Origin of the sequence: Alkalihalobacterium sp. APHAB7 (genome assembly GCF_048323755.1) — a bacterium.
Taxonomy (GTDB): Bacteria; Bacillota; Bacilli; order Bacillales; family Bacillaceae_F; genus Alkalihalobacterium.
The window spans coordinates 1-57,247 of the sequence record NZ_JBLWFS010000026.1 but is presented as its reverse complement, the minus strand read 5'-3'; the positions used below and the strand labels follow the sequence as shown (position 1 = coordinate 57,247).

The 57,247-nt window shown below is 37.4% G+C and carries 52 protein-coding genes, 15 tRNA genes, 1 rRNA gene and 1 riboswitch; of the genes, 16 read left to right on the top strand and 52 right to left on the bottom strand.

The window, feature by feature from the left end:
• Window positions 1–782: 782 nt before the first annotated feature.
• A complete protein-coding gene (gndA, locus tag ACNSTQ_RS19135) occupies window positions 783–2,195 on the top strand; it encodes an NADP-dependent phosphogluconate dehydrogenase (RefSeq protein ID WP_418201382.1) in 1,413 nt (470 codons plus the stop codon).
• Between the two features lie 114 nt (window positions 2,196–2,309).
• Here gndA and ACNSTQ_RS19130 read toward each other — a convergent pair whose 3' ends face one another.
• From ACNSTQ_RS19130 to ACNSTQ_RS19120, 3 genes are all read right to left on the bottom strand, one after another.
• Window positions 2,310–2,930 carry a cyclase family protein gene (locus ACNSTQ_RS19130; protein ID WP_418201381.1) on the bottom strand — a complete coding sequence of 207 codons (621 nt, stop codon included), beginning with the start codon at window positions 2,928–2,930 and terminating at the stop codon, window positions 2,310–2,312.
• Between the two features lie 17 nt (window positions 2,931–2,947).
• Window positions 2,948–4,429: a glucose-6-phosphate dehydrogenase gene (gene zwf, locus ACNSTQ_RS19125; RefSeq protein ID WP_418201380.1), complete on the bottom strand. Its 1,482-nt coding sequence runs from the start codon at window positions 4,427–4,429 to the stop codon at window positions 2,948–2,950.
• 424 nt (window positions 4,430–4,853) lie between these two features.
• Window positions 4,854–5,570 carry a YwiC-like family protein gene (locus tag ACNSTQ_RS19120; RefSeq protein ID WP_418201379.1) on the bottom strand — a complete coding sequence of 239 codons (717 nt, stop codon included), beginning with the start codon at window positions 5,568–5,570 and terminating at the stop codon, window positions 4,854–4,856.
• Window positions 5,571–5,873: 303 nt separating this feature from the next.
• Between ACNSTQ_RS19120 and ACNSTQ_RS19115 the strand changes: the two genes are divergently transcribed.
• A complete protein-coding gene (locus ACNSTQ_RS19115; RefSeq protein WP_418201378.1) occupies window positions 5,874–6,416 on the top strand; it encodes a hypothetical protein in 543 nt (180 codons plus the stop codon).
• A gap of 284 nt (window positions 6,417–6,700) precedes the next feature.
• Here the strand turns inward: ACNSTQ_RS19115 and ACNSTQ_RS19110 are convergent, their stop codons facing one another.
• The 8 genes from ACNSTQ_RS19110 to ACNSTQ_RS19075 all read right to left on the bottom strand — a co-directional run bounded on the left by ACNSTQ_RS19110 (window position 6,701) and on the right by ACNSTQ_RS19075 (window position 15,672).
• A complete protein-coding gene (locus tag ACNSTQ_RS19110; protein WP_418201377.1) occupies window positions 6,701–7,411 on the bottom strand; it encodes a Crp/Fnr family transcriptional regulator in 711 nt (236 codons plus the stop codon).
• Between the two features lie 433 nt (window positions 7,412–7,844).
• Complete coding sequence (locus tag ACNSTQ_RS19105) at window positions 7,845–8,039, bottom strand: hypothetical protein (RefSeq protein ID WP_216831317.1); 195 nt, start codon at window positions 8,037–8,039, stop codon at window positions 7,845–7,847.
• A complete protein-coding gene (locus tag ACNSTQ_RS19100; protein ID WP_418201376.1) occupies window positions 8,032–8,565 on the bottom strand; it encodes a ubiquinol-cytochrome c reductase iron-sulfur subunit in 534 nt (177 codons plus the stop codon). Before ACNSTQ_RS19100 ends, ACNSTQ_RS19105 begins: the two co-directional genes overlap by 8 nt.
• A gap of 30 nt (window positions 8,566–8,595) precedes the next feature.
• A complete protein-coding gene (locus ACNSTQ_RS19095) occupies window positions 8,596–9,138 on the bottom strand; it encodes a 4Fe-4S dicluster domain-containing protein (protein ID WP_216831315.1) in 543 nt (180 codons plus the stop codon).
• Window positions 9,139–9,160: 22 nt separating this feature from the next.
• Window positions 9,161–11,284 (bottom strand): formate dehydrogenase subunit alpha, encoded by a 2,124-nt coding sequence (gene fdhF / locus ACNSTQ_RS19090; RefSeq protein WP_418201375.1) that lies wholly within the window; start codon window positions 11,282–11,284, stop codon window positions 9,161–9,163.
• 1 nt (window position 11,285) lies between these two features.
• Window positions 11,286–12,428, bottom strand: a complete 1,143-nt coding sequence (locus tag ACNSTQ_RS19085) for an MFS transporter (protein WP_418201374.1) — start codon at window positions 12,426–12,428, stop codon at window positions 11,286–11,288.
• A gap of 317 nt (window positions 12,429–12,745) precedes the next feature.
• Window positions 12,746–13,879: a TIGR04053 family radical SAM/SPASM domain-containing protein gene (locus ACNSTQ_RS19080; RefSeq protein ID WP_418201373.1), complete on the bottom strand. Its 1,134-nt coding sequence runs from the start codon at window positions 13,877–13,879 to the stop codon at window positions 12,746–12,748.
• Between the two features lie 83 nt (window positions 13,880–13,962).
• Window positions 13,963–15,672, bottom strand: a complete 1,710-nt coding sequence (locus ACNSTQ_RS19075; protein WP_418201372.1) for a methyl-accepting chemotaxis protein — start codon at window positions 15,670–15,672, stop codon at window positions 13,963–13,965.
• A 148-nt stretch (window positions 15,673–15,820) separates the two neighbouring features.
• Between ACNSTQ_RS19075 and ACNSTQ_RS19070 the strand changes: the two genes are divergently transcribed.
• Entirely contained in the window at window positions 15,821–16,579 is a 759-nt protein-coding gene (locus ACNSTQ_RS19070; RefSeq protein ID WP_418201371.1) for an Mrp/NBP35 family ATP-binding protein, read from the top strand.
• Between the two features lie 325 nt (window positions 16,580–16,904).
• Here the strand turns inward: ACNSTQ_RS19070 and moaA (ACNSTQ_RS19065) are convergent, their stop codons facing one another.
• On the bottom strand, window positions 16,905–17,891 hold the full coding sequence (moaA, locus tag ACNSTQ_RS19065) for a GTP 3',8-cyclase MoaA (RefSeq protein ID WP_418201370.1): 987 nt from the start codon (window positions 17,889–17,891) through the stop codon (window positions 16,905–16,907).
• 237 nt (window positions 17,892–18,128) lie between these two features.
• Between moaA (ACNSTQ_RS19065) and dctP the strand changes: the two genes are divergently transcribed.
• Window positions 18,129–19,157, top strand: coding sequence for a TRAP transporter substrate-binding protein DctP (gene dctP / locus ACNSTQ_RS19060; RefSeq protein WP_418201369.1), 1,029 nt, complete (start codon window positions 18,129–18,131; stop codon window positions 19,155–19,157).
• A 43-nt stretch (window positions 19,158–19,200) separates the two neighbouring features.
• Here the strand turns inward: dctP and pflA are convergent, their stop codons facing one another.
• The 4 genes from pflA to nirB all read right to left on the bottom strand — a co-directional run bounded on the left by pflA (window position 19,201) and on the right by nirB (window position 25,341).
• A complete protein-coding gene (gene pflA / locus ACNSTQ_RS19055; protein WP_418201384.1) occupies window positions 19,201–19,929 on the bottom strand; it encodes a pyruvate formate-lyase-activating protein in 729 nt (242 codons plus the stop codon).
• A gap of 156 nt (window positions 19,930–20,085) precedes the next feature.
• Window positions 20,086–22,338 (bottom strand): formate C-acetyltransferase, encoded by a 2,253-nt coding sequence (gene pflB, locus ACNSTQ_RS19050; protein ID WP_418201368.1) that lies wholly within the window; start codon window positions 22,336–22,338, stop codon window positions 20,086–20,088.
• A 241-nt stretch (window positions 22,339–22,579) separates the two neighbouring features.
• The gene (gene nirD, locus ACNSTQ_RS19045) at window positions 22,580–22,906 is read right to left on the bottom strand and encodes a nitrite reductase small subunit NirD (protein WP_418201367.1); all 327 of its coding nucleotides are present in this window, start codon (window positions 22,904–22,906) and stop codon (window positions 22,580–22,582) included.
• Window positions 22,907–22,920: 14 nt separating this feature from the next.
• A complete protein-coding gene (nirB, locus tag ACNSTQ_RS19040; RefSeq protein ID WP_418201366.1) occupies window positions 22,921–25,341 on the bottom strand; it encodes a nitrite reductase large subunit NirB in 2,421 nt (806 codons plus the stop codon).
• A gap of 422 nt (window positions 25,342–25,763) precedes the next feature.
• Here nirB and ACNSTQ_RS19035 point away from each other — a divergent pair, with 422 nt between their 5' ends.
• Window positions 25,764–27,059, top strand: a complete 1,296-nt coding sequence (locus ACNSTQ_RS19035) for an MFS transporter (protein ID WP_418201365.1) — start codon at window positions 25,764–25,766, stop codon at window positions 27,057–27,059.
• Between the two features lie 124 nt (window positions 27,060–27,183).
• Window positions 27,184–27,774 (top strand): molybdenum cofactor guanylyltransferase, encoded by a 591-nt coding sequence (gene mobA, locus ACNSTQ_RS19030; RefSeq protein ID WP_418201364.1) that lies wholly within the window; start codon window positions 27,184–27,186, stop codon window positions 27,772–27,774.
• A 58-nt stretch (window positions 27,775–27,832) separates the two neighbouring features.
• On the opposite strand, the gene moaD is transcribed toward mobA, so the two are convergent.
• From moaD to ACNSTQ_RS18995, 7 genes are all read right to left on the bottom strand, one after another.
• The gene (moaD, locus tag ACNSTQ_RS19025; RefSeq protein ID WP_418201363.1) at window positions 27,833–28,066 is read right to left on the bottom strand and encodes a molybdopterin converting factor subunit 1; all 234 of its coding nucleotides are present in this window, start codon (window positions 28,064–28,066) and stop codon (window positions 27,833–27,835) included.
• Between the two features lies 1 nt (window position 28,067).
• Window positions 28,068–28,535 carry a molybdenum cofactor biosynthesis protein MoaE gene (locus tag ACNSTQ_RS19020; RefSeq protein ID WP_418201362.1) on the bottom strand — a complete coding sequence of 156 codons (468 nt, stop codon included), beginning with the start codon at window positions 28,533–28,535 and terminating at the stop codon, window positions 28,068–28,070.
• Window positions 28,532–29,047 (bottom strand): molybdopterin-guanine dinucleotide biosynthesis protein B, encoded by a 516-nt coding sequence (mobB, locus tag ACNSTQ_RS19015; RefSeq protein WP_418201361.1) that lies wholly within the window; start codon window positions 29,045–29,047, stop codon window positions 28,532–28,534. The genes ACNSTQ_RS19020 and mobB overlap by 4 nt, the downstream gene beginning before the upstream one ends.
• Window positions 29,044–30,318, bottom strand: coding sequence for a gephyrin-like molybdotransferase Glp (gene glp, locus ACNSTQ_RS19010; RefSeq protein WP_418201360.1), 1,275 nt, complete (start codon window positions 30,316–30,318; stop codon window positions 29,044–29,046). Before glp ends, mobB begins: the two co-directional genes overlap by 4 nt.
• Window positions 30,319–30,922: 604 nt before the next feature.
• Window positions 30,923–31,081: a hypothetical protein gene (locus ACNSTQ_RS19005; RefSeq protein WP_418201359.1), complete on the bottom strand. Its 159-nt coding sequence runs from the start codon at window positions 31,079–31,081 to the stop codon at window positions 30,923–30,925.
• A 170-nt stretch (window positions 31,082–31,251) separates the two neighbouring features.
• A complete protein-coding gene (locus ACNSTQ_RS19000; RefSeq protein ID WP_418201358.1) occupies window positions 31,252–32,403 on the bottom strand; it encodes an AimR family lysis-lysogeny pheromone receptor in 1,152 nt (383 codons plus the stop codon).
• A gap of 225 nt (window positions 32,404–32,628) precedes the next feature.
• Window positions 32,629–33,144 carry a MogA/MoaB family molybdenum cofactor biosynthesis protein gene (locus ACNSTQ_RS18995; RefSeq protein ID WP_418201357.1) on the bottom strand — a complete coding sequence of 172 codons (516 nt, stop codon included), beginning with the start codon at window positions 33,142–33,144 and terminating at the stop codon, window positions 32,629–32,631.
• A 138-nt stretch (window positions 33,145–33,282) separates the two neighbouring features.
• On the opposite strand from ACNSTQ_RS18995, the gene moaC reads away from it, so the two are divergent.
• On the top strand, window positions 33,283–33,774 hold the full coding sequence (gene moaC / locus ACNSTQ_RS18990; protein ID WP_418201356.1) for a cyclic pyranopterin monophosphate synthase MoaC: 492 nt from the start codon (window positions 33,283–33,285) through the stop codon (window positions 33,772–33,774).
• 88 nt (window positions 33,775–33,862) lie between these two features.
• On the opposite strand, the gene ACNSTQ_RS18985 is transcribed toward moaC, so the two are convergent.
• The 3 genes from ACNSTQ_RS18985 to ACNSTQ_RS18975 form a co-directional block, all read right to left on the bottom strand.
• Window positions 33,863–36,220: an FdhF/YdeP family oxidoreductase gene (locus tag ACNSTQ_RS18985; RefSeq protein WP_418201355.1), complete on the bottom strand. Its 2,358-nt coding sequence runs from the start codon at window positions 36,218–36,220 to the stop codon at window positions 33,863–33,865.
• A 155-nt stretch (window positions 36,221–36,375) separates the two neighbouring features.
• Window positions 36,376–36,744, bottom strand: a complete 369-nt coding sequence (locus tag ACNSTQ_RS18980) for a DUF2294 domain-containing protein (RefSeq protein ID WP_418201354.1) — start codon at window positions 36,742–36,744, stop codon at window positions 36,376–36,378.
• Window positions 36,745–36,802: 58 nt separating this feature from the next.
• Window positions 36,803–38,074 carry an OFA family MFS transporter gene (locus tag ACNSTQ_RS18975; protein ID WP_418201353.1) on the bottom strand — a complete coding sequence of 424 codons (1,272 nt, stop codon included), beginning with the start codon at window positions 38,072–38,074 and terminating at the stop codon, window positions 36,803–36,805.
• A gap of 443 nt (window positions 38,075–38,517) precedes the next feature.
• Between ACNSTQ_RS18975 and fdhD the strand changes: the two genes are divergently transcribed.
• The 3 genes from fdhD (at window position 38,518) to ACNSTQ_RS18960 (ending at window position 40,750) form a co-directional block, all read left to right on the top strand.
• Window positions 38,518–39,309 (top strand): formate dehydrogenase accessory sulfurtransferase FdhD, encoded by a 792-nt coding sequence (gene fdhD, locus ACNSTQ_RS18970; RefSeq protein ID WP_418201352.1) that lies wholly within the window; start codon window positions 38,518–38,520, stop codon window positions 39,307–39,309.
• A gap of 143 nt (window positions 39,310–39,452) precedes the next feature.
• Window positions 39,453–40,475 carry a GTP 3',8-cyclase MoaA gene (gene moaA / locus ACNSTQ_RS18965; RefSeq protein WP_418201383.1) on the top strand — a complete coding sequence of 341 codons (1,023 nt, stop codon included), beginning with the start codon at window positions 39,453–39,455 and terminating at the stop codon, window positions 40,473–40,475.
• 47 nt (window positions 40,476–40,522) lie between these two features.
• Window positions 40,523–40,750, top strand: coding sequence for a hypothetical protein (locus ACNSTQ_RS18960; protein ID WP_418201351.1), 228 nt, complete (start codon window positions 40,523–40,525; stop codon window positions 40,748–40,750).
• A gap of 401 nt (window positions 40,751–41,151) precedes the next feature.
• Here ACNSTQ_RS18960 and ACNSTQ_RS18955 read toward each other — a convergent pair whose 3' ends face one another.
• From ACNSTQ_RS18955 to ACNSTQ_RS18925, 7 genes are all read right to left on the bottom strand, one after another.
• Window positions 41,152–41,787, bottom strand: a complete 636-nt coding sequence (locus tag ACNSTQ_RS18955) for an MOSC domain-containing protein (RefSeq protein WP_418201350.1) — start codon at window positions 41,785–41,787, stop codon at window positions 41,152–41,154.
• A 207-nt stretch (window positions 41,788–41,994) separates the two neighbouring features.
• Window positions 41,995–42,306 carry a hypothetical protein gene (locus ACNSTQ_RS18950; RefSeq protein ID WP_418201349.1) on the bottom strand — a complete coding sequence of 104 codons (312 nt, stop codon included), beginning with the start codon at window positions 42,304–42,306 and terminating at the stop codon, window positions 41,995–41,997.
• 167 nt (window positions 42,307–42,473) lie between these two features.
• Window positions 42,474–43,406, bottom strand: a complete 933-nt coding sequence (locus ACNSTQ_RS18945) for a ketopantoate reductase family protein (RefSeq protein ID WP_418201348.1) — start codon at window positions 43,404–43,406, stop codon at window positions 42,474–42,476.
• A gap of 33 nt (window positions 43,407–43,439) precedes the next feature.
• Window positions 43,440–44,723, bottom strand: a complete 1,284-nt coding sequence (locus tag ACNSTQ_RS18940; RefSeq protein ID WP_418201347.1) for a TRAP transporter large permease — start codon at window positions 44,721–44,723, stop codon at window positions 43,440–43,442.
• 22 nt (window positions 44,724–44,745) lie between these two features.
• Window positions 44,746–45,255 carry a TRAP transporter small permease gene (locus ACNSTQ_RS18935; RefSeq protein ID WP_418201346.1) on the bottom strand — a complete coding sequence of 170 codons (510 nt, stop codon included), beginning with the start codon at window positions 45,253–45,255 and terminating at the stop codon, window positions 44,746–44,748.
• 137 nt (window positions 45,256–45,392) lie between these two features.
• Complete coding sequence (locus ACNSTQ_RS18930; protein ID WP_418201345.1) at window positions 45,393–46,454, bottom strand: TRAP transporter substrate-binding protein; 1,062 nt, start codon at window positions 46,452–46,454, stop codon at window positions 45,393–45,395.
• 242 nt (window positions 46,455–46,696) lie between these two features.
• The gene (locus ACNSTQ_RS18925; protein ID WP_418201344.1) at window positions 46,697–47,476 is read right to left on the bottom strand and encodes a class II aldolase/adducin family protein; all 780 of its coding nucleotides are present in this window, start codon (window positions 47,474–47,476) and stop codon (window positions 46,697–46,699) included.
• Between the two features lie 412 nt (window positions 47,477–47,888).
• Window positions 47,889–47,988: riboswitch (guanidine-I (ykkC/yxkD leader) on the top strand.
• A 64-nt stretch (window positions 47,989–48,052) separates the two neighbouring features.
• Between ACNSTQ_RS18925 and ACNSTQ_RS18920 the strand changes: the two genes are divergently transcribed.
• The 3 genes from ACNSTQ_RS18920 (at window position 48,053) to ACNSTQ_RS18910 (ending at window position 49,639) form a co-directional block, all read left to right on the top strand.
• Window positions 48,053–48,397, top strand: coding sequence for a DMT family transporter (locus ACNSTQ_RS18920; RefSeq protein WP_418201343.1), 345 nt, complete (start codon window positions 48,053–48,055; stop codon window positions 48,395–48,397).
• Window positions 48,397–48,717 carry a DMT family transporter gene (locus ACNSTQ_RS18915; protein ID WP_418201342.1) on the top strand — a complete coding sequence of 107 codons (321 nt, stop codon included), beginning with the start codon at window positions 48,397–48,399 and terminating at the stop codon, window positions 48,715–48,717. The genes ACNSTQ_RS18920 and ACNSTQ_RS18915 overlap by 1 nt, the downstream gene beginning before the upstream one ends.
• 121 nt (window positions 48,718–48,838) lie before the next feature.
• Window positions 48,839–49,639, top strand: a complete 801-nt coding sequence (locus ACNSTQ_RS18910; protein WP_418201341.1) for an FRG domain-containing protein — start codon at window positions 48,839–48,841, stop codon at window positions 49,637–49,639.
• Window positions 49,640–49,722: 83 nt separating this feature from the next.
• Here ACNSTQ_RS18910 and ACNSTQ_RS18905 read toward each other — a convergent pair whose 3' ends face one another.
• Window positions 49,723–50,313 carry a DNA-3-methyladenine glycosylase gene (locus ACNSTQ_RS18905; RefSeq protein ID WP_418201340.1) on the bottom strand — a complete coding sequence of 197 codons (591 nt, stop codon included), beginning with the start codon at window positions 50,311–50,313 and terminating at the stop codon, window positions 49,723–49,725.
• Between the two features lie 359 nt (window positions 50,314–50,672).
• Window positions 50,673–51,887, bottom strand: a complete 1,215-nt coding sequence (locus ACNSTQ_RS18900; RefSeq protein WP_418201339.1) for an MFS transporter — start codon at window positions 51,885–51,887, stop codon at window positions 50,673–50,675.
• Window positions 51,888–52,455: 568 nt separating this feature from the next.
• Between ACNSTQ_RS18900 and ACNSTQ_RS18895 the strand changes: the two genes are divergently transcribed.
• From ACNSTQ_RS18895 to ACNSTQ_RS18885, 3 genes are all read left to right on the top strand, one after another.
• On the top strand, window positions 52,456–52,761 hold the full coding sequence (locus ACNSTQ_RS18895; RefSeq protein ID WP_418201338.1) for an antibiotic biosynthesis monooxygenase family protein: 306 nt from the start codon (window positions 52,456–52,458) through the stop codon (window positions 52,759–52,761).
• Window positions 52,758–53,123, top strand: coding sequence for a hypothetical protein (locus ACNSTQ_RS18890; RefSeq protein ID WP_418201337.1), 366 nt, complete (start codon window positions 52,758–52,760; stop codon window positions 53,121–53,123). The genes ACNSTQ_RS18895 and ACNSTQ_RS18890 overlap by 4 nt, the downstream gene beginning before the upstream one ends.
• Window positions 53,124–53,385: 262 nt before the next feature.
• On the top strand, window positions 53,386–54,582 hold the full coding sequence (locus ACNSTQ_RS18885; protein ID WP_418201336.1) for an NlpC/P60 family protein: 1,197 nt from the start codon (window positions 53,386–53,388) through the stop codon (window positions 54,580–54,582).
• A gap of 83 nt (window positions 54,583–54,665) precedes the next feature.
• On the opposite strand, the gene ACNSTQ_RS18880 is transcribed toward ACNSTQ_RS18885, so the two are convergent.
• The 17 genes from ACNSTQ_RS18880 to ACNSTQ_RS18800 form a co-directional block, all read right to left on the bottom strand.
• Window positions 54,666–54,938 (bottom strand): hypothetical protein, encoded by a 273-nt coding sequence (locus ACNSTQ_RS18880; RefSeq protein WP_418201335.1) that lies wholly within the window; start codon window positions 54,936–54,938, stop codon window positions 54,666–54,668.
• 287 nt (window positions 54,939–55,225) lie between these two features.
• Window positions 55,226–55,309: transfer RNA gene (locus tag ACNSTQ_RS18875), tRNA-Leu, on the bottom strand.
• Window positions 55,310–55,319: 10 nt separating this feature from the next.
• Window positions 55,320–55,395, bottom strand: a tRNA-Lys gene (locus ACNSTQ_RS18870).
• A gap of 178 nt (window positions 55,396–55,573) precedes the next feature.
• A tRNA-Thr gene (locus tag ACNSTQ_RS18865) sits at window positions 55,574–55,649 on the bottom strand.
• A 4-nt stretch (window positions 55,650–55,653) separates the two neighbouring features.
• Window positions 55,654–55,729: transfer RNA gene (locus ACNSTQ_RS18860), tRNA-Val, on the bottom strand.
• Window positions 55,730–55,856: 127 nt separating this feature from the next.
• A tRNA-Glu gene (locus ACNSTQ_RS18855) sits at window positions 55,857–55,931 on the bottom strand.
• 6 nt (window positions 55,932–55,937) lie between these two features.
• Window positions 55,938–56,013: transfer RNA gene (locus ACNSTQ_RS18850), tRNA-Asn, on the bottom strand.
• Between the two features lie 8 nt (window positions 56,014–56,021).
• Window positions 56,022–56,098: transfer RNA gene (locus ACNSTQ_RS18845), tRNA-Ile, on the bottom strand.
• Window positions 56,099–56,109: 11 nt separating this feature from the next.
• Window positions 56,110–56,183, bottom strand: a tRNA-Gly gene (locus ACNSTQ_RS18840).
• A 59-nt stretch (window positions 56,184–56,242) separates the two neighbouring features.
• A tRNA-Arg gene (locus tag ACNSTQ_RS18835) sits at window positions 56,243–56,319 on the bottom strand.
• Between the two features lie 4 nt (window positions 56,320–56,323).
• A tRNA-Leu gene (locus tag ACNSTQ_RS18830) sits at window positions 56,324–56,412 on the bottom strand.
• A 28-nt stretch (window positions 56,413–56,440) separates the two neighbouring features.
• Window positions 56,441–56,514: transfer RNA gene (locus ACNSTQ_RS18825), tRNA-Cys, on the bottom strand.
• A 64-nt stretch (window positions 56,515–56,578) separates the two neighbouring features.
• Window positions 56,579–56,671 (bottom strand) — tRNA-Ser (locus ACNSTQ_RS18820).
• Between the two features lie 20 nt (window positions 56,672–56,691).
• A tRNA-Ile gene (locus ACNSTQ_RS18815) sits at window positions 56,692–56,768 on the bottom strand.
• Window positions 56,769–56,774: 6 nt separating this feature from the next.
• Window positions 56,775–56,851 (bottom strand) — tRNA-Met (locus ACNSTQ_RS18810).
• Window positions 56,852–56,874: 23 nt separating this feature from the next.
• Window positions 56,875–56,950, bottom strand: a tRNA-Ala gene (locus tag ACNSTQ_RS18805).
• Between the two features lie 188 nt (window positions 56,951–57,138).
• Window positions 57,139–57,247: ribosomal RNA gene (locus ACNSTQ_RS18800) — 23S ribosomal RNA — on the bottom strand; the annotation flags it as partial.

The following is a 57,247-nucleotide window of genomic DNA, read 5'->3' as shown; positions in this document are numbered from 1 at the left end:
AGGCACGCCGCCAGCGTTCGTCCTGAGCCAGGATCAAACTCTCCATAAAAGTGTTTGATATAGCTCACTTCCACAGGATGTGGTGGCTTCGATGTTGCAACAGGACGTTGCGTTCTTAATCGAAGTTTATTCATCACTGTGACGTTTTAAAACATTGACGAGATATCATGTATCTCATTTATTTCGCTTGGCTTTTTGTTCAGTTTTCAAAGAACTTTTTGTTGTCGTTGTTAGTGACAAGAATTATATCTTATCATGCTAGTAACATTTAATCAACAACTTTTTTTTGGTAGTATTAATTTGTTTCTGATATCAACTTCAGACTTAACGAAGCGACAAAATATATCATAACAAATTATCAACTTTAACGCAATAACTTTTTTATAAGATAAAAGCAATCATCATGTGCATCAAATAGATCGCTCCAGTGGCGATAGAAAATAATATACCAAAATTTCAACTTATAAGCAACAGCTTATAACACGCCAATTTTATCCATTTTTATTTACCTTCTTGCTTCTATATTAATCACCGGAAATTTATATTGTCTAATCTGTAATAAAAGATGTGGCAGTTAGCAAACTATAAGCAAAAAGAATATAACTTGGTTTATTTCGCGAATAATGAAGCAAAACTTTAAATAAAGACAGCTCATTAATTCTGGTAAAAAAGAATGCACTAAATAAGAAGTTACGTTTTACATAAACACAATAGTTCGGTATTATTTTTAATGTTGTCATGCTAGTGTCATGATAGTGAACATAGAAAGGATGTAAAATTTAATGTCAAAACAACAAATCGGTGTTTTAGGTGTAGGCGTCATGGGAAAAAGTTTGGCTTTAAACTTTGAAAGTAAAGGACACTCTGTTTCCATTTATGATATCTCAACAGAAACTGTAAAGAATATTACTGCTGAACATAGTGAAAAGAATATTGTAGGTACATATAGTATAGAGGAATTTGTAGAATCACTTGAAGTCCCACGAAAAATACTATTAATGGTTCAAGCTGGTGCTGTTACAGACAAAGCAATCGAGTCGTTATTACCCTACCTGTCTGAAAAAGATATTTTAATCGATGGTGGAAATACATATTTCGTTGATACGATGAGGCGTAATCAATACCTTGCTGAAAAGGGTATTCATTTTATTGGTGCAGGTGTTTCTGGTGGTGAAGAAGGAGCATTAAAAGGGCCGGCAATTATGCCTGGAGGACAAAAAGAAGCATATGATTTAGTCCAATCGATGTTAGAAGGTATTTCTGCAAAAGTAGATGGTGACCCTTGTTGTACTTATATTGGTCCTGATGGTGCAGGTCATTACGTTAAGATGGTTCATAATGGAATTGAGTATGGTGACATGCAGTTAATATGCGAAGCTTATTTCTTAATGAAAGAAGGCTTAAATTTATCGAATGATGAACTGCATCAGATTTTTGCGGAATGGAATAAAGGGGAACTAGATAGTTACCTCATTGAAATTACAGCAGACATTTTTACGAAAAAAGATCCTGAGACAGGCGAAGCGATTGTTGATTTAATATTAGATACTGCAGGTCAAAAAGGAACTGGAAAATGGACGAGTCAAAGTTCTTTAGATTTAGGAGTACCTCTTCCGATTATTACAGAATCTGTATTTGCTCGTTTCTTATCAGCAATGAAAGAGGAACGGGTGAAAGCAAGTACTATTTTATCAGGTCCAAGCCAACCCAAATTTAAAGGAAATAAAGAAGAGATCATTGAGTCCATTCGACAGGCTCTTTATTTCAGTAAAATTTGTTCATACGCTCAAGGCTTCGCTCAACTAAAAGCAGCTTCAGAAGAATACAATTGGGATCTTCAATACGGTAAAATTGCGATGGTCTTCAGAAATGGTTGTATTATTCGTGCTGGTTTCCTACAAAATATAATGGAAGCATACGATCGTGACCCGGACTTATCAAACCTTCTTTTAGATCCATATTTCAAAGAAGTTTCTGACCAATATCAAGGGGCTTTAAGAGATATCATTTCACTGGCAGTACAAAGCGGCATTCCAGTGCCAGCATTATCTGGAGCACTATCTTATTTTGATAGCTACCGTAGTGAAAGACTCCCTGCTAACCTTTTACAAGCACAACGAGATTATTTTGGAGCACATACGTATCAACGTATCGATAAAGAAGGAACTTTCCATACAAACTGGCTGGAAAAATAAATAAAAAGCAGGCCTCAATTCATTGCTGATGAGAGGTCTGCTTTTTTTACAATTAAAAAAGAAGAAGCATAAGGGCCGTTATACCCATAATGCTTCTAGATTATACTTTTTCTTTTACACGGTTACACCATCAAGTAATAATACACGTGCAGGAGACGCATCTGTGCCAATTAACTTCAGTGGAGCTGCAACCATTAAATATCCTTTTGCTTCAACCTCTTTTAATTGTAAACCTTCTATAATAATGATATCTTTTCCAAAAAGTGTTTTGTGCGTTGGGTGTCCTTCTTGGCTACGTTCAATCCCTAAAGTATCAATGCCAACTCCACGTATTCCTTTTTCCGCTAAGAATTTTGCCCCGTCTTCAGCTAAGAAAATAAAATCAAAATTAAAATCTTCATCAAACGAGTTTTTTGTTTTTAATAAAATAAAGTCATTTTCTACAATATCTAAACCTTGTAAATCTGCCGAGGTAACACGATCCTCAACGTGAGTTAAATCAAGTACTTTACAAGGGCCTACTAATTTTTCTAATTCAATCGTTTCAAATGTTTTTCCATCAACGACCATATGTAACGGAGAATCAACGTGAGTTCCGGAATGAACATCTAAATCAAGACGAGATTCGGTTACATAATCGTTCGTTTCCGTACGTAATTTCGGTTGTTTCTCGGGCTTATTTTTATATACGGGCATACCCTCATAGATCGGCACGCTAATATCAATCACTTTCATTGTGTAAATACCTCTTTCTATTTATTTATATCGTTAGTTGACCACCAATGGTTTCCGTCTCTAGCTAACAATTCATCTGCAGCATTAGGCCCCATGGACCCTGCTTCATAAGTATGAATATCAATTTCTCGACTTTCCCACGCCTTTGAAATCATATCAATATACGTCCAAGATAAATCTACTTCATCCCAGTGGGCAAAGTTCGTTGCATCACCTAGCATACAATCATAAATGAGACGTTCATAAGCTTCGGGTGTATTTCCGGTATCCACACAATCATTACAATAATCGAGTTGAACCGGTACACTTCCACCAGATGTCCCCATCTTTTTACCATTTAACACTAATGAAATCCCTTCGTCCGGCTGAATATGAATGATCAACAAATTAGGATGAACTTTTTCTTCTTTATTTAAATAAAGATTCATTGGCAAATCTTTAAATTGAATAACAACTTCTGTTGATTTAACACGCATTCTTTTACCAGTACGAATATAGAAAGGTACTCCAGCCCATCTATGACTATCAATGACTAACTTTCCAGCAACATATGTTTCTGTATATGATTCAGGGTCTACATTACTTTCACTTCGGTAGCCTGCTACTTCATTTCCATCAATTTCACCTGGTCCATATTGTGCACGAACGAAATAGTCACTGATTTTCTCTCGTGGGATAGGACGAAGTGCACGAAGTACTTTTATTTTCTCACTACGAATTTCTTCAGGAGTTAACCGTAATGGCGGATCCATTGCAAGTAAGGATACCATTTGTAACATATGGTTTTGTACCATATCACGAAGGGCACCTGACTTTTCATAATACCCGCCACGGTCTTCTACCCCTAATGTTTCACTTGATGTAATTTGAATATTTTCTATGTATCGATTACTCCACAAGTGTTCAAAAATAGCATTACCAAAACGAATTACCTCAATGTTTTGGACCATCTCTTTCCCTAAGTAATGATCAATACGATAAATTTCGTCTTCAGCAAATGCTTCACGTATTTCACGGTTTAATTGTTGTGCAGATGGTAAATCATGACCGAATGGCTTTTCAATAATAAGCCTTGTCCATCCATCCGTATCTGTCAATCCCTCAGATTTTAGGTTAGACGCTATTGTACCAAAAAATTCAGGTGCCATTGCCATATAAAAAATTCGGTTACCTGGTATATGATGCTTAGTATCTAATTCATTCAGTAGACTATTTAGTTCGTGATATGAATTTTTTTCTTGCACATCAAATGGTAAGTAATAAAAATGCTCACAAAACTTTTCGACTAACTCTTCATTTGCATTCTTTCCCAATGATTGTCTTACGGTTTCGCGGAGCGTATTATCTGTCCACGATCTTCTGCCTAATCCAACAACAGCAAACTCTTCAGATAATTTATTTCCTTTAAATAAGTTGAAAATAGAAGGATATAACTTTCTTTTTGCTAAATCACCAGTTGCTCCAAAAATAACTAATGTAGATTTCGGTTTTGTGTTCATCAGTAATGGCCTCTCTTATCTCTCACTATTAATTTAGGAGGAAATTAAATATTCCTTCTTATCAATTACTTTATTAACATAAAAAACCTTTAAAAATTCATATGTACACCCTATTCCTTTTAATTTCCCCTACTATGGTGAAATTATCATGTCCTATTGAATGACTAAATAGAAATAGGACACAACATTTCAATTCTAGACGAGCAGATTGTTAAAATCAATCAATTTGTCCGCATTTTTCATAATTTTAATCAACTTAAACCTTGGAAATTACATCTAATGGAAGTTAAGCTTATTATAAATGAGGGGATATTGAAGGTAATAATGCCTAAGGTCAAACCAACAGTGAGAGTTCTATCCTAAGACACTTTAGTCCACTAAAGGTACCTGGTACCTTTAGTGGATGGTTTTTGTTGGATATATTCTATAAAAAGAAAACTAACAGAAAGACAAAGGCAACACTATTGCCTATTTCAATTATTCCTAATGTTATTGGCTTCACTGGTTTCTTCGGCATAATCCATGTTTTTAGAGAACTTACAGCTAAAGCTAATGCCACGAATGGAAGGCCCAATAACATCGGTACGATAATGAGTCCACCGTGATAGAAGTTAGAAAGCTTTTGAAAACGTTTGTTACCTCGTTCACGAATGAAAGTTTTCACATGAAAAACGCTACCAATAAAGAAGCAAACATTTAACAACATGATGAAATATGCTTGTAATGGAATAGCACCATTACCGATGTAAAAAGCAACTAGTACAAGTAACGAAAAACCAACAATGGCAACGACATCATTGACAAACAACCGCTCTTTCTTTTGCTTTGCAAACCATAAATTTAACCCAAAAAACGGGCTGATTACTAGAAATAATAAAATTAAAAATGGATATATGACAAGCACGGGAACTACAAAGAAACTACCTATAAGAATATAGAGTAATAGAGCTGGAAGAACCTCTTTTCCCAATTTCGGCCTTCGAATATAAGAAAGAAGCGGTCCAGTAGCAAAATAAAAGCTCAAAATGCCAATGAAGAAAAACAAATGAAGCCATTTCGTTTCGCTAAATAATGCACCTAATAAATATGGGATAATTAACATCGCCCATGCACCATGTTCTCGTGGAATGAATAATTTCATTTATCATCTCGCCTTTCTATCGCTACAATAAATAAGCTAGCTAAAACCAGATTATATTGCTCATACTTAGAATGAACAGTAAATGATAGCTGGCGCTTATCAAACATAATTTTGTGAATGATTAGCGCCAGTTATGGGGGAGGAAAGACTTATACAGCCTTTCTACAATAAGTTTAGCTTATTCTTATATTATTTGATGTGAAAAACATCACAAATAGTAAAATGCTTGTGTGATTTTTTGCACTGCCACCCATATCTTATTTTGTTACATTAGGGCTACACTTAGATAGAAAGGATGTTTTCATGTTATCCGTTACGATTTCATATGAACATTTAGAACCTTTGTCCATCACGATCAATGGATCAATATTACGAGATTCCACTGAGCATTTCCAAAGCAAAATTAACCACATACATGAATTGAAAATTGTCCATCATCTTAAAGAAAAATGTTGGTTTCTTTCCTTCCCTCCTGAGTTGAATTTAGCCGAATTAGAAAAAATTCATGAACTTATTGAACAACTACTTCTTCATAGCGCTGAGTCAACACTTGATGATACACAAGCCTTTATCGGATATTTGCCAGATGGCAGCCAAGCTTTTATATCCCATCGATTTAAAGAATGGCGAGAATTTATTTTAAAAGCAAAGCATCGCTCTATGGAAGGACAAAAAGTTGAGATTTTTTCAGAAAATGAAAAGTTAGCAGACGGGATCCTAGTAGATTATGAACTAGCAGATGGGCAAACATTCGAAATTAAAAGCATCACGTTATTAACACGTTTCGGTGAAAAAGTATTCTCTCAAAGTAAAATGTCTATTGCTGCAACCGGAGAATTTTTCTAAGCACATAAAAAAACTTTTGATCTTTCTATATGATTATAAGTCCCGCTTACCTTCTTGACTGCAATTAACCTTTTAAACCTTTAATAAGTGTGCCTAAAAAGCGTGTGAAACTTTCACACGCTCAATTTCATAATGTTTTAGTATAATTAATTATAAAAGGCTGTTTTCGTATACTTTGTTGCTTTTGGACCGTTTTCGCTTCACTCTCTTATAAAAAGAGGCTGACTTTATTTGCACAAGCAAACCTCATAACGAGGAGTGCAAAGCAAAAGTCAACCTCCCTTTTAAATTGTACATATTTCTACGGGACAATCGCCACAGTGCAAATAATCCTTTAAGAATTTGATGTTTTTTATGACGATATAACCATCGTCTAACTCGATTACCTCTTCTTTTTTCAAGTCATTTAGCATACGATTTACACTTTCTCTTGATGTACCAATAAAATTAGCCAAATCTTGATTCGTTAGATTTACGTTTATTTTTACTCCCTCTTCATGATCAATCCCATAAGAGTTAGAGAAGCGAATTAATGTTGAGTAAATAGCTCCTGTTTTACCACAAAGTAAAAGATCTCGGAATTTAGCTTGTGTCGATTGGGTGTGTCTTGTGAACCACTTCATGAAAGCCATAGCAATTTCACCATTTTGGCAAAATAAGTTTTCTAATTGCTCACGTTCAAAGCGCACTAATTTAGCCTTTCCAACAACTTTAGCCGTTACACTGATCGCCATTTCGTTGAATAAACCAACTTCACCAACTAGTTCATCTTTTTGTTTTAAATGAACAGAAAACTCTTTTCCATCAATCGTCATCTTACTTAAGCTAACTTGCCCTGAACGAACTAAGTATACGAATTCTGGATAATCACCTTCAACAAATAAGACAGTACCTTCATCGGCTGTTATTTCCGTACCTACATCTAAAAGAATTCGTTGGTTTTCAGGTGACAATTCACTAAAAAACCTTTTCATTTCAACCGTTCGCTTCTCCACTTTTACTTCACTCCAATTTTACTTTTCTAGTTGCATTTATGTGTAAACTCTACAAAAGATTATTAATAAGTGTTTTATTATATGAAATGTCTCACTTTTATTAAACCCACTTCTCGATCGTTAACCAACTTTTCGTATCGATTAGGTTTTCCTTTGTAATCACTATTGATACAGTACTTATGCAAAATTTCTTACTTCTGATGATACGTTAGCTGTTATGTATTATCAATCGGTGAATACCCTGAATTACTTAGGTGTATTTTTCCCTACTCCGACCTTTTGTATAATAATCTACACTTCGATCATCTCCATAAATCTTTGGTAAAATTGACACAATAAAGAAACTTAACTTATTTAGAAAAGAAAAAAGCCAACAAATCTGCTTAAAATGTCCTAAAAAGACCATTTTAGTTGGCATATGTTGGCTTTCTCACTAATTGGTGTATTCTAATTTCCGCCACTTTAAGTACGTTAAAAATGCAATAACCGATGAAACGACTCCAACAATTGTATAAGTGTAAATTTTCTCATACTCGACACCTAAATACGCTTCAATCGTCCATTGTAGCATCACGACATTCACAGCAATCGTTATTAATATAATGGCCCAGCAGATTTTTTTACCCATGGCGAATTTTCCTTCCCACCGCATACACGACCCCATTATCTAATTCGATTTCAATTAGCGGTAACTCCCGTTGCGGCGGGCCAGCCATCGGTTGCCCACTGTGTAAGTCAAAATATCCTTTATGACACGGACAAACTAATTCTTCTTTTTCTGGTTCATAAAAAACCGGACACATTAAGTGTGGACAAGCACTGTTATACGCTAACCACTCACCAGCCTTCGTATGAATAAGAATGGCTGGATCTTTATCTGTTGGGTAGTTAAATGTAATTGAACTTCCTTTTGGTACATTCACCATTTTGGCTATTTCCGTTCGTTCAAAATCGTCTTCAGCAAAACCCAGCATCGCTCGTACTGAAAATGGTACTGTTGCAAGTCCTAACGCTACTGAGGCTCCTACTGCCGTCTTTAAGAAAGCACGACGGTTAAATTTTAAATCGTCATCACGATCAATATTATCGACAAGATTAACCATATCATCTTGACTGTCTTTTTGATTTCGACCGAGTTTCTTCTTATCTGTCATCTTTATCCCTCCTCTGGTCTTAGAAAATCATTAATCCGAATACACCCCGAAAAACTCAGGCACGTATTGCCATTTATCTTGTTCTGAAGGTTTTTTTCCTTCAATTAAGTTCATCTGTGTACGACGTCTGCGTAAAGCTTGCATTTCGTCGAAGTCAATAAAACGGATCGCATCACTCGGACAAACTGATGCACACATCGGGGAAATCCCGTATTGGGTTCTGTCATAACACATATCACATTTGTACATCTTATTTTCTTCAAAGTCGAATTTTGGTATACCAAATGGACATCCAAACGTACAGTTACGACAACCGATACACTTTTCTTCCATTGCCGAAAGGACGACACCTTCTTCTGTTATTTGAATTGCATTCGCCGGACATACTCGTGCACATGCTGGGTCCTTACATTGCATACATAACATAGGAAACGTTTGTCTACTTTCCATAAAGTCGACATATTCAACGTAGTTTCTTTCTTTTGCATCGTGACCGCCACATTCACGGCATGCCGCTTGACATGAGCGGCAGCCGATACACCTTTCAAATTCTAAATACATAACTTTTTTCATTGCAGAACACTCCTTATCCCATTTAGGCCTTTTTCATTTTTACCGAACATACTTTAAATTCAGGCATTCTCGAAACTGGATCTAAAGCTGGATTTGTTAATACATTAACCGCAAGTTCTTTGCCCCAATGGTAAGGAACAAACACTGTATCTTCACGAATTGCTTTCGTCAATCGAACTTCTAATTCCATTTCTGAACGTCTTGTCATTAATTTCACTGTGCCCCCATTTACGAGGCCATATTGACTTGCAAGTGCTGGATGCATCTCCGCATAAGGTACCGGACATTGCTGCATTAAAAATTCAGTTCGTCTAGTTTGACTTCCGGATAAGAAGTGGAAAACCACACGTCCAGTTGTTAAATACAACGGATATTCCTCATCAGGGACTTCTCCTGAGTCTCGGTAGTTAACAATTGGAAGAATTGCTTTTCCATCAGGAGTTCCGAATTTCTCTTTAAACATCGTTGGTGTTCCCGGGTGGTCTTCTGAAGGACATGGCCAAAATACACCGTCTTCTTGGTCAATTCGCTCGTACGTAATCCCGTAATAATCAGCTTTTCCACCTTTTGAAGCTAAGCGGAACTCATCAAAGATCTCACGTGCATTGTTGTAGTTGAATAAATGTCCTTTACCCATTCGCTCTGCAATCGCCTTCATAATTTGCCAATCCGTTTTCGATTCTCCAATCGGGTCTTTTACTTTACGAATACGAATGACTCGACCTTCAAGATTAGTCGTTGTCCCTTCGTCTTCTGCCCAAGATGTTACTGGAAGAATAACATCTGCAAATTCAGCAGTTTCTGACATAAAGAAGTCACTTACAACTAAAAAGTCTAATTTATTAAATCCATTCCATATATGTTGAAGGTTAGGTGCTGATACCGCTGGATTACTACACATGACATGCATTCCGCGAATGCGACCTTCCTCAATTTCATCAAACATTTCGTACGCAGATACCCCTTCTCTCGGCATATCAGCGGGGTCAATTCCCCATACGCTCGAAACATATTTAACTGCTTCTGGATCAGAAATTTTACGGTAACCTGGAAGTGCATCAGCTTTTTGGCCGTGTTCACGTCCACCTTGACCGTTCGCTTGACCAGTAAATGTTGCTACACCTGATGCGAATTTACCAATTTGTCCTCTTAGAAGCGCCATTGACGTATAAAGTCTAACATTGTCTACACCTTTAGATTGCTGTTCAATACCTCGTGCAAACATGACAACTGATCGAGGAGAACGTCCAAAGATGTGAGCGGCTTTCACAATTTTTTCTACTGCGACACCCGTAATTTTCGAAGTGAATTCAGGTGTAAAACCTTCTACTGCTTGTTTTAGTTCTTCATAGTTATTACAACGCTCGTTGACATAAGCCTCATCTACATAGCCTTCTTTAATGAGCAGATGAAGCATTCCACTTGCTAATGTGTCATCTGTTCCAGGTCTAAGGTCAAGATGTACATCGGCAATTCGAGCAGTTGGAGTTTCACGAGGATCTGCAACGATCATTTTCGCTCCTTTGTCTCTCGCTTTCCATAACCATTGGATACTTGTTGGATGACATTCAGCCGTATTTGAACCAGCCATAAAGAAGCAATCCGTATGCTCTAACTCTGGCCATGGTAATGTTGATCCCCGATCTGTACCAAGTGTCTGCATAAACCCGCCAGCAGCTGAACTCATACAGAAGCGGCCATTATAATCAACATAACGCGTACCTAGTGCAGCTCGAGCATATTTCCCAACAAGGTAACATTTTTCATTTGTCATCGATACACCACCGAATACACTCAGTGCATCTTTACCGTGTTCTTTTTGCAGCTTTTTAAAGTTTTTCTCAATCAGATCAAGCGCTTCTTCCCAAGTTGCTTCAACAAATTGTCCGTTCTTTTTAATTAGCGGTTTTGTAATTCGCTCGTCGTGATCGATCGTTTGATAAGCGGTTACCCCTTTAGGACAAAGCTTTCCAAGTGTTACTGGCCAGTCGTAACGAGGCTCTACCCCTACGACTTTATTTGTTTTTTCATCTAGGCGAATGTGCATGCCGCACTGCATTCCGCAGTAACAACAGTGTGTTGAAATTAATTTTTCTCCTTCATGTTGTAAGTTTTTTACGCCTTCTTTTACAAGATAGTCCGTCATTTTATTTCTCCCCTTCTCTTGTTTCATCATAAAAGTTTTCAGAACGTTTGCGGCCAAACCCTGGAATGTGAATACCGTTATTCGTTTGGATCGGTCCAAATGGATTCCCTGCTGCATTTTCTAAATTTAATTGGCTCATTACACGCATTCTTCTTCGACACGATGGACAGTAGTCCGCTAAATAAGAACCGTCTTTTAGTTGTAAGTCAAAGGCTTGCACTCCTAAAATATCTTTAACATCATCAATTTGATCGTCACTGCTATATGTTGTTCCGCATTTTTTACATGGTCGAGTATCGACCTTCAATTGCTCTTGGTAGTTCATCGGAACCGCCACAGCTAATGGACGAATTGGTAAGTGGAACAGCTTTCCAAACGGGAAGTATACTAAGAAAATCACAACCGTAAATTGGTGAAAAAGCGCTAAATAAGAATGAATAAAGCCACCTAAAAATTTATAAGAAACCGTTAATAATAAGCCAGATACTGTTACCGCTAGAAGCATATATAAAGGAAATAAATCAAATTCGAACCGTTGTGTCACTTGAACACCTTTGTCTCTTTGGCGTCGGATCATCATCATGACGACTCCACCTAATACCATTAAAGCGGTAATGTTTAGGCCATTAAAAACTAATTCTGCGAATAATCCGTCTGCTGCCATCTTGATCATTGGGTACCCCATCACTACAAGTTGGTATGTCGTGGCATCAACGAGTTTAAAGTGCATCCAGCCAAACGTCAGTCCAAATGTAATCGCAAAAGATCCGATACAGCCCCAAGCTACAAGCCAGTGTTGAATGCCCCGATAAATGCCGCGCTTGAAAATAAATTTTTGGAATAAAATATTATCGACTAATGTTTGCATCACAGATTTAATGTTACGTTTTTGTCTTTTTCTTGCTTTTAAGTTTTGGATCGTTCTTTTTAATACTTGGTGAGTCGCTGGTCGCATCGACCAAGCACATATTCTAACCGTCATCCCAATCGCAAAGACAAATGATGAAATTAAATAACCAAACAACATCATGTCCACATGGCTGAACTGCTTTGTACCAATCCACATCGAGGTAATTAATAGTAAAACTACAATGAAAGCATACATACTTGTTTTTGAATAAAAGGACTTTTCAAACTGAGTCATCCTTGTCACTCCTCTACGTTAAATCACAATTTGTTTTGTTAAACTTATTGTAGAGGCAGCTCGATTTTAGTACTGTGAGTTTTTTCACACGAGATAAGAAAATATAGTAACAAAATAATGGTAGAATTTTTTTGGGGGGAAGCAAACTATTGATACAACGCTATTTGTAGAAAAGTAAGGATGAACTTTAGACGATCTGTGAACTTTATGACACAATTTAAAATGCTTTTTTCGAGAATATTGTTTAGTACTAGAGTCCTATAATGAAAACAAGCCCCAATCATACGATTGAAGCTTGTTGATCTAAAAGATTTGATTTATGTTATTGTTGCTGGAATATAGCCACAACTCGGATCACTTGCCAAGTAATCACCGTGCACGGCAAAGGCACGAGCGCGAGATCCGCCACATATGTTTTTAAATTCACACTGGCCACACTTTCCTTTGAGTAAAGATTTATTTCGTAAGGCTTTCATGACAGGTGATTGTTGATAGATATCTAACAATGATTGCTCACGAACATTCCCACATTTTACAGGTAAAAAGCCGCTTGGATAGACATCGCCAGTATGACTAATAAAAACAAACCCATCTCCATCATTAACCCCTTTTGGAGCACGTCCTAGTATGTCAGTACGTTTCTGTGGTTTCTCAAGATCCACCGAACGATTATCTGAATGGTTTCCACGTCTACTAGAAGTAGCAGTCTGTTTATTTTGCAAAAACACTCTCCGGTAATGAGGTGCTTCAGTCGCTTTCACATGATACGGCATTTTTTCCTGCACCCCAACGAGCCAGTTCATGACTTCTTCATGTTGGTGCGGGGTTAACATGTCTTTTTGTTGAGCTCGTCCTGTTGGAATTAAGAAAAATAAACTCCAAAGGACAGCTCCCATATCTTTAACGACTTCGCTAATTCGCTCCAAATCATCAATATTATAGTTTGATACCGTAGTATTAATTTGAATTGGGATCCTTAATTCTTTCAGGTAAGAAATACCTTTCATTGTTCGATCAAACGACCCATTTGTCCCTCGAAAATAATCATGAATTTTTGCATTGGATCCATCTAAACTAAATGCCCATCGTGATAAACCCACACGCTTCGCCTCTTCAACGGCCGCTTTCGTCACTTTAGGTGTGGCACTCGGTGTCATCGAGACGGCAAGATTTTTTTCATGGATCGCATACTGTGCCAACTGAAATAAATCTGGTCTCATAAGCGGGTCGCCGCCAGTAAAGACAAAAAGCGGGTTATTCATGTCAGCAATTTGATCAATTAGTCGTTTTCCCTCTTCAAATGATAATTGTGTTGGGTCTGCTTTATATTGAGCCTCCGCACGACAATGAAGACATTTTAAAGCACAAGCTCGTGTAACTTCCCAAATCACGATGAAAGGAAATTCGTTATAATTCTGGTGAATTGCATTTGCATTAGTATCTATGGTCATTTTCAGCCACTCTCCTTCTACAGCAAAGCTTCTACTTTGACTATAAGAGAAAATCCTAGTCTTGACTGTGAGCTCTATCACAATCACTCTTTTAATTTAAAATGATTGATTTTCTCTTGCAGCCTTTCAGACATCCTCGTTAATTGACTCGATGCGGCACTCACTTCCTGCATCGCTGCAGTTTGTTGCTCAGTCGAGTCCGCAACAAAGTCTGTATGATTTGCATGGCTCTCTGATATGTCCACGATTATTTTGGTTAGTTCTACGATTTTTTGAATTTCTTCATTTATTTCTTTTAACGTACTACTAATATGGTAGACATCACCTGTAATCTCATTAATGGATTCTGCAATTTCATGGAACGAATTACCTGCTTGATTCATCACTGCTATTCCGTCTGTTACCGTTTGGTCACCATGAGATGATGTTTTGACTGCTTCTGTTGTTTCTTCTTGTATCTGTGATATCAACTCTCGTATCTCGTTTGTTGAAGCTGACGACTGTTCTGCTAATTTTCGAACTTCATCAGCAACCACTGCAAACCCCTTCCCATGCTCTCCTGCACGGGCAGCCTCAATAGCTGCATTCAATGCTAATAAATTCGTTTGATCGGCTATAGCTGTTATCATCGATATGATCTCGTTGATTTGTTCTGATTTTTTATCAAGACCATTCATCGTTTCTTTCATTGAAACTGAATTTTGTTTTATCCTTTCCATTTGCTCAATGGCACGCTTAATCACTTCATCACCTGTATCAGCCTTTTCATTAGCGAGTTTCGATATCTCAGATGATTTTTTTATTCGTGTCAGTACATTATCCATATCATTCGAAATGTGAGTAATAACTTCATTAATATGGTTCGATTTCCTTACTTGCTGTTGCGAATCTTCTTGAATACTTTTAATTCGATCTGAATTCAGCTCCGTTGTTGTCGTCACTTGTTTTGCTTGTTTGGATAATTGCTCAGATGTAGCTGCCACTTGGTATGAGCTATCAGAGACATCACCGACCATCTCTTGCAACTGATCAACCATGGAATTAAAATCATTGCCTAATTCACCAATCTCATCTTTTCGGTTAATCGTTATACGTGGCGCAGTCAAATCTCCTTGAGCGATTTTCTTGGCATACACGATAAAATCTGAAATAGGCTTCATTGTTCTACTAACAAACCAAATGGTCACGATTGTCGTAATTAATAGAGGAATAATTCCGAATAAAATACCGCCTTTCACCATATCCCACGTTCTCTCATGAACAATGCTTGCATCAAAATCGATGGCACTAATTGCAATCATTTCTTTACTCGGATCGTGATCTTTAAAGATTGGTGCATAGCCTGTAAGTCGTTTCATTCCACCAAACTCATAAATGTCTGAATAATGGGGATGGCCCATTGACTTCATCATGTGTAAAGCTTCTTCGTCTAAATAAAACATATCGCCTGCTTGAAATCCTTGTGCTTGCAAGTTTACATCTGCTACTAATACCTTTCCTTCTAGTGAAAGTATGTACTGTGTTTCAAATATGTCTTTATGATCGACGGTCCAGCTAATTAATTGCCCAATTTCTGCGGACTTTGATAAGTCTCCTTGTGCAAGTTGTTCAATATCAGTAGGATTTAATAGCCCTGTTGTTATATTGGCACATCCGTACAATTCAATAGCCGCTGCTTCTTTTACTTTTTCATAAATAATTCGATAATTGGATATGGAAATTATCGCCATTGAAATAAAAATCGTTGTAAAAATAATTACTCCTAATTTCATAGTAACGCTCGTTTTCTTCATATACTCACCTCTTAATAATTATCATTCTTTTACTAGATTGTAACTATATTCATAATTTTCCGTTGTGAGAAAAGTCACATCTTAAATAAAAGAAAGATACTAAAATAGAGTTATATTGGTTTTACTTTAATAATTAGGAGTGAAAAAGATGATTACTGGAAATGTAATTGCGGTAACTAGCGGCAAAGGCGGCGTAGGAAAATCAACGGTATCCGTAAATCTAGCTCTTGCTTTATCTCGATTAAATAAAAGTGTGGCTATCATAGATTTAGATATTTACGGCTTTAGTGTACCGAAAATCTTAAATATCACAGATCGTCCCAAAACGATTAATAATAAAATCATTCCTGTTGGCTCACATGGTTTAAGTGTTATGTCCACCGGATTTATGGTGCGCGGAAATAACCCCATTGTTTGGCGCGGTCCAATGCTAGGACGAATGATCGAACATTTCTTTAAAGACGTGATTTGGGGGAAACTTGACTATGTAATTTTAGATATGCCGCCAGGGACTGGAGATGTTGCGCTTGACCTTCATCATATGGTTCCTGAATGCAAGGAGATTATTGTTACAACGCCTCACCCGACAGCAACACATGTAGCTGAACGAGCAGGGACGATGGCGCAAAATACTAACCATGAAATATTAGGTGTCATCGAAAATATGTCTTATTTCTCTCCTCCTGGACAAGATAAGAAATATTATCTTTTTGGAAAAGGCGGCGGGGAGACATTATCTAAAACATTAGATACTCAACTATTGGCTTCCTTACCTATGGCTCTCCCGAATGACAATGGTGAAGTTCCATCTATTTATGATGAGACTACGAATTTATTTGCTCACTTTAATGAACTTGCCCAGCAAATTGACGAAGTTTTATTAAACCAAAAAACAGCAATAAATTAATTTTATACTTGCAGAAAAGCCGTTTCTATATCGATATGGAAACGGCTTTTCTTATTGATTAAATTCACTCTTTCCCTTTCCTATCATAAGGTTAGACTTCTTGCTCAACATCACCTTATACCATCACGTTATGTGGAAACCGAGTTCAGCTCATTTACACAGTACATACATTGTTTGTTTTTTGAAACCTACTAAAAAAAGAAGCCGACTCCATAGATGAGTCGGCCTCAATGTGTAGATCTGACTATGAGGAATAACGTAAAGCTCCCAAGAATAGTGAATTCAGTTTGGGTCTTTACTGATTGTCAGTGAAATAATATAGGGTTTAACCACCAATAGCCGACATAGCTCTTACAGTTGGCGTCCCTTGTTCATACATCGTTTGCCCCATTTCATGATTTTTCGGCTTTAAAAACAATGCTCGCTTATAGGCATCAATAAGTGCGTGATGGTCATGGGCTATCGCTTTTACAGGTACTTCTGCTTCCCAGAACAAACACGATTTCAGATGTCCATCCGCAGTCAGGCGCAGTCGGTTACAACTAGCACAAAATTCATTGGATATCGGATGGATTAAGCCAAAGCTTCCTTTCGCATTTTCAAAAGAAAATGTTCGTGCTGGTCCTGCCAGTTCTTTTCTTTCGTGCTCAGTATATATGCCAATCGTTTCAGCTATATTTTTTACAATTGACAGGGACTGATATTGTTTGGACCATTCGAATTGTTGGTTTCCAATCGGCATGTATTCAATAAAGCGAATTTGTATATTTTCTTTCATCGTCCACTTTAAAAAGGTTTCAATCTCATCCACATTGTAGTCTTTTAATAAAACAACATTTAACTTGATGGGATGTAACTGATGATCGATAGCTGCTTGAATTCCTTCTAGGACATCTTTCAGTTTCCCGTTTCTCGAAATCTTCGTATATTTTTCTTCATTTAAAGTATCAAGACTGATGTTTATTCGATTTAAACCAGCGTCCTTTAACGCTTGAGCGTACTTTGCTAGAAAGATACCATTCGTCGTAAGCGCGATATCTTCTATACCAGGAATTTCTTTTAATCTCCCTATTAACTTTGGAAGGCCTTTACGAACTAGCGGCTCTCCTCCTGTAATACGAATTTTCTTTATGCCTAGTTGTGCTCCAGCTTGAACGATATTCACTATTTCGTCGTCTGTCAGTAGATGTTGAAAACTTGTACAATCATGAACCCCGTTAGGAACACAATAATGACAAAGGAGATTGCATCGATCTGTAACCGAAATTCTTAAGTAATCATGTTTCCGATCAAATCGATCAACTAAATTCATATCATCACTTCCTTTAACCTTACTTTATCAAATGATGATCGTTTATTCTGTGAAAAATATCACTGACCATAAACTTTATTAAATTAAAAATATTACAAAAAAAATCAAAATCTTGATGCAATTTATTAAATAATGGTCTATAATAGAAAACAACTTTACGCTTCAACGCTTTTAGGCATTAAAGTGTAAGGGGGTTTTCACGCTTTTGATAGACTTACATAAATCTAGGGGGCAACTATGATGAAAAAGAAATCGTTGGTAACTATTCTCTCTTCCATTGTTTGTCTTGTTGGACTTACAGCTTGTGGCGAATCAAACAGTGTAACAAACTCAAGTGAAAAAAATGATGCAACGGAAGTTATTACACTGAAGGTGGGACATATTGCACCACCTGGAGAGGCTTATGCACTCGGGTTTGAAGCTTATGCAGAAGCTGTGGAAGAGGCTACAGATGGACAAGTACAATTTGAAATTTTCGGTAACGGTTCCTTAGGGGGCGAAAGAGAGTTATTAGAAGGAGTCCAATTAGGAACTATAGATATGAGTGTGATTACAACGGGTGTAGTCAGCAACTTTGTTCCTGAAGTAACAGCTATTGAATTCCCGTTTTTATTTAAAGATTTAGAGCATGCTTATAAGACATTAGATGGTGAGGTAGGTCAAGAAATATTAGAGATCATGTCCAACTCAGGGTTAAAAGGAATTGCCTTTTGGGAAAATGGCCAACGTCATTTAGCGAATAATGTAAAGCCAATTATGACTCCAGAAGATCTAAAAGGATTAAAAATGAGGACGATTGAAAGCGAACTATTACTAGATACGTATAGTGCTTTAGGGACAAATGCTACACCGATGGCTTTTCCAGAAGTATACGGTGGTCTTCAACAAGGGGTTATTGATGGATCTGATTTTTCTTACGGAGTAATTTGGAGTACTAATGTGTACGAACAAACGAAATATCTTTCTGAAGTAGGATTATACTATGCATCTGCGACACTATTAATAAATCATGACGTATACAACTCGTTACCCGTAGATGTTCAAGAAGCAATTATAAATCTAGGAAAAGAATATGCACAAATACAACGTAACATTTCTCAAGAGTTAGAAGCTGAGCAAAAGCAAAATTTAATTGATAACGGAGTAGAAATCATTTCTAGCGAAGATCTAGATCTAAATGCTTTCCGTCAACTCGTAGAGCCTGTATATGAAAAACATGCTGAGAAATACGGAGAGTACATTCAGCGAATACAAGCTACCGAGTAAGGGAAAAGTAAGAGCGGCTGACCTATTGTCAGTCGCTCTTTGTTTATATACCAAGAATTTGCTTTGCTCGCATTACTGTTGCTTCATCTGGTGGATTCACATGCGAGAGCGGATATTCTAACCCTAATTGCTCCCATTTATAAACGCCCATTTGATGGTATGGGAGTATTTCCACCTTCTCAACATTCGATAAGGTGTCGATAAAAGAAGCAAGTCTTTCTAAATCTTCGTCTGCATCCGTTATACCCGGAATAAGCACATGGCGAATCCAAACTGGCCGTTGTTTTTCAGCAAGAAGCTGAGCAAACTGTAAAATGTGTGTGTTTGGGACCGTTGTTAACTGTTTATGCTTTTCATTATCGATCTGTTTTACATCTAGTAAGAATAAATCTGTATATTGGAGAAGTTCATCTAACGACTTAAGGAACGACTGACTCTTCGAAAAGCAGCCTGCAGACGTGTCGATCGTTGTATGAAGCCCTAATTCTTTACATCGTTTAAATAAGGCAATTAAAAAGTCAATTTGCAGAAGTGGTTCTCCTCCACTGACCGTAACCCCGCCGTTCGATCGTTTTAAATACGGGATATACGTTTCAATGTCCTGAATTAGATCGTCTACATCAACCGGTTCACCCTTTTTCTGTTCCCACGTATCAGGATTATGACAAAATTGACATCGTAACAAGCAGCCTTGCGTGAAAATGACATAACGAATTCCGGGCCCGTCTACCATACCTGATGTCTCTACTGAATGCACGTAACCTTTCATAATTAGAAGCCCCTTTTGAATAAATTCATGATGATATTTTTAAATGGTACCAGGCACCTTTAGCGGACTAAAGGTGCCTGGTACCTCCCTTTTTATGTGACACCTATATCTTTTTATGTGATATTCATCCTTTTATGATGGACCAATTTTCACACTTATTTATACTGGTGTTACTAGTTGCTTTCCTCCAATGGAGTCATGGAATGTACGGTTAATTACATCTAATTGCTGTTCTCTTGTTAGTTTAATAAAGTTCACCGCATACCCTGATACACGAATGGTTAATTGCGGGTATAATTCCGGGTGATCCATTGCATCTAATAATGTTTCGCGGTCAAAGACGTTGATGTTTAAGTGATGCCCGTTCTTCTCTGAATACCCATCTAAGATAGCAACTAAGTTTGTCGTGCGGTCTTCCGATTCTTTACCTAACGCCTTAGGAACGATCGAGAATGTGTTTGAAATTCCATCTAGTGAATGTTGGTACGGTAATTTAGCCACCGAATTTAATGAAGCGAGTGCTCCTTTTTTATCTCTTCCGTGAAGAGGATTTGCGCCCGGTGCAAACGGCTCGCCATCTTTTCTTCCGTCTGGAGTATTTCCTGTTTTCTTACCATAAACCACATTCGAAGTAATGGTTAAGATGGACATTGTCGTTGTAGATTGACGATACGTATCATGCTTTTTCAACTTTTTCATAAAACGTCTGACGATATCTTGAGCAATTTCATCGACACGATCATCATTGTTTCCGAATTGAGGGTATTCCCCTTCAACGATATAATCAACGACAATTCCGTTCTCATCACGGACCGTTTTTACTTTTGCGTGCTTAATGGCACTTAATGAGTCAGCTACTACAGATAGACCTGCAATTCCTGTCGCCATCGTCCGTAAAATTTCATTGTCGTGAAGAGCCATTTCAATGCGCTCGTAATTATATTTGTCATGCATATAATGAATGATATTTAAAGTATTAATATAAAGCTCAGCTAACCATTCCATGACATGATCAAACTTAGACATTACTTCTTCATAGTCTAAGTATTCACTCGTAATTCTTTCAAACATCGGTGTCACTTGAATTTTCGCTTTTTCATCAACCCCACCGTTAATCGCATATAAAAGCGTTTTTGCTAAGTTTGCTCTTGCACCAAAGAATTGCATTTGCTTCCCAATTCGCATAGCAGATACACAACAAGCAATTCCATAATCGTCACCAAATTCTACACGCATTAAATCATCATTTTCGTATTGAAGTGAACTTGTTTGGATCGACATTTTTGCACAATAGCGTTTGAAGTTCTCTGGCAAGTTCGTTGACCAAAGCACAGTTAAATTCGGTTCTGGTGCTGGACCTAGGTTTGTTAGCGTGTGAATGAATCGGAACGACGTTTTTGTGACTAAAGGTCTGCCGTCTATTCCAACCCCGCCGATTGATTCAGTTACCCATGTCGGATCGCCACTAAAGAGATCGTTATAATCAGGTGTTCTGGCAAATTTGACGAGACGTAGTTTCATAACAAAATGATCGACTAATTCTTGTGCTTCCTCTTCTGTTAAACGGCCTTCTTTTAGATCATTTTCAATATAAATATCGAGGAACGTTGAGACTCGTCCTAAGCTCATCGCTGCTCCGTTTTGCTCTTTTATTGCAGCTAAGTAGCCAAAGTACAACCATTGGAAGGCTTCTATTGCCGTAGTCGCCGGCTCAGAAATGTCAAAACCGTAAGAAGCAGCAAGTGTTTTCAATTCTTGAAGCGATTTAATTTGTTCAGAAATCTCTTCTCTTAAACGGATCACTTCTTCAGACATTCTTTTACCCATTTCTTGAAGCGATTGTTTCTTCTCATTAATTAAGAAATTAACACCGTATAAAGCAACACGTCTGTAATCACCAATAATTCTTCCACGGCCATAAGCATCAGGTAAACCTGTAATGATCCCGATTTTTCTCGCCAGTTTCATTTCATCTGTATATGCATCAAATACACCTTGGTTATGTGTTTTTCGATGCTCTGTAAAAAAGCGATCCACTTCTTGATCCATCTTGTAACCGTATGCTTCACAAGCTGTTGCTGCCATGCGAATACCACCGTATGGCTGTAATGAACGTTTGAACGGTTGATCCGTTTGGAAACCGACAATTGTTTCCTTCTCTTTATCTAAATATGCTGGTCCATGTGATGTGATTGTAGAAACGATTTCAGTGTCTAAATCATATACGCCACCGTTTTCACGTTCTTTTTTGGTAAGCTCCATCACTTTTTCCCATAATTTTTTAGTGCTTTCTGTTGCGCCTACAAGAAAAGCGTCATCACCATCGTATACTGTATAATTTTTTTGAATGAAGTCCCTTACATCTATTTCTTGGTCCCAATTACCTTTTCTGAAACTGTTTGGATGACTCATCTTTTTTCACTCCTTGAAAATTAACAATGGGATTAAGACGCTATCAAAATGACTTACAGATTACTATTTCAATATAAACAACCTAGCTTTTTCAATAGCGTCTTTTCTAATTTTTTCTAATTTACTCTACAGGTCTAGTATAACAATTCAGTAGTATTTGAGGCTGTGAAAAAAATCACAAAATCGTGTCACCTATAATTCTGTTCACGAAATAGTCGTAAATCAACACCCCCTTCATCTATTATTTCTCCCAAATAAGCTTTACATTTCCTTCTTCAACCTCGATGGTGTAAGTTTTAACTTTACCTTCATCAGGAGCTTGTACTTTTCCATCGATTAATGAAATTTTCCAGTCATGCATCGGGCAAAAAACAAAGTGACCGCTGACAAGACCTTCGGAAAGAATGCCTCCTTTAGGGTGTGGACTTTTATTTTCGATCGCTCGAACCGAACCATCTGATAGGCGAAAGAGAGCAATCTCCTCCCCATCGACAGAAAACACTTGACCAATCATTTCTGGCAGTTCATGAAATGAATAAAGTTTAATAGCTTGTCTTGTTTTCATCATTCTAATCTTCCTCTCTACTGAACTGGCACTGGTATAGTTGTTGTTTTAAAATAGGCTTCACGGATACTTTCATCCTCATTTATTTTTTGCCACGGCTCTTCATAACGACTCACTGTTTTTTGCAGCGTTGCGTTTAATTCCGCTCTTTTTTCTACATCGGCTACTACTTCCTTAATATGGTCTAATCCAAGGCGGTCCACCCAGTGAGAGGTTCTTTCTAAATAATTGGCCGTTTCACGGTAATACTGTATAAAAGCCCCTGTCATTTCAAATACTTCTTGTTCCGTTTTGACTTTACAGAAGAAGTCTCCAGCACGTAAGTCTGTGCCCCCGTTACCACCGACATATAGTTCCCAACCACCATCAACTCCAACAACTCCGACATCTTTAATTCCGGATTCTGCACAGTTTCTCGGACAAGCGGATACACCCATTTTGAATTTATGTGGTGTATCAAGACGTTCAAAGCGTTTTTCTAATTCAATGCCGAGACTCATCGAATCTTGAGTACCAAAACGACAGAACTGTGAACCTACGCACGTTTTTACTGTACGAAGCGTCTTTCCGTAAGCATATCCAGATGGCATCCCTAGCTCTTCCCATACTTGAGGGAGTTGTTCTTTTTTCAATCCAAATAAACCAATTCGTTGTCCACCTGTTAATTTGACGAGTGGCACATTATACTTATCAGCAACATCAGCAAGCTTTCTTAAATCTTCAGCTGTCGTCACTCCACCGTACATTCTAGGAACAACTGAATACGTTCCATCTTTTTGAATGTTAGCGTGTAATTTTTCATTTACAAGACGCGAATTTCTATCATCTTTATATTCTGGATTAATCATACCGAGATAGTAATTTAACGCTGGACGGCATTTTGAGCAGCCTTGTTCTTCGTTCCAGTTCAGAACCATCATGACTTCTTTTGGTGAAGTTAATCCTTTATCTTTTATTTCATCTATAACTTCATCTCGACTAAAAGTTGTACACCCACATAATGTTTCTTTTTGAGCAGTCAATTCATAGTCAGAACCTAATGCATGTTCGAGAATTTCACCAATTAATGGTTTGCAACGCCCGCAAGATCTTCCTGCATTCGTACAACCACCTACTTGCTCTATTGTTGCAAGTCCTTGTTGTTGAATGGCATCGACAATCGTTCCTTTAGTCGTTCCGTTACAACCACAAATAACTTCATTATCTGGCATCGCTCCAACGTCAGTCGTCGCATCCGCTCCTGGCGCTAGTAAGAAAGAAATTGTGGCTTGATCTGAAATATCTTCTTTGTTCGTTAACATTCTAAATAATCTTGAACTATCTTTTGTATCACCATATAAAACGACACCGACAATTCGATTATCTCTAACTAAAACCTTCTTATAGACACCTTCATATTCGTTATGGACTTTTATTGATTTGGTTGATGCATCATCATAAATTTCTCCAGCTGAGAACAAATCAATTTCAGTTACTTTAAGCTGGGTTCCTAACAATGAACCTTCGTAACCTTCTTCCTTGACACCGCACAAACGATTGGCTAATACTTTACCTTGTTCATATAAAGGAGCCACTAAACCATAAACCACTTCTCGGTGTTCTGCACATTCCCCTACAGCATACACATGAGGAATATTCGTTTCTAAATAATCATTAACTACAATGCCACGATTGATATAGATGTCACTGCCTTTAATAAAATCAATGTTTGGAACAATCCCGGCCGACATTACGACTAAGTCTGCTTGCACTTCACTTCCATCTGAAAATCGAACACCCTCGACTCGATCGGTTCCCACAATTTCAGTCGTTGATTTTGGCATGAGGAAGTTCATCCCTTGCTCTTCTAATGCTTGTTTTAACATACTAGAAGCAACAGGATCTAGCTGTTTTTCCATCAAATGTTCGACTAAATGAACGACATCCACTTCCATTCCTAAATGAAGTAATCCTTTAGCAGCCTCAAGTCCAAGAAGTCCCCCTCCAATTACAACTGCTTTTTTATGTTGCTTAGCAACTTCCATCATAGTTACGCAATCTTCAATATCTCTAAATCCAATGACTCCTGAAAGTTCGGCCCCAGGAACAGGTAAAATAAATGGCTTTGAACCAGTCGCAATAATTAGTTCATCATATGATAGAACTTGTCCTTTATTTGAATAAACTAGCTGGTGCTGCGGATCTACTTTTGTTATCATTTCATCCGTAAACAACTGAATTCCGTTATCTTTATACCAATCCCAATTATTGATTATCGTATCTTCAAATCTCATTTCCCCTTGAAGTATATTTGAAAGTTGGATCCGGTTGTAATTGGGATGTGGTTCTTCACCAAAAATCGTTATTTCAAATAGATCACGGTTTATTTTTAATAGATCTTCAATGACTCTAACCCCTGCCATTCCATTTCCTATCATGACTAGTTTCTTTTTCTCCATTTTTAAGACCTCCACTTGCTCACTATTTCACAAATAGGAGCATACATCTCTAGTTGTTTTCAATTTTTATGATCTCAGTATAACAATTAAGAACTTGCAAAAACTGTGATGAAAATCACACCCTATGAATTAAAATATTACTATTTTGTGAAAAAGTTTCGTTCAATAATTTGTAATAACTATTTTTTCTATAGTTAAACTGTTCGTTCTTTAACTTATTTACGAAGTTATACTAGTTCTTTCTATATAATCGTCCTGATTAATTTTCTTCTATTCATTGATATTTTTCGATAGTATGTTCTATTTTTATTTATTTCCTGTGAAAAAAATCACACTCAACTTTTTCGTTTGATTGTATCATCAATTTTGTAAGAAACATCGATGTGAAGAAAATTAAACAATAGTATTTGGGGGAATAGATCATGGCGAAAATTACGAAATGGGAGCCAGAAAATGAAAGCTTTTGGGAAAGTGATGGCAAGAAAATTGCAAGAAAGAACTTATTAATATCCGTATTTTCTTTAATCTTAGCCTTCTGTGTATGGCAATTATGGTCAGTTACAGCCGTACGATTAAATGATGTAGGCTTTAATTTTACAAGTAGTCAATTATTTACATTAGCTGCTTTACCTGGATTAACTGGAGCAACACTACGTTTATTCTACACTTTTATGCCAGGCTTAATTGGTGGTAAAAAAACGACATTACTTACAACTGTTGTTCTATTAATACCAGCGATCGGCATTGGGTTTGCCGTTCAAAACCCTGAAACAAGTTTTCAAACAATGGTTATCCTTGCTGCTTTATGTGGACTTGGTGGAGGTAACTTAGCGTCTTCAACGGCGACTCTAAATCCGTTTTATCCTAAAAAAGCAAAAGGTACAGCCAATGGAATTAACGTTGGTATTGGAAACTTAGGAGTTAGTGTTGTTCAATTCTTAACTCCAATCGTAATTGGTTTAGGATTTATTGGTGCTCTAACTGGTGGCGGGCAAACTTTAGCGGATGGTAGCGTTGTTTATATTCAAAATGCAGCATTTATTTGGGTAATTCCAATTATCGCTTCTGTCATTGTTACATTTTTCTTTATGGATGAACTTCCTGTAGCAAAACCGAGTATTAAGAGTCAGCTTTCTGTTCTAAAAATGAAACATATGTGGGTTATGACTTGGCTTTATGTAATGTGCTTCGGTTCATTTATCGGGTTCGCAGCGGCATTTCCATTATTAATCCGTTCTGAGTTCCCGGAAATCGATGTGATGAAGTTTGCTTTCTTAGGTGCATTAGTTGGTGCTTCAATCCGTCCATTCGGTGGTTGGCTTTCTGATAAAGTGAATAGTGGTGCAAAGGTAACATTCTGGACGATTGTCGCGATGATCCTTGCAACATCAAGTGTCATCTACTTCTTAAATATTAATAACTTTACTGGTTTCTTAATTTCATTCTTAGTGTTATTTGCTGGAACTGGAATTGCGAATGGATCTACTTTCCGAATGGTACCATTCATTTTTGAAGAAAAATTTGCAGCACCTGTACTAGGGTTAATTGCCGCATTTGCAGCATACGGTGCATTCTTTATTCCAAAAATTTTCGGTTGGTCAATTGATACAACTGGATATGCTAACTTAGCTCTATTTATCTTTATCGGTTACTACGTAATCAGCTTAGTTATCAACTGGTACTTCTACTCAAGAAAAAATGCAGAAGTTAAATGTTAATCTAAGCGCCTAACAAGAACATGGCCTTTTCACTACTAAGTGAAGGGCCTGTTTTTTTATGGCTATAGTAAAATTACCGTTCCTATGAAATAATGAAGTGTAAAGGTAGTTAGGAGGAATGCCTATGAAACCCCATCATGTTGTCGGAATTTTATTAGCTGGAGGTGCCTCACGACGCTTCGGTGAACCTAAAGCTTTGTATGAACTTGATGGAAAGCCGTTTTTTCAATACAGTCTAGATGCTTTACAAGAAAACGCAGAAGACATAGTCATTGTGAGCCAGCCTGATCTTATTCGACAAATTCACCGCCAAACTACATATGATGTCATTTTAGATGAAGAGCAGTTTCGTGGCGATGGACCACTAGCGGGCATCTATAGTGCTATGAAACACATTCATTCAGAATGGTATTTGGTACTCCCTTGCGATACTCCCTATATTCATGCGGCAATAGTCAATCAGCTACGATCATATACTGAGCGCCACCCTGATAAAGATGCATTTGTACCTCATGTTGCAGGAAAAAAACAACCAATAATTGCTATGTACAACAGACGATGCTTACCGGCAATAGAAAAAAACCTAAAAGAAAATTGTTTGAAAATAGGAATGTTACTTCAGGCCGTTGATACCATGTTTATAGAGGAAAACGAGTGGAACCATCATGAGGCATTTCGTAATATTAATGAAAAAGATGATTTAAGTTTTAGTTAGCTATATGAATAAACAAACATCCATCAAGTGATGGATGTTTATTTATTTGTCACTCTTATTACCCACCACTTACAGGAGGAATTAAAGCAACAACATCATTTTCTTTGAGTGGTGTATCATTTTTCACATATTCTTCATTGACCGCCACAATCGTACTATCTAATGAACGTAAATTAGGATACTTTTCCAATAATACCTTTTTTAACTGTTGAACTGTGATCGGTTCACTTTTAATTTCAATTTCTCTTTCACCAACAATTTCTTCTAATTGTGCAAATAATAAAACCTTCATCTTACACCTCTTTTATTTCCGGCTTACCTGTCTCATATTTTACTTTTTCCAATTGGTCGCCGACCCACTCTTGCCCGTCTTCCCAATGCTCTTTTTTCCAAATCGGTACAATTTCTTTTATTCTTTCAATTGCATAACGACTAGCCTCATAAGAATCCGCACGATGTGGTGTTGAAACAGCAATGACAACCGCGATATCGGTAATTTCTAAATCACCAATTCGATGAGTAATTGCCACTTTTGCTTGTGGCCACTTTTCTTGAATCTCATCACCAATTTGAGCTAGTTTTTTAACAGCCATCGTCTCATAAGCATCATAACGAAGGTAGACGGTTTTCTTCTCACCGGTCATCTCTCTAACTGTACCAATAAAAGTATTAATCGCACCTGCATTACGGTCGACTACTTTATTCACGATCGTTTCAATTGAAATCGGTTCCTGTATAATTTCAAAAAGCTGTTCACTCATTTCTTTCCTCCCAATACACCATTCATAAACCAACTAAAAAATGACTCAAAATCATCTAATAAAAAAGTAGGAACTCCTATTGTAGTTGGTAGTTCAATATTCTTCCACAACAGAACCGCTTGTATGTTTTCAAGTTGTTCCAATAACTCGATGTCCTCCGCTTTTCTTACAATGACGATCTTAGGAAACGGTTCCGTTTTAAATCCTTCAATGATGACAATATCTATATTTAAAAACTGCTGAAGCTTAAGGGCATCTTCTATCGACCAATTCGCTTCATGATTAAAGTGCATTTGAACAGTATGTCCAGCAACAACAGTCGTACCAGTTGCACCATATTCACGAAACCTTGCCGAGTCTTTTCCAGCATCTAATGCTGCTAAGCGATTTTCATGTCCATGATGTTTAATAACTGAAACCCTAACGTCTATACCCTTTAGGCTCGTAATTAATTTTTCTATTAATGTTGTTTTTCCGGAATTACTGTAACCTGCGACTTGAATTAGTTTCATTCTTTTTCCCAAATTGAAGTACTGCCTTCGCCGTTTAGAAGCAGTACCTCAACCTCCATACCACGCTCAAACCCTCTCGTACCGCCTGGTAGCATGAGAAGTGCATTGGCATACGCAATCGAAGAAACGACACCTGATTTATCCAAACCGACTGGAGCCACAATGAGCTTTCCATCTTCAATCGATACTCTGCTTCTAACAAAGCGAGTAAATGGGTTCGGCTTTGGAAAGTCTTTATCGAGTATGGCCTTTTCCTTTTGTAAATGCACACAATCTGCCTCAACTAAACTAAGAATTGCAGGACGTGCAAACAATTCAAATCCTACAAAGCATGCTGATGGATTTCCCGAAAGTCCAAACAAAAATTTACCGTCTTTTACGGCAACTGTTGTAACACTGCCTGGACGCATCGCAATTTTATTAAACAAAACCTCGGCTTCAAGCTTCTTATAAATGTCTGGTAAATGGTCAAAGTCACCAACAGAAACACCGCCAGTAGTTACCAACACATCGACTTCGGCTAATGTTTGTTTGATCTTTTCAAAGCAAGTATCAAAGTCATCCGCTAATTTCCCATAAAATTTCGGTTCTGCACCGATCTTTTGAATTTGCGCTGCGATCATATATCCATTACTATTGCGGATTTTTCCTGGTTCCAACGGTTGGTTAACTTCTAATAACTCTGAACCAGTAGCAATAATTCCTACAACGGGCTTTTTAAACACGGGAACTTTCGCATAACCAAATGTTGCTAATAATGCGACCGTTCCTTCATTAATTTTTGTTCCTTTATCAAGTAAAACCGAACCGTTTTGGACATCCTCACCTTGTCTAGATATATTATCACCCGATAATACTTTACGTTTTACCTGTATGTATGTTTTCCCGTTCTCTTGTACTTCTTTAACGAGTTCAAGCATGATTACGGCATCCGCTCCGTTTGGAATTTGTGCTCCTGTCATTATACGTATCGCTTGCTTTGCTTGAAGCGCTGCTTTTGCGACTGTTCCTGCACCAATTTCTTCAATCACTTCTAATGTTACTGGTTCATCTGAGCTTGCGACCTGTGTATCTTCACTTCGAATCGCAAAACCATCATAGGGTGATCGATCAAACGGTGGTACATCGTGGTCAGCTTTTAAAGGTTCACCTAAATAACGACCGAGGCATTCATCGATCGCTACATATTCCACCTCACCATTTCGATGGACATGGTCCATTATTTTATTCACAGCATCTTTTACAGGTATTGGAGTTCTTCTTTCTACCAATGATGTATCCTCCTAAAACTACAATGATCAATGATTTTTTCAATAATAATAATAAGGAATGCAACACGTTCCAATTTCATAAATTTCGACACTATTATTATACACTAAATACCGTTTCATTAATATTGGTAGGGCCTTATAACTTGCATAATTCTGGTGGTTTTAACGATAGTGTGAACGATAAAAATTTGACTAGTTCAGTGCTTTAATAAATGAGCTTTCAGATCGATGATAGATAGGTTAAGTAGGAGCTTCTTCGAAGGCTTTTAGTTGTGATGAGAAGTAGGTTATAACTACTCTACTGAGATGCTGATGTGGCATGAAGATGAAGAATTTCATATAATTCTAGTAATAACATAAGAATACAAGGATTTTTTTATAATTTGTATCGAGGGATTATTATAGCTATTACTGAAATTTTTAAAAGTAACATATAGAACAGATAATATTTCAGTACACGGTGAAACAAATATCAAAACACCTTGAAAAATCCATACAAAAGTACCATTTTTTCTTAGTAACTAAAGAAAAATGATTAAGCATGGTTGGAAACGAATATACACATTGCCTTCATTGAAGATTAGAAAAACATGTATTAATCCATTCAATTAATTTCGTTTTGTGGAAGCACTTCTAATTCGGATGAATCCGCTAAAACAACCTGAAAATAATCTTCCTCTTGGATCTCACAATAGCCACTCTCATAAATCCAAAAAATTGTATAAACCTTATTGTTATATCTAACTTTTGTTCCAATCTTCATCTTGCTAGCTCCCCCTCAAAACAAAATCTTTATTTTCTATTCAAATATATGTCTATGTTTGTCAAATATTCTTCGTGTTTCCGATTTTTCAAATTTAAAAAACGGGAAACTTGTCGATAAATGACGAATGACACTTTCAATTAGAAAGTGTCATTCGTCTTGCATTCTTATTAAATTTCTAGAACTTTTAGTGTCAGCTCATCCTCACCAAGTTTTTTTAGCTCGAGTAAAGGGAAATGACAAAACAGTTTTTGATTGGCATACTTGAATTCTATTACGGAATTCAAAAAGTCTTCACGATTTTTTGATATAAGTCCAAGATAGAAGTAATAAAAACCTTTTGAGTAATGCGACTGAGTATCAATATTAATACTATTGAGAACCTCTAAAGCTTTTTCCCCTTGTTGTTGTTGAATATAGTAAAAAGCAACCTCATGTCGATCTAATTCATCATTTGATTGAAAGTCTAAGAACTCTGGTTCTTTATTCCAATAACTTTGAAGGAAATTTATTGTTCGTTTTGTATTTAATGTATTTTGCGATTTATATTTAGAATAAATATGCAACGCCTTTGATAGGTATGAATAAGCTAGGTCATAACTTTCACTAATAAAAGCAACTCCCAAATTATGGAGGGCAACAGCTTTAGTTAATTCACTTACGGCATAATTAATAACAATTTTCCCATTTTTTATAACTTCTTCCCTATTTCCAATATTCATATTAATAAGTCCAATACGGCATTTTAAGGACTTTCTTAGAAATGGATATTTCTTCATTTGATTAATACCATCTTCTATAAGTACAGCAACTTGTTCACATCGGTCTAGCATTTTCATATCAAAATAGTTATATATCATAAAGACTTTAGATAATACCTTCATTTCTTGCGTTTTTAATACCAATTCATCAAATAGTATATTAGCCTCACTCGGTGACAGAAGCCCTTCCATCACTAGTTGATCAACATCATATACTTTAGCCCATTCACGACTTTCTGCATTTTTACTTTCTTTCAGCTTATCAATCATGAATTGTTTTAAATCATTTAAGCGATTGACCGAAGCATACTCAAGACTTATTCTTGCTGTTTTGCCATTGGGATTGACTTCTCTGAAGTATGCGTCCATTATCTCAAACTCCTGATCAGCAAACAGATAACGTACTATATCTAACAAACCTTCAAAGTTATCGAATTCACGATCTTTTTCATTGAGAAATTTATATAAAGAAGATTTACTCTTGAGGCCTGAAATATTAATTAACTTGTTAGCCAGCCCTTTTTCTGTTTCTATTTGGTTTTTTAGCATTTGCTTTAGCATGTTTATATTGAACCCTTTCATTCAATATATTAAGTGGTTACCCTTAAGTATTGAATAGATAGTTAGCAAAATTATAGCACAAAATAAATAAATTTTGTTATTTATTCTAGATAAAATGAACTATTTTTCAATGTTGTAATAGGAATAATATTATAAACTTTCTCTTAATTTAAATAGTTTCATTATTAATTCCTAAACATTAAAAACCTTTAGTGCGATTATTAGTTATTTCAAGTCTTTACGAATTTCTCGAATTACATGCCCTAATTCAGGAATAATAATTCGATTCATCGCTAATTTTACCGCACCTGATGACCCTGGCATGGAAAAGACCGCTGTCGTTCCAAATACTCCTGCAACCGCACGACTTAAAATTGCAGCTGTTCCGATATCTTCAGCATAGCTTAAGTATCTAAAAATCTCTCCAAACCCTGGCATTTCTTTATGTAATAGTTCTTTCACTGCTTCATACGTAGTATCACGCATTGCGATTCCTGTTCCGCCATTTAAAAGGACTGCATCTACATCAGCACGCGTTTCTGCTTGCTTTAACAAATCTTGAATGCCTGCATATTCGTCTTTTACGATTTGATATTCTGTTACAACGTGTCCATTTTCTTCTAGTAGTGTTTGGATTAGTCCACCACTTTTATCCGTTTCAGTTGTTCTAGTATCTGAAACTGTTATAATCATACAATTCACTGATTTAGGTGCTTCTTTTTTATGTTCATATGTAGACATTTGCTAACCCTCTCTCCAATAGTTTGTAAATAAAATTATACCAAAACTATATTAATTTACATAATTTCAACTTTGTAATTTAGCATTTTATCGTCTGTTCATGGTAAAATTGGAAGAGTCATTTAAGGAGGAAATCATATGAGTGAACTAACCCATTTTAATGAACAAGGAAGAGCCAAAATGGTCGACATCTCCGAAAAGGAAGTTAGCTCGAGAAAAGCTGTCGCTCATTCAAGTATAAAAGTAAATCAAGAAATTTATACAAAAATAATCGAAGGATCTTTTAAAAAAGGCGATGTCCTTGCTGTTGCTCAAGTTGCTGGAGTCATGGCAGCTAAAAATACAGCCAACTGGATTCCTATGTGCCACCCATTACAATTGACAGGCGTGGATATTTCATTTGAGTGGGAAACGAATGAACCTGACCACTACGAGCTACATATTGAAGCTACGGTTAAAACGACTGGTAAAACCGGGGTTGAGATGGAAGCCTTAACAGCAGCATCCGCTACAGTATTAACTGTTTACGATATGTGTAAAGCCGTTGATAAAGGCATGATCATTGGTGAGACATTCCTGATGCAAAAGTCAGGTGGAAAAAGCGGTGATTTTTCGAGAAGTAAGGCTTAGATGAATTATCATTACAATTTCCTAACGACTTGAATAAGAAAGAGGTTTAGCAGACGCTAAACCTCTTTCTTCTATTATATGGCTCTCATTACCCAACAGTGGTTTCTAGGTCTTCAATTGGCTTTTCTAAATATTTTCGGTCTTTTCGAGCATTGAACCGGTCTGCTTTTTCAACTGAAACGACAATATTGTAATCTGGAATACGAGCGTACTTTTCATAACGTCCTCTTGGAAGTAAGAAGTTTCCTTCAGGGAAGTGAACCTCAACGTTTCCACGTGCGATATCTACAAATTTTGCTCTTCCTTGGAATACTCCGAATCCATTATAGACGACAACACCTTCACCTTCAGTAACGCGTAATTCTTTCGCATCTTCAGCATTCATTAATACATCATATCGTTCTGCATTATTGAATGAGTCTTTTGTGCTGTATACCATTGAATTGAACTGCTTTCCTCGGCGAGTCGTTAGTAGGTATTGACCTTTTTTCTTACCGAGATCGGGAATTTCCACTGGGATTAAGTTTCCTTTTCCATCTGGAGTTGGGCAAACCCCATCTTCACATAACCAAGCTCCACCCCACTGGAACACATCTCCTTGCTTTTTCAAATGCTGTACACCTTCATAGCTTGGGTTCGCTTTAGCAATTTCCGCCCGTACTTCATCAGCATTTTTGAAATCTACTAAATGTGCCATCATCGGATTTACACGTTTCGCTAAATCAATATAAATTTTCCACTCAGTACGTGCTTCTTCAATTCGATTTTTATTTCCTTCAATTTCTGGAGAAAAGTAAACCATTCGCTCCGTAGAAGTTGAAGTACCGCCACCTTCTTGCTCATAGCGTGTTTTTGCAGGTAATACAATAACAGCTTCTTTTGCATCAATAAGTGTGGAAGTGTTTAAGATGATATCTTGATGTACTCTGATATCGAGTTCAGATAAAGCTTTTTCAACAAAGTTAGGATCTGGCATCGTTTCTAAGAAGTTACCACCAGACATATAATACAACTTCACTTTTCGTTCGTGACCTTCTGGAAGAACGATATTTTCAAGTGTAATACCAACCGTGTCTCCTTGCCATTTTGGAAGGGAAAAGCCCCATAACCTTTCGATACGTTCAATGTTTTCACCATAGAAATCACCACCAGGAAGAACGAAAGGATCAGCTCCCATTTCTCCACTACCTTGTACACTAGAGTGACCACGGAATGGCATAAGACCAGCATGTTTTCGGCCTAAGTATCCACGTAGTAGCGCAAGGTTCGCTACTTGTGAGATGTTGTCTGTTGCAAATGAGTGCATCGTTAAACCTAGTGCCCAAGCAAATACCGCATTCTTACTTTTCGCTAGTAACTCTGCTAGTTCAATAATTCTTTCTTTTGAAATACCAGAAGACTTAACGATATCTTCCCAGTTTTGTGCTTCAACATTTGCTTTTAATTCCTCATAACCGTTCACATGCTTTTCAACAAACGCATGGTTAATCGCAGAGCCGTGAGCTGTTTCTTCCATCTCGAACCAATATTTCATAATTCCGTGCATAAATGCAATATCTCCACCGATGTTGACTTGGTAGAAATCATCCGCAAGTTTTGTTCCGAAAAGTGCTGATTCTACATTCGATGGAATCCAATAATTTTCCATAGCTGGCTCTCGATATGGATTGATGACAATAATCTTCGTTCCTCTTTTCTTCGCTTCTAACATATACTTAGAAGATACAGGTGAAGCGTTAGACGCTACACTTCCCCAGAATAAAAGAACATCCGTTCCAATCCAATCTTGATAATTAACTGTAGATGCCCCTACCCCAATCGAACGCTTTAAGGCCGTTTTACTTGGGGAGTGACATATTCGTGATGCATTATCGATATGGTTTGCTCCTAAGAAACGCGCTACTTTACCAGCTACATAATATGACTCATTTGTGATACCACGTGAAGTTAAATAGAATGCATATTGTTTCGGATTTAATTTTTTCATTTTGTCCGCAATCATGTCCATCGCATCATCCCAAGTTAAACGTGAGAACTTTCTCTCCCCTTTTCTTCGGATTAATGGATATGGGATCCTACCTAATTTACGTAGATCTGTACTGTCATACTTTTTTAACTCATCGATATCCGCATGTAAAATCTCTTCCTTGATGGCTGGCATTGTATTTAAACGAAGAACGTTTAATCTTGTTGTGCATAAGTGTGGGCCTGTTAAGGTTTGATCATATAACCCAGCAACACCTAATGCACAGCCGTCACAAACTCCTTTAGATATAATTCTAGACGCATAACCTAAATTATCTTTATTTTCCCAAGCTACTTTAATTGAATCGCGAATATGTTTTGGCTTTATTTTACCTAATCCAAAAGGAACTGGACTTACCCAAAGACTTGGGTCTGGCATTTTGGATTTTTTCATTGGTCCTGGATGTTTTGTTTTTCCCATGATTAACACTCCTTAAATTCTTGCATAACCTATTATTTATTACTTATTTAAATTCACTGTAATTTAGAAATAAAAAACCACCGAAATCCCTATTTCTATATGAAAAGGTAAATCGGTGGTTGAGTCTTCGGCAGGATCGCTGCTAAGTACCAAACCTAGCTATTCAGTTTACAAAATTTCTCTTCAATGTCCTCATCAAAAACAAAAATGGACATGCCCAAATCTTTTTCAATATTTATATCTACAAAAAGTTCGACAAATTGACATTGTAAAAACTCTTCCATCTCAGCAGGTGGGTTTTTACGATACATTTCTTTGACCATCTCTGTTCTCGCAGCACGAAGCATTTGCTTACCTTCGTCCGCTGTTGCGATAAATTTTTCAATTGGAGAAAGGTTTCCTTCCATCTCGCATATTGCCCAATTCTTACAAAACTTTGTATTAATTTTGCTAGGCCCTTTCCCCATATGTTTTTTTCGAAAAGACCGAACTAAATTACTAAATTCAGCTTCATATTTGTTCATATAACGTCAACCCTTTTATTTATTCTATCTAAAAGAGTAGTCTTCTAAACTTGAAATGTCAACTCGCCAGCTTGTTTTCAGTCGTGCTTTGTTCTGCTTTAAGTCTTTTAATATCCAAGCGAATAATTAAAGATACGGCTAAGGCTGCAACAAACATCGCTGCAAAGATATATAGTGTTCCTGCATAACTATTTGTCGTTTCACGTACATAAGAAGCAATGATCGGACCCGCTAGTCCAGCAGCAGCCCATGCAGTTAAAATGTAACCGTGGATGGCTCCAAGTTGCTTTGTTCCAAAAAGATCTCCAATATAAGCAGGAATAGAAGCAAATCCACCACCGTAACAAGTTAAAATTAAGAACAATACGACTTGGAATAAAATTGCATGAGTAATACTAGGTAATAATAAGAATGTAACAATTTGAATTGCAAAAAATGCTGTGTATACATTCGGTCTTCCAATATAGTCAGAAATCGATGCCCAACCGAGACGGCCAATTCCATTAAATAATCCCATTAAACCTACCATTGTAGCAGCAGCTGCAGCTGATAGCCCTGCAATTTCTTGTGCCATTGGAGATGCGACAGAAAGAACTGCAATACCACATGTTACATTGATAAATAACATGACCCATAAATAGTAGAAGCGTTTTGTTTTAATTGCTTCGTTTGCAGTTAATTGTGATAAGTCGGCTGCTGGCTTTTTAGCACCTGAAGCAACTTGCTGCTTATATCCTTCTGGCATCCAACCTTCTGGCGGACGCTCAAGATAAAGTGCTGAAGCAGTCATAATTACAAAATAGACAGCTCCTAAAATAAAAAACGTATTCGCTATACCAACTGAACTAATTAAGTTCGCCATAATAGGGCTAGCAATCATAGCTGCAAATCCAAATCCCATAATCGCAAGACCTGTTGCAAGACCACGACGGTCAGGGAACCATTTTACAAGTGTTGAGACCGGTGTAATATAACCAACACCTAATCCAATACCACCTAAAGCTCCGTAAGTAATATAAAACATAGTTAAACTTCCCATGTTAATCGCTAATCCAGCACCGATTAAACCAATTCCAAAGAATGTTGCTGAAACGAGACCAGATTTACGAGGTCCATGCTTCTCTACGAAGTGCCCCATAAATGCTGCTGATAAGCCTAAAAATAGAATAGCAATACTAAAAGTTAATGATATTGCACTTAAACTCCAACCAAACTGTTCTTGAAGTGGATTTGTAAATACACTCCACGCATAAACCGATCCGATAGAAATATGGATCCCTACCGCGGCTAAAGCGATTAACCAACGATTTTTTATTTTTCCCACTTTCATCTTCCTTTCGACTCTCTCTCATCTATTTTGTTTGGACAAAAATAAAACCGTCGCAAGTACCTTACGTCTTGATCGAAAACGTTTTCACACGAAACATTTCAATCTTAGTAAGTATACAGCGACGGTTAGTGGCAAGCAGGAACTCTACTTTATAACCAACGTAATTCGCGTTAATCTAGTAAACATTTAAACCGATGACAGGGTCGCTATCTCAGATCTTAAATGTTACAGATTTATGAACAGTAATAATATAACTCGATTTCATTACAATTTCAACACTTATTTATTACGATTTCAGCACATCATGTAATAATTATTAAAAAATCTTTAATATTGTCGGGTGACTTCTACATAGATAAATGGTAATACATTTAACTTGTCTAATAGATAAGAATATGTTTATATTGTTTAGTAATTAAGAAAATTACTTGGGGTGGGACGGAATGGACGGACAAATGAGTACAAAATGGCCCATTGTAAAATATGAAAACGGCCAACTCAACAATACAGATGATGAAATCGTTACTGAATTCCCGTTAACGATTCATGTGAATAATGATGAATTTGCAACGATGGTTTGCAGCCCCACCCATTTTGATGAAATGGTCATTGGATTTCTTGCTTCTGAAGGTGTTATTCGTACGAAAGATGACGTAAAAAGTATGAATATCGATAAAAGTAAAGGCTTTGCTTACGTTGATTTGCATGCAAATCAAATAACAAGCCAACAATACTATTCAAAGCGGTTTATTGGATCGTGTTGCGGGAAAAGTAGACAGTTTTATTTTCATAATGATGTTCGGACAGCGAAAACGTCAACTTCCACGACTACGATTACAGGTAAACAATGTTTGGATCTGATGAGAAAAATGCAAAAGAATAGTGTTGTCTTTCAATCAACAGGCGGTGTTCATAATGCAGCAATCTGTGATTCTTATGGAATTATAGTTGATCGTTCAGATATCGGTCGCCATAATGCACTTGATAAGCTGTTTGGGCACTGTATTATAAATCGTATCCCAGTTCGAGATAAAGTTCTTGTTTTTAGCGGTAGAATTTCATCCGAAGTATTGACGAAAGCAGCAAAAATCGGAGTCGGTATCGTCCTTTCGAAATCTGCTCCTACTGACTTAGCAATTAAACTTGCACAAGACTTAAATATAACAGCGGTTGGGTTTATCCGGGGATCCTCTTTTAACGTCTACTCTCATCCGCATCGTATTGTGGAAAATTAGAAAATAAAACCAACTTATATTTTATTATAATATAGATCTTACTAATTTTTATGTTAGGATCTTAAATAACGGATTGTAATTTATCATAATAGTATTGAAGGTAACGCTTCATATTTATAATTTTCATAGTAGAGGAGGCTGCTATCGTGAGTAAAAGCCAAAGTGTCTATGACCAATTAAAACGGCCATTGCGAGATTTACGTATTTCAGTGACAGACAAATGTAACTTTCGCTGTACGTATTGCATGCCTGCCGAACTGTTTGGACCCGACTATCCATTTTTAGAACGGCATGAAATTCTTTCCTTTGAGGAAATAGAACGATTAACTAGACTATTCGTGAATTCTCTCGGTGTTAAAAAGATTAGAATCACGGGTGGTGAACCGTTAATGCGGAAAGATTTGCCTCAACTTATTGAGAAGATTAATAAGATTGACGGCATCGAAGATATTGCGATGACAACAAACGGTGTACTTTTACCTAAATATGCAAAAGCTTTAAAAGAAGCTGGCTTAATGCGAGTTTCTATCAGTTTAGACTCTTTGGATGACGATTTATTCGGTAAAATTAACGGTCGAGGGGTTACGGTGAAAGCTGTCCTTGATGGTATTGAAGCAGCTAAGGAAGCTGGTTTATCAGTTAAAATCAATATGGTCGTTAAACGCGGGATGAACGATAAAGAAATTGTTCCTATGGCTAAATTTTTCCGTGAACAAGGCCATATTCTCAGGTTTATAGAATTTATGGATGTTGGAAATACAAATGAGTGGCGCCTTGATGATGTTTATTCAAAAAAGCAAATTATTAACGATATCCATGAAGTTATGCCACTCGAACCTATTGAACCAAACTATGTCGGTGAAGTTGCAACTCGATACCGCTACGTTGGTTCAGAGGATGAAATTGGTGTTATTTCTTCAGTGACCGACGCATTTTGTAAAAGCTGTAACCGAGCTCGAATTTCGGCAGAAGGAAAACTTTACACGTGCCTATTCTCTTCTAGCGGTCATGATTTACGTGAGATTGTTCGCTCTTCTCTTTCTGATGAAGAAGTATCAAAACATATTGAAAGTATTTGGGAAGGTCGTAAAGATCAATATTCTGTCGATCGCAGCCACCTTAAACACAAACGAAAAAAAATTGAAATGTCCCACATCGGAGGTTAACACCGGTGCCTGGCACCGCATTTCAGCATAATAAAGGAGTGGAAGTTATGAGTTCGTGTAAACTGGATCATCCTTTAGAAGATGTACGTAAGAAGTTAGAGGATCAACAAGCGTTTTTACCCACTGAACTATATGAGGCTACTGAGCAATTTTTAAATGAGCCTCTTAGTCAAGCTCAACTGAATGAACTGTTTCATTTATTAAAAAAGTACGATTTAGTATCGAAAGAAGAGCAAAAAGATCGTAATGTAAAACTGAAACAGCTGATCAAATAAATAAAGAGGTTGACCTTCATTTCTACTCAAAAGGTCAACCTCTTTTATATATCTAACACTTGTGTTAAGCTTCTTGCCTTTTCTTCCCATTTAACGATACGAGTCCGTACAATATGAGTAACTGCTCCTTTTTAGATAACCGTCTCCATTCGCGCACTTTAAATAACACTACTCTTACCTCCCATTCCTCATGCTATAGTTTTTCCTTATAAGTGGATCTAGGAAGTTATCAACTAAAATAGAAGTTTTTGTAACGTTACTTTACAAGTACCCGACTTTTGTAGCATCTAAACTCTTTTTTGAAAATAATTTTATTGTAGTTAAGAAGACCCTACTTATTAATAAGGCTAGCTTTGTTATAAGGTATTGTGCTATAAGATTGAACAACATACCCTCTTGCTCTATAAACGCTTCTGCAAGGTCGCTCTCCAACTATCTGATAGTTCTTCTACAGCTAAAACTCTTTTGATACCTTTAACATTATCTTTTTCCTTAAACATAATTGTATTTGCGAAGTCGACACTAACTGCATGCGGGTGACGTTCAATCAGTTCAATTGTGTCATTTTCTTCCACAAATCCTTCTTCCAGCACACGAAAGTAGTAACCAGTAAACCCAGTGTCTTGAACTCGTACAACAAGATCATCGACTTCATTTCTTCTAGCTAACTTAAAACAAGGTTGGCGCGGTTGGCTCACTTGAACGACGACGTCACCAACTTTATATGTATCTCCAATGTATACTCCTTTTTCTACCATTCCTTTCACCGTTAAATTCTCACCAAATGCACCATTTGTCATTTCTTTATTGAGATCTTTCTTCCAATAAGCATAATGCTCGTAAGGATAAACACATACAGCCTTATCTTTTCCACCATGATTTTTCAAATCAGCTTGTCCATCGCCCTCAACATTAAGTTTTCCTATAAATACTGAACCTTCAACTCGTGATTTATATATACCTGTTGTTAATTCTTTTCCGTTATGATCAATTGTCATTGGTTTTCCAATTTGTATAGACATACAAGTCATCGACATTTAGGGTCACTCCTATCTCGTTCTCTTTTTGATAATTTTACCATATCGAGAACATCATATCTAATTCGATTAGATCAGTAGTAGCTCATATAAAATGAAAAAAGTGCTTAGTTAGACTACCTTAATTTGAACTACCAATAAAGTACGCTCCACCTCAATTAATCAATAAAGGCTACTTATGCATCTCTGTATCCTTATCCAAACACCTTACTTTTCCTTTTCTTTGATCTTCTCATAGATGCTTTCTAATTCTTTCAAAGACAGTTCACCTAAAGAATTTTTGATATCATCTTCTATTATTTTTCGATTACTTTCACGGTATTGTTCCCACCATTCTCGCAATCCTTCAGTGTGATTAAAAAGGTATTCAATATCTATCTCTTCAACTTCATCATCAGAAAGATAATTTAGTACTGCTGCCAACAAACGGGTAAGCCTGCCAACTTCATCACCGTTCTCTTCCAGATTTTCTATTACTTCTTCTGTGCCCTCTTCTGCTGGTTTTGGTTTACGCGGCATGATTTTCCCTCCTCAGTGACTTTGAATTAGTTGTTTTAGTATTACCTATCATGCAAATGAGCTATACAACTTAACAAATTAACAAACACTCTTTATTCATAAACAACCTATACTAAACAAAATAAAAATACCCAAATCGTCTGAAATGGGTATTTACTCATCAATTATTATTTTGTCGTTGAGACTTTATTTCCCACTTGCTCATTAATCGAGGAGAGGATTGCATAAAGAGTCCGTATAGTCGGTGTTGGGACACCTAACTCGCTTCCTTTACGGACAAAATATCCGCAAAGGGATTCAACCTCCATCTTCTTACCACTTTCCCGATCTTGCAGCATTGATGTTTTATGGGCTCTCGCTACTTCGGATAACGGAAAAATTTGGTCCACCCATTCTTGTTCAAAAGTAATACCTAAAGCTCGCCCTACACTAAGGGCTTCTTCTAAAATAGTTTCAGCCGTCGTACGTAGATGCTTTTCATCAAGGATATCTCCTACAGGAGCTAATGCAGCTGCAGATAATGGATTAAACGTGGCATTCCAAAGTAATTTGGCCCACTTTTTTTCTACTATGGAGTCAGCAATTTCAACATCTACGTTTGCTTGATGAAGAAGATCCCTCCATGTCGCAGCACTACTGTTCGTTTCCGATAAAGCACCCATCACAATCGTTTGTATTTCATGAAAACGCTGAATGACACCTGGTTCAACCACTTTTGTCGATACGTATGTAACTCCAGCAACGATACGATTTTCTCCTAACACTGCAGACAACACTTCTTCATTATCTACCCCATTTTGAAGTGTTAATACAGACGCATCCTTTTTTAAATAAGGAGCAATCTCTTCAGCTAACGTTCTCGTTTCTGTGGATTTTACCGTAAATAATATAAGATCTGCTTTTTCAACAGCTTTAATATCATTTGTAAATTCTCCATAAACCGTATATGTCTCTTGAGGTGATCGAATTTCAAGTCCTTTTTCATTCATTTTTTCTAAATGGGCACCTCTAGCAATGAACGTCACGTCAACCCCTGATCTTTTTAGGGCTGCCCCATAATAACCGCCAACTGCACCTGCACCAACAACACATATTTTCATAATTTCCCCTCCGGTTTTAAGATGTTTCATTTTCTAAATAAAGAAAAGACTAATTTGTGGGATAAACGCGATCGCCAATAAAGAAATAATAAAGGCAACAATAAAAGGCACTGCTTTTCTACCAATAACAGTAATTGGAATTTTTGTCATTGCACTAGCTATATAAAGATTAACGCCGACTGGTGGTGTTACATAACCAATCGCTAAAGCGATAATCATGATTACTCCAAAATGAATAGGATCGATTCCTACTTGCATTACAACAGGTAAGAAGATTGGTGTAAGAATTAAAATAGATGCTAGTGTTTCCATAATCATCCCCACGATCAATAAGAAAAGGATAATTAAAAGAAGAATTAATATTTTATTTTCTGTTAAAGAGGTCATCATTGAAGCCACCGATTGAGGGATTTTCAATAGAGTTAGAACTCTACCAAAAACACTCGCCACTGCTACTATTAAAATGGCAGGTACGGTAACCTTAATGGACTCCTGGAGAATTAATAAGTAATTTTTAAAATTGACAGTACGATACACAAATGCACTTATACCGAGCGCATAGACAACCGCGATAACTGCCGCTTCTGTCGGTGTAACAATCCCGCCATATATTCCGCCTAAAATAATAACTGGAGCTAATAGGGCAAAAAAACCATCTTTAAACGTCTTAAAGAACCCATTTTTCTTCATATCATCATAGACAGCCATAATTTGTTCTTTATTTTCTCCTTTATTTTTACAATAAATATACGCATAAATCATTAACGCTAACCCAATGATAATACCTGGCAAAATCCCAGCTAGAAATAGGTCACCAACTGATTGGTTAGCTGACATCCCATAAATGATAAATGGAATACTTGGTGGAATAATAACGCCTAACCCACCAGACGTAGCAATCATTGCTGTACTAAACCCTCGATCATAGCCAAGTTTCGTTAAAATCGGAATAGCCATTGCTCCAACCGCTGCTACAGTAGCCGGACTTGAACCCGATATTGCTCCATAAAAGAGACATGTAGTAATTGCTGCAATCGGAATTCCGGCTGTACGATTTCCGAACATGTAAATAAATACATTAAATAACCGTTCTGACATTCCACCTTTAGCCATAATTGTACCGGATAAAATGAATAACGGGACGGCTAGCAATGGATAACTGTCTAAGGATGAGACCATATTACGTACGATGTAAGAAAGGTTGACACTAATGTCTAAGACAGACCCTGATAAAATGGTGATAAAACCAAGGGATATTCCTATGGGTATTGTCAATGCCAATAAAATTACTAAGAGAAGAAATAATAATATAATCATAGAATCTCCCTTTCTTTTCCTCTTATAGTTCTACAGATTGCTTATTTTCCGGAGCCAGTTTGCTTTTTTGTGTTACTTTTAAGATGTACTTTTGTATGATACGTAAAGCCGTTAATCCAAAACCAACCGGCAACGCCAAGTAGACATATTTAAAAGGGATGCCTAACGCTGCACTCGTTTGCATCGTGCCAGAAAGGTTGTTATAGACGTCCATCCCGCCAATTACCATAATTACACTAAATAAAAAAATTGCAATATCTCGTAAAACCGCAAACATGGATTGTATTTTAGGACTTACATATTCTAACAGGATATCTATTTTTAAATGAAGATCTCCTTTTGTCGCATAACTTATACCGATAAATGCGATCCAAATAAATAAATATCTACTAATTTCTTCCGGCCAAGAAAGGGAAGCATTCATCACATAACGCATAAAAACTTGAGAGGACATAATAACGACTAAGCTGCACATGGTGATAGAAATAAGCACCATTTCAAAATGTTTATCCAGCCACTTGATGTATTTCATTAGGACCACATCCAAACTCGATAGTTTTAATACGAGGCTGACCGTGAATAGTGCGCCCAAAATTTATAAAGGATCCCCCTAATAAATTTGTGCTTGCTATTAAACAATCAGCCCCACATTATTTACGATTAACAATTTTAATAGCTTTCTGCCTCTGAAATCATTAGATCAACTAACTCATCTCCAACTTGTCCACGAATCGTTTCAATTACAGGGCTTGTCTTTTCTCTGAATTTCTCTAGCTCGTCATCAGTAATTTCATTAACCGTTAATCCAGTATCTTTTAACACTTGGATATACTCTTCATCTTTTTCATCTAAGAAATTTGTTCCAAATTCGACAGCTGATGCAAACCCTTCATCAACAAGTGCTCGAAGATCTTCTGGAAGACTATCATAAAAATCTTTGTTAATGACAGCTTGAAGAGATTGGAAAATACTCTTTATGTTCGTTACGTGTTCTTGTGCTTCATGGAATTTCATTAATACGGTTAATTCATACGGGTTTTCTTGTGCATCTACGGTTCCTTGTTGTAATGAAGTGTACACTTCATTAAAAGGAATCGGTGTTGGATTCGCGCCTAACGCTCTCCAAGCTTCAATATGATTTGAATTTTCTAGCGTTCTAATTCTCAATCCTTTAACATCTTCTACTGACGTAACCTGGACCCCATTTGTAGATAAGATACGGAACCCTTGGTCAGTAAAACTCATCAGCTTAAAACCCTTCTCTTCATAGTATGGTGCTATCTTTTCAAACAAAGGACCATCTGTTCTAAATACGTGTCTTGCATGTTCTTTCGATGTGAATAAGTATGGGATATCAAAAACTGCTACTTCAGGAACAAAGTTTGCTCCTACTCCAGTCGAAGTTATTGTTGCTGTAATGTCCCCATTTTGCACCCCTTCTAGAATCTCTCGCTCGCCACCTAATTGAGCATTAGGGTAAACTTCAACTTTAAGGCGTCCCTCACTTTGTTCTTCCACTTCTTCTTTAAATTTGAGAAATGCTTGATGTAAACCAATCGCCTCGGAAGCTACGTGTGCCATTGTGATTGTGTAGGTTTCTCCATCACCAGAATTTCCGTTGCTATTACCACTATCATTATTACCAGAACTTTCATTAGAAGAACATGCCGCCGAAATGAGAAGCATCATAGCTAAGAGCATTACTAACGTGGTTTTATTAAATCGTTTCATTTATTTTCCTCCCTTATCCGGTAATGTTGGGCTGCTTAGTTGTTTGCTTTTAACGTTCGGAATTCTTCCCTTTACAACCTCAGAAACACGAGGAAGCGCTTACATGTTAGTGATTAACTCATCGACATATTGATCTCCATGGTTGGATACAATAAATTATCCACTCCATACTGCAAATCTAACTGAGCAGCCGCCAGAGAAGAATTCCTTTAAGTATGATTGGTAACTAATCTAAATGATTATTACTCAACTAAATCAGGCTGTTCTTTAATGATACGGTCCCAAAGCGGCTGAAAACTAAACCATCCGGCTAAGTCTGAGCCAACTTGTTTACTCGTAATTTTTGCATAATCTTTATCAATTAAAACCGGAGTTCCTGCTGCTTCAGCCATCAATTGTGCTTGAGCAGAACGTTCCATTGTGATAAACCACCATGCTGCTTCATCAACGGTCTTCCCTACTGTTAATAAGCCATGGTTTCGCAAAATTGCAGCCTTATGCTGCCCTAATGCATTTGCAATTCTTTCGCCTTCTTCCGTATCTAAGACAACTCCTGTATAATCATCGAATAAAACATGATCATCATAAAAAGCACAAGCATCTTGGGTAATAGGATCTAGTAATCTCCCTAAAGAAGACCACGTTTTACCATACGTAGAATGAGCATGAGCCGCTGCGACAACATCAGGACGAGCTGCATGAATTTGAGAGTGAATCGCAAACGCAGCGCGATTAACGGGACGCTTTCCTTCAACTACGTCTCCTTCATGATTAACTAGGATAAGATCGGATGCTTTAATTTGACTAAAGTGCATTCCAAATGGATTTACCCAAAAGTGGTCTCCTTCCCCAGGATCACGTACCGTAATATGTCCTGCTACCCCCTCATCAAAACCAAATTTAGAGAACAATCGAAACGCAGCTGCAAGACGTTCTTTTAAATGATTACGCTCCTCTTCTACCGTTTTGAATTTTGGCAATAAATCCTCTAGCGACATAAAATTTTCATACGTTTTTCCCATTTCATTCACTCTCCTTTAAAATTTAAAGAATTACCTAAATCTAATGCAATTAGTTACACAACTAACAAACTAACCGGTTAGTATGCAGTGGTCAAAAAAAGAGAAAATTACATTTAGTTCTTCATTTTCTCTTTTAGCGTTTCGACTCAATACAGACTATCCCTACTCAGGAATAAAATCTCATCTACCTATTCCTTTTGTAACCAAAACTTGCTAATTGTAACAACTATCAAGTAGTATACTATAAATCTTAAAAAATAGCATTATATTTTACATAATTTTCAGAATTAATAGTATTCAAACGCTTACACTCAAATTTTCTATACGCTAAATATAATGGATATCAGTACATTACTACTTTTTCTACATTTACAAACCCTTCAATCTTAAGGTAAAATTAATGTAATTAAATGAAGTGGTTTTCTAGGGTTCCGCAGTTAATCTGGTCTGGTCCGAGAGAAAACGCACAGTTCTTTTAACTGTGTTCACGGAGGGACAAAAGCCCGGGAGGATATTACTTTATAATATCTTCCCGGGCTTTTTACATTGAGTAGGATTAGACAAAGAGGTGTTATTATGTCGAAAGTGTGGTTGACAGTTTTCATTGCTGCATTTTTTGAAGTCATTTGGGTTATTGGGTTGAAGCATTCCTATAATTTATGGACTTGGATTGCAACAGCCATTGCTATTTTTGTTAGCTTTTATTTAATGATAATGGCGGCCAGCAGACTTCCTGTTGGTACGGTTTATGCTGTTTTTGTAGGGTTAGGAACGGTTGGTACAGTATTAGCTGATATCATCATTTTTAATGAACCATTTCAACCTGTAACAATCATTCTTATTTTATTTTTATTAATCGGTGTGATTGGTCTAAAAGTTGTTAGTCCAGGTAAGACAACAGTGAAAGGAGACAAATCCTAATGGAATGGGTGTATTTGACAATAGCTGGCGTATCAGAAATGATCGGCGTTGTAATGATTAATAAACTTCACAAAGATCGTAATTGGCAAGCATTAGTATATTTACTTTCTGCATTCGGAGGAAGTTTTCTATTCCTTGCCCTTGCAATGGAAACTTTACCGATGTCTACAGCGTATGCCGTTTGGACTGGAATTGGTGCTGCTGGGGGAGCTATTCTAGCCATTATTTATTACGGGGAACCGAAAAGCGTATCTCGTCTTTTTTTCATTTTTATTATTATTAGTGCAACAATTGGTTTAAAGTTAGTATCACCGGTTTAAATGGTTATGCTGTATTAAATGCAACAATACTGCATGTATTTTCACTTCCAAGTACAAAATAAAAATAAAATTTATTGGACTATTAATATTCCCCCTTAGATTTGTCTTGGAGGCTATCCTTATGTGGAAGGAAATAAAGATTGAAAGCTGGCATGAGTTTAATGATGTCATCTCTCATTTGCATTATAATGAATGGATTTTTCGAGGTCAGAGAAATTCTGTCTGGGACTTACAATCTTCATTGTTTCGAGAAATTCAAAAAGTTACCAAACAACCGACCAATGAAGATTGTGTCACGATAGAAAATAAAATGGTGAACGAATTTTATTCGTCTGCGCACTTGTATTCTTCTTTAGAATTCCAAGTGCCCATTAAAGAAAACGAGAAAGACTTGGTTAATTTTAGACTAGAACCTTTGTCTGTCATGCAGGATTATGGAACGCCCACTCGATTACTAGATTGGACGCGCTCACCTTACATAGCAGCCTTTTTTGCTTTAGATGGGGCTGAGGATAACTTTAGTATTTATGCATTAAATGTAAGGGAACTTGAGAAATTCGATAATGACCGTTATGGTGACGTATTCTATCAATATAAACGAGCCATATTTTCTCCAGAAACAATCTCAGAATTATTCATATTTCGTTATGATCCTTACCAAAAAAATGAACGGCTTAGAATTCAACAAGGTGTGTTTCTCGTACCGAGTGTCATTAATAAGACAATGGACGATATCCTAGAAGTTTATAACATTGAAGACAACAAGCTGAATGGGAAAGATGTAACATACAAATTGACCTTTAATAAAGAAAACCTTCAAGATTATTGGTATAAGCTCGCGCAAATGAACATTACCCACGAAACGATCTACCCAGGACTTGAAGGCTTCTGTCGCTCACTCAAGCTCCATATCCTCCTATAAAAGAAGAGTGCCAGGTACCTTCAACACATTGAAGTGTTAAAGGTACCTGGCACCTCCATCAATACCCTTTTCTATACTCCCTACTACCCACTTACAAAAGAACTTTCTTTCACGTAAAACCGCCACGGATACTGTTTGGCTTCACCACTATTATCAATCCCTATCCTTGGACCAACGGCAATATCCTCGCATGGTATTGATTTGCCTTCAGCTATCCACAATGGCGGTTCAAAAAACGGACGGCCATAATCTTCTTTAACAATGCCCATGGCCTTCGTTAATTTTCCAGGACCACTCGTTAAGTCACGGTCATTTTTTGCTTTTCTTCTTCGCTCGTACATGAGATCAATTCCTATATATGGCTCAATGGCTCGAATTAGTACTGCTTCAGGATGACCTACGTCACCACTCACGACATTAACGAGACAATGAGTGTGCATTACATATGTATATACATAACCAGGTGGCCCGAACATTACTTCCGTTCGTTTCGTGCGTCGATTATTAAAGCTATGTGCAGCTTGATCATCCGGTCCAATATACGCTTCAGTTTCAACAATCCAGCCAGCTGTGACTCCTTGATCTGTTTGCTTTATAAGTAATTTTCCAAGGAGTGCCTTCGATAACTCGAGAGTACTTTGTTGAAAAAATGGCGCTTGTACAGGTTCATGCATGTCAACCTCACCTCGATACCAATAAAAACTTAGTTCTGATCTTGTTTACTTTCATAGACTTCCCATTCATAAGATGATGAACTGCTATTCCTTGAATAGAGTGTTCCCCTTGTAAGTGCGTATTAACCACCTTTACCCTTAGCTAATGTACGATAAGGCTTTAATGTATTTTCATCAACTTCTTTAATAACCCACTCAGCTAAGAGCCCTGTCCAAAATCGTTGTCGTACTCAATCTTCAAACCCAACTTAAATATCTACTCCACTAAACATATACATCATCTTTTGGCAATTTCCCACTTAATTTATTCTTTCCCAAGACAAGTCTGCAAAATTAGACGATAACAGACACTGCTTCACTCACTTAACTGCTACGTTCTGTCTTTTTGCTTCAACCTTACTTTGCTCAGCACGTTTCCAAACAACTACTAATAGAACACCCACAATTCCGATTAAGCCTCCAAAGTAAAAGCCAGCCGAAAGGTCAAACACAGAATTCAACATTCCTGCTACAAAAGGACCCACAAACATTCCCACAGCGTATACAGCTTGATAAAATCCCATCGCAGTTGCTCGTTTCTCATCCTCGACTGATTCAATCGACATACCGAGAAGTAACGGAAGCACCACCCCTAACGCAAAACCGTTAATACCTTGTGTGAGAAGTAATAAACTAAAAGATGAAACGAGTGGAATTATCCCTGTCATGAAAGAGCTAACGACGAAACCAACAAATAGTGTTCCCCAATGACCGAGTCGAGGCGCTAGCCACTTTCCTACAACAATTGCGGCAAAAGCATGTGGAACGACAAAAACAATAACTAAATAGCTTAATCCTACAGTCGAAGCTCCAAGCTGCAACGCGTAATTAGGAGAAAAACCAAAGATCGTAATAAAGATTATGCTGTAAGCTAAAACGGAAAGAAGAGTTACTTTAATTAACTGCGGCTCTTTAACAATTGTGACTAGCTCTTTAACCTTTATAGGCTTTCTCGAAACACCTCCTTTCTCTTCTTTTAGCCAAAAGCATAAGACTAATCCAATCACTCCTGCGATACCACCCATCCAAAACGGTACCATCCAACCGAATTTATCAACCACTATGCCACTAAAAATCATACTCACTAACTGACCAAGAACCATTGTGACACTAATCCAACCCATCGCTTTCGTAATTTCTTTCTTTGAAAAATAACTCGCATATAAAACAGTAAACGCCACCCAAGTTGAAGCACTTACGCCAGCCAGAGCTCTAAATAGTAGCGTCCACCCTAATTGATCCGTCAATATAAATCCAAAACAACTCATACTGCCGATGGCAATTCCTAGTATAATAAAAGGGCGGCGGCGTTGGATGACATCAGAATAAATTCCAAGTGGTAGACGAATAAGCATTTGTAATAAGCCATAACTTCCTACTACAACACCAATGAACATATAGGTAGCCCCTAAAAAATCTAAGTAGGCTGTTAATATTGGGACGTAACTATAAATTGTAAACCAATACATAACTGTGATAAGAATAAAAATTAAATGCTCTACTTTCGTGACATTTGAATGCGTTTCCTCCCTCACTACAATCCCCCCCATACCTCTTCTACCCTATGCTACTCTTATTAAAAGTATTAAAACCTTAACCAATCAAATGGTAAAATCACTCTACTTTTATCCTATCTTAATTAGTCTAATAGAACAGAAACCTATTAAGGTCTAGGTTTAATGGCCAGTATAAAAATATTGAAAACCACGGTGGAAAATGTACTTTGAAAGTGAAATCGGAAAAGGTGCTCTAGAAGTAATATACTTTTAGAACACCCTTTTTACTTTTATAAAATTTGTTGAATACTATAATATAGTAACTTATTAGGGGAACAATACGGTCTTAAATCGTATTGCTCTTCAATCGGCATCCGACCATGATAATTCCGTCTGGATTGACTTTCTCTAATTCCATAATATAGTTAGGTAACAGAATATTCCAAGAAGAATGAATATCCTCTTTAATAATTGGAGAGCTAATTTTCCGCCTTTTCTGGGTACATTTTTTTACCTCCCCCAATATTATTAGTATACTATAAAAAGCTTTTTAAAATATACTCTTCTCCTATAATTGTGAAGAGATCTATATAAAGGAGAGATGGATATGTACATCGTGCATTCAATTGTTGTCGTTCCAGACGATAAGGTAAAAGAAGTTATTTCACTATATCAAAATCGTTCTCGTTCCGTAGATAGTGAAGAAGGTTTTATTTCGTTTAAATTATTACATAATGAAGTTAAAAAAGGAGAGTTAACTGTACAAATGGAGTGGGAATCTGAAGAACATTATTTCAAATGGATTAAAAGTGATAATTTTAAACAAATACATGAACTCGAGAAGAAATATCCTGATTATGAATTAGCTTCAATAAAACCAATCGTACAACGCTTTAAGGTGGTTGCGACATGATAGATTTAGCGGTTAAAGAGAAGATTGTTGACGAAATTGTTAAGAAGTTTTACACAAGATATCCAAGCTTAGCGGAGCAATTTGGTGAAAATGGGAAGAAACGAACGAGAGAAGATAACCATTACCACCTTCAGTATTTAGATACGGCATGGAAGTTACAGAATAAAAAAGTATTTATAGACTATTCTTTATGGTTGAATGAGGTTTTAACTTCCAGAAACGTAAGTACAACTCTTGTTATCGAAAATTTCCAATGGCTAAAAGAAGAAATCAGTGGCTTACTGGACGAAGAAGTTGAAATATTTTATACAGAAACATTAAATGAAGCTATTGATACACTGGAAGCCAGTGGTACAGAATAAATGGTCCAAAGCTGTTTATTGTAAGACATTTACAATAGGCAGCTTTATTTTAATTTATTTTCATACATATTTTAACCTTCCTTACACTATTGATAAATATTCCCTCTAAAAAAACGACAAAAACATTTCTTATGTAACAATTATATTACATTCTAGCAAAATTCATTGTTATTAGACATGAAACATATTAAAATTTGAGAGACTAGTAAAAGCATAAACTTTCCAACGTAGGGAAAGTTATATATAAAAGGAGAGTAATAGAATGAAAAGGAAGTTAACACATGTAGTTATCGCTACAGCTTTAGCTGCAACCCTTCTTAGTGCGGCACCTGCAACATCCTATGCTAATCCTCCCACGAATTATTCAGCACAGATAGAAGATTTAGAGGATAAGATACGTACATATGACAATAAGATAATTGAAGCTATTGTAAAGATTGAAGAACTGACAAAAGAAATCGAAGGAGCTCAACAAAACATTTCAGACAATCAACAAAAGATTGAAGAAGCTCAAAAAAAGTTTGATAGTCTGAAAGAAATTTATTTTGATAGACTACGTGCCATCCAACAAAACGGACAAAGTCCTATGCTTACTTATATTGATGTCATCTTATCCTCAAATGGATTTGGAGACCTAATAGAACGCGTTACACTAATCTCTCAAGTAATAGAACAAGATCAAAAGTTACTAGAAAACTTAGAAAAAGCTGAGCGTGAACTGAACGCACTACAAGAAGATCTTGAAAAAGAACAAGAACGGTTCGAAAAGAATAAGCAAACGGTAAAAGAAGAACAAGCAACACTCGAACAAAACAAAAGATCCGTTATGCAAGAGTTAGAAGAGGTTAAAGAATTACAACGTCAAGAAGAAATTCGGATTGCTGAAGAGGCTAGAAGAGCGGCCGAAGAAGCACGTCGAGCAGAAGAAGAGCGACAAGCACAATTAGCTCAACAAGCTAATCAAACAGAACAAGTTAGTCAAACAAACCAAGCGATTTCTAGTCAACCGACTGTAACAAATACAAACACAGCACAAGCTCCAACAAATACTGCGGCTAACAACAACACAACTAGCAGCCCTGCTCAACCTGTAAGCGCTGGAAACTCAGACAAAGCAACTGCTGTGATTAATTATAGTAAACAATTTTTAGGAACACCTTATGTCTGGGGAGGAACAACGCCAAGTGGATTTGATTGCTCAGGATTCACTTCTTATGTGTTCCGCTCAGTTGGTGTAAATTTACCGAGAACTTCTAGGCAACAAGCTACAGTTGGTGTAGCCGTATCACCAAGCCAAGTTCAGCCTGGAGACTTAATTTTTAGAGGAAGCCCAATCCATCATGTTGGAATTTATATTGGAAATGGACAATACATACACTCTCCACAAACTGGAGATGTTGTAAAAATCTCATCTTATAATCCATCAAGACATACACAAGCACGCAGAGTATTAAATTAATTCAATATTAAAATTTACGAACCGTTGAAAAGGGTGGCTCAATATTGAGCTACCCTTTTACTATGTTTTATATAACCGATTCCTTACTGCTGTTGGTTTTGCTGTTGTTGAGCTTGCTGAATTTGCTGAGCAGCCTGTTGTAACTGTTGCTGCGCTTGCAAATAATTTTGCTGTTGAGCTGGTTGCGCGCCACTTTGTGCTTGCTGAATTTGCTGTTGAGCTTGTTGTAACTGTTGCTGCGCTTGTTGAAGCGCCTGAGGATTAGCTTGTTGTGTCGCTTGTTGAACTGCTTGTTGGGCTTGTTGAATAGCTTGCTGTGCTTGTTGGGCAGCTTGGTTTTGCTGATTTTGTTGCATTGATGACTCTCCTTTTAAAAGTAAAGTATAGTTACTCGTTTATTTTGCCTTTGTGCATTAATTACATACTGTGTTTTTTCTTATCTTAAGCGTAGTTGGAGAAGATTGGAATTTCGAAAAAATAAAAATAGCTGAATTAGACATATTTGTCCAATTCAGCAGATAATACCACTTCAAATTAACTTATCTTCCCATGTCATTTCCCTATTAGTAAAAATGAGAATGAGCACTTACAAAAAAAAAGACCAATGTAAGTCGATCTTCTACCTTACTCTAAAACTATGTAATGGTGCGGGTGAAGGGACTCGAACCCCCACGTCAAAGACACTAGATCCTAAGTCTAGCGCGTCTGCCAATTCCGCCACACCCGCAAAATACAAATGGTGAGCCATGAAGGACTCGAACCTTCGACCCTCTGATTAAAAGTCAGATGCTCTACCAACTGAGCTAATGGCTCATGAAGTTAATTCATGATGTTTCTCATGTCGTATAGGACGATGTTTCGTTTTGTTGGTCCTACCTGTTCCTTCCTCTACTAGCAATGCTTTGTAGCATGCTGTGTCGGAACAACTCGTAGCAATTTCACGTTGTCTTGCTCGCAACTGAGCTAACGGCTCTAAACAACTGTTTGAAAGTGGTGCCGGCGAGAGGACTTGAACCCCCAACCTACTGATTACAAGTCAGTTGCTGTACCAATTGAGCTACACCGGCAAAATGGTGGAGGATGACGGGCTCGAACCGCCGACCCCCTGCTTGTAAGGCAGGTGCTCTCCCAGCTGAGCTAATCCTCCATAAGAAATTTGATAAGCTGTGAATTTCTTCGTCAGTTTTTCCTTCCGATACTCACGTATTTAGATACGATCCGTTCCTTAGGACTTCACTTCCTCGACCTTCTTGCTTCTAGAAACCTTTTAAAATTGGTGACCCGTACGGGATTCGAACCCGTGTTACCGCCGTGAAAGGGCGGTGTCTTAACCGCTTGACCAACGGGCCAATATCTGGCTCCACAGGCAGGACTCGAACCTGCGACCGATCGGTTAACAGCCGATTGCTCTACCAACTGAGCTACTGTGGAAAAATATATGGTGGGCCTAAGTGGACTCGAACCACCGACCTCACGCTTATCAGGCGTGCGCTCTAACCAGCTGAGCTATAGGCCCATTATATATAATGGAGCGGGTGATGGGAATCGAACCCACGACATCAGCTTGGAAGGCTGAGGTTTTACCATTAAACTACACCCGCCTGTCATTAAGTTAAGTATACATGTTGTTTACAAGTATACTTCTTTACTAACAAGAAAATGGCGCGCCCTGAGAGATTCGAACTCCCGACCTTTTGATTCGTAGTCAAACACTCTATCCAGCTGAGCTAAGGGCGCATTATGGTGCCGAGGGCCGGACTTGAACCGGCACGGTAGTCACCTACCGCAGGATTTTAAGTCCTGTGTGTCTGCCAATTCCACCACCCCGGCAAAGCAGACAATTTTAAAAAATAGATTTTGGAGGCGGCACCCGGATTTGAACCGGGGATAAGGGTTTTGCAGACCCGTGCCTTACCACTTGGCTATGCCGCCAAGGCTGATTAACTATACAAGAATTGACTAATATCATAAGAGTAGCAATAAATCCTGTATCTATTGGCGGAGGAAGAGGGATTCGAACCCCCGCGCGGTTTAACCCGCCTGTCGGTTTTCAAGACCGATCCCTTCAGCCGGACTTGGGTATTCCTCCGTACCTAAAAATGATATATCTGGTGGACCCTGTAGGACTCGAACCTACGACCAATCGGTTATGAGCCGACCGCTCTGACCAACTGAGCTAAGGGTCCCTTTAATGGTAGCGGCGGAGGGAGTCGAACCCACGACCTCACGGGTATGAACCGTACGCTCTAGCCAGCTGAGCTACACCGCCATTATATAAAATACATATTTATATGGTGGAGCCTAGCGGGATCGAACCGCTGACCTCCTGCGTGCAAGGCAGGCGCTCTCCCAGCTGAGCTAAGGCCCCATAACTAAAATTGTGATAAGCTTCGTTCTTTGGCTGCGCTCACTACGTTAATCATGTACCTTTTAAAAGTACATTCCGCTACTCATGAACTTATCGCCTAGAACTACTCGCTTCTAAAAATCCTTATTTTGTTGAGAGTGGTTCTCTCAAAACTGGATAATGGCTAGATGAATTCAACGCTTTATTATTTGGATAAGTCCTCGACCGATTAGTATCTCTCAGCTCCACGTGTCGCCACGCTTCCACCCGAGACCTATCAACCTCATCATCTCTAAGGGGTCTTACTTACTTAACGTA

Excerpts from the sequence above, each read along its gene's own strand:
- gndA (WP_418201382.1), top strand. The coding sequence starts at position 783 with ATGTCAAAACAACAAATCGGTGTTTTAGGTGTAGGCGTCATGGGAAAA.
- ACNSTQ_RS19130 (WP_418201381.1), bottom strand. The coding sequence starts at position 2,930 with ATGAAAGTGATTGATATTAGCGTGCCGATCTATGAGGGTATGCCCGTA.
- zwf (WP_418201380.1), bottom strand. The coding sequence starts at position 4,429 with ATGAACACAAAACCGAAATCTACATTAGTTATTTTTGGAGCAACTGGT.
- ACNSTQ_RS19120 (WP_418201379.1), bottom strand. The coding sequence starts at position 5,570 with ATGAAATTATTCATTCCACGAGAACATGGTGCATGGGCGATGTTAATT.
- ACNSTQ_RS19115 (WP_418201378.1), top strand. The coding sequence starts at position 5,874 with ATGTTATCCGTTACGATTTCATATGAACATTTAGAACCTTTGTCCATC.
- ACNSTQ_RS19105 (WP_216831317.1), bottom strand. The coding sequence starts at position 8,039 with ATGGGTAAAAAAATCTGCTGGGCCATTATATTAATAACGATTGCTGTG.
- ACNSTQ_RS19100 (WP_418201376.1), bottom strand. The coding sequence starts at position 8,565 with ATGACAGATAAGAAGAAACTCGGTCGAAATCAAAAAGACAGTCAAGAT.
- ACNSTQ_RS19095 (WP_216831315.1), bottom strand. The coding sequence starts at position 9,138 with ATGAAAAAAGTTATGTATTTAGAATTTGAAAGGTGTATCGGCTGCCGC.
- fdhF (WP_418201375.1), bottom strand. The coding sequence starts at position 11,284 with ATGACGGACTATCTTGTAAAAGAAGGCGTAAAAAACTTACAACATGAA.
- ACNSTQ_RS19085 (WP_418201374.1), bottom strand. The coding sequence starts at position 12,428 with ATGACTCAGTTTGAAAAGTCCTTTTATTCAAAAACAAGTATGTATGCT.
- ACNSTQ_RS19080 (WP_418201373.1), bottom strand. The coding sequence starts at position 13,879 with ATGACCATAGATACTAATGCAAATGCAATTCACCAGAATTATAACGAA.
- ACNSTQ_RS19075 (WP_418201372.1), bottom strand. The coding sequence starts at position 15,672 with ATGAAGAAAACGAGCGTTACTATGAAATTAGGAGTAATTATTTTTACA.
- ACNSTQ_RS19070 (WP_418201371.1), top strand. The coding sequence starts at position 15,821 with ATGATTACTGGAAATGTAATTGCGGTAACTAGCGGCAAAGGCGGCGTA.
- moaA (WP_418201370.1), bottom strand. The coding sequence starts at position 17,891 with ATGAATTTAGTTGATCGATTTGATCGGAAACATGATTACTTAAGAATT.
- dctP (WP_418201369.1), top strand. The coding sequence starts at position 18,129 with ATGATGAAAAAGAAATCGTTGGTAACTATTCTCTCTTCCATTGTTTGT.
- pflB (WP_418201368.1), bottom strand. The coding sequence starts at position 22,338 with ATGAGTCATCCAAACAGTTTCAGAAAAGGTAATTGGGACCAAGAAATA.
- nirD (WP_418201367.1), bottom strand. The coding sequence starts at position 22,906 with ATGATGAAAACAAGACAAGCTATTAAACTTTATTCATTTCATGAACTG.
- nirB (WP_418201366.1), bottom strand. The coding sequence starts at position 25,341 with ATGGAGAAAAAGAAACTAGTCATGATAGGAAATGGAATGGCAGGGGTT.
- ACNSTQ_RS19035 (WP_418201365.1), top strand. The coding sequence starts at position 25,764 with ATGGCGAAAATTACGAAATGGGAGCCAGAAAATGAAAGCTTTTGGGAA.
- mobA (WP_418201364.1), top strand. The coding sequence starts at position 27,184 with ATGAAACCCCATCATGTTGTCGGAATTTTATTAGCTGGAGGTGCCTCA.
- moaD (WP_418201363.1), bottom strand. The coding sequence starts at position 28,066 with ATGAAGGTTTTATTATTTGCACAATTAGAAGAAATTGTTGGTGAAAGA.
- ACNSTQ_RS19020 (WP_418201362.1), bottom strand. The coding sequence starts at position 28,535 with ATGAGTGAACAGCTTTTTGAAATTATACAGGAACCGATTTCAATTGAA.
- mobB (WP_418201361.1), bottom strand. The coding sequence starts at position 29,047 with ATGAAACTAATTCAAGTCGCAGGTTACAGTAATTCCGGAAAAACAACA.
- ACNSTQ_RS19005 (WP_418201359.1), bottom strand. The coding sequence starts at position 31,081 with ATGAAGATTGGAACAAAAGTTAGATATAACAATAAGGTTTATACAATT.
- ACNSTQ_RS19000 (WP_418201358.1), bottom strand. The coding sequence starts at position 32,403 with ATGCTAAAGCAAATGCTAAAAAACCAAATAGAAACAGAAAAAGGGCTG.
- ACNSTQ_RS18995 (WP_418201357.1), bottom strand. The coding sequence starts at position 33,144 with ATGTCTACATATGAACATAAAAAAGAAGCACCTAAATCAGTGAATTGT.
- moaC (WP_418201356.1), top strand. The coding sequence starts at position 33,283 with ATGAGTGAACTAACCCATTTTAATGAACAAGGAAGAGCCAAAATGGTC.
- ACNSTQ_RS18985 (WP_418201355.1), bottom strand. The coding sequence starts at position 36,220 with ATGGGAAAAACAAAACATCCAGGACCAATGAAAAAATCCAAAATGCCA.
- ACNSTQ_RS18980 (WP_418201354.1), bottom strand. The coding sequence starts at position 36,744 with ATGAACAAATATGAAGCTGAATTTAGTAATTTAGTTCGGTCTTTTCGA.
- ACNSTQ_RS18975 (WP_418201353.1), bottom strand. The coding sequence starts at position 38,074 with ATGAAAGTGGGAAAAATAAAAAATCGTTGGTTAATCGCTTTAGCCGCG.
- fdhD (WP_418201352.1), top strand. The coding sequence starts at position 38,518 with ATGGACGGACAAATGAGTACAAAATGGCCCATTGTAAAATATGAAAAC.
- ACNSTQ_RS18960 (WP_418201351.1), top strand. The coding sequence starts at position 40,523 with ATGAGTTCGTGTAAACTGGATCATCCTTTAGAAGATGTACGTAAGAAG.
- ACNSTQ_RS18955 (WP_418201350.1), bottom strand. The coding sequence starts at position 41,787 with ATGTCGATGACTTGTATGTCTATACAAATTGGAAAACCAATGACAATT.
- ACNSTQ_RS18950 (WP_418201349.1), bottom strand. The coding sequence starts at position 42,306 with ATGCCGCGTAAACCAAAACCAGCAGAAGAGGGCACAGAAGAAGTAATA.
- ACNSTQ_RS18945 (WP_418201348.1), bottom strand. The coding sequence starts at position 43,406 with ATGAAAATATGTGTTGTTGGTGCAGGTGCAGTTGGCGGTTATTATGGG.
- ACNSTQ_RS18940 (WP_418201347.1), bottom strand. The coding sequence starts at position 44,723 with ATGATTATATTATTATTTCTTCTCTTAGTAATTTTATTGGCATTGACA.
- ACNSTQ_RS18935 (WP_418201346.1), bottom strand. The coding sequence starts at position 45,255 with ATGAAATACATCAAGTGGCTGGATAAACATTTTGAAATGGTGCTTATT.
- ACNSTQ_RS18930 (WP_418201345.1), bottom strand. The coding sequence starts at position 46,454 with ATGAAACGATTTAATAAAACCACGTTAGTAATGCTCTTAGCTATGATG.
- ACNSTQ_RS18925 (WP_418201344.1), bottom strand. The coding sequence starts at position 47,476 with ATGGGAAAAACGTATGAAAATTTTATGTCGCTAGAGGATTTATTGCCA.
- ACNSTQ_RS18920 (WP_418201343.1), top strand. The coding sequence starts at position 48,053 with ATGTCGAAAGTGTGGTTGACAGTTTTCATTGCTGCATTTTTTGAAGTC.
- ACNSTQ_RS18915 (WP_418201342.1), top strand. The coding sequence starts at position 48,397 with ATGGAATGGGTGTATTTGACAATAGCTGGCGTATCAGAAATGATCGGC.
- ACNSTQ_RS18910 (WP_418201341.1), top strand. The coding sequence starts at position 48,839 with ATGTGGAAGGAAATAAAGATTGAAAGCTGGCATGAGTTTAATGATGTC.
- ACNSTQ_RS18905 (WP_418201340.1), bottom strand. The coding sequence starts at position 50,313 with ATGCATGAACCTGTACAAGCGCCATTTTTTCAACAAAGTACTCTCGAG.
- ACNSTQ_RS18895 (WP_418201338.1), top strand. The coding sequence starts at position 52,456 with ATGTACATCGTGCATTCAATTGTTGTCGTTCCAGACGATAAGGTAAAA.
- ACNSTQ_RS18890 (WP_418201337.1), top strand. The coding sequence starts at position 52,758 with ATGATAGATTTAGCGGTTAAAGAGAAGATTGTTGACGAAATTGTTAAG.
- ACNSTQ_RS18885 (WP_418201336.1), top strand. The coding sequence starts at position 53,386 with ATGAAAAGGAAGTTAACACATGTAGTTATCGCTACAGCTTTAGCTGCA.
- ACNSTQ_RS18880 (WP_418201335.1), bottom strand. The coding sequence starts at position 54,938 with ATGCAACAAAATCAGCAAAACCAAGCTGCCCAACAAGCACAGCAAGCT.